Source organism: Winogradskyella sediminis, assembly GCF_003387355.1.
GTDB classification, from domain to species: Bacteria; Bacteroidota; Bacteroidia; order Flavobacteriales; family Flavobacteriaceae; genus Winogradskyella; species Winogradskyella sediminis.
In genome coordinates this window covers 849,004-906,674 of the sequence record NZ_QUNH01000002.1, presented here as the reverse complement: position 1 = coordinate 906,674, position 57,671 = coordinate 849,004, and the positions used below count along the sequence as shown (strand labels likewise).

Sequence of the window (57,671 nt, the reverse complement as noted above, 5' to 3'; positions counted from 1 at the left end):
TGAAATGGAGGCTGCCGGACTCTATACTGTTGCGGCGAAACACAATGTAAATGCTTTAGCGATATTAACCATTTCTGACTCTTTAGTTACAGGTGAAAGCACAACCAGCAAAGAACGTGAAACAACCTTTAAAAGTATGATTGAGATCGCCCTAGAACTGGCATAGACACCATCTATTTTTTTATTATTGGGTTATTTTTTGCCATATTCTAGTCTATTGCTTTTAATCTTATCTTAGCCTGCAATCTAATACGATGTATAATGAAAAATTTATTCCTAATTGCTTTAGTATCTTTATTTGTAAACACGTCTTGTGTTCAGAATAATCAAAAGCATGGCGAAAGCTCTACATATTACTTAATAAGACATGCTGAAAAAGATCGGACAGATCCTTCCAACCACAACCCTAATCTAACTGACGTAGGACTCAAACGTGCCGAAAATTGGGCCAAATATTTTAAAGACATAAAATTTGACGCCGTTTATTCTTCGGATTATAACCGAACAAAACAAACAGCACTACCAACAGCCAACGCCAATAACTTAGAAATTCAAATTTATAATCCATCCAATTTACAAGTTGAAACTTTTATAAACAATACAAAAGGACAAACAGTCTTAATTGTTGGTCATAGCAATACTACACCAAAGTTCACCAATGAACTATTAGGAGAAAAAAAATATGAAGATATGGCAGACAACTTCAACGGAGGTCTATATATCGTTACAATAACAAAAGATGGAAAAACAGCTAAGAAATTAGTTGTCAACTAACTCTACGGTTACATTTTTGAGTTCTATTTTTGATAGCAATTTTAACCTATTGGCTTCAAAAGCTTTCCCTAAGCCTTCTAGAGGAATAGAGCTGTTTTCTGTTTTGTAATTATTGTAATCCACAAAACGCAATCCGGTAACATAACGCTCATTGTAAGCCTCTCTAAATCGCATACCTACTCCACTCGTTTCGGCATAAGAATATGCCAAATAATCGACTTTAAACGTATCTTTATTTACCCAATATACAAAGATATCTTCGTGGTCTTCACCTCCACCTAACTCATCAAAAGTGACTTTAATTTTATAGTAATCTTTAGATTTTATCTGCTCACTTCCTAATAAGGTTTTATGTACAGCTTTATCGTTTAATCCATAAGGTAAAACAGAAAAATAATGGACAGAATTTACTGAAGCCGCATACAGATTCGCAATAGAATCTTCAAGTTTTACAAAGGCATCGTTTTTATAACGTTCAAACCCAACATTGCTTAGCATATCGAAAATAGAATCGTTATCCTTTACTAATACGCGTCCTAATAAAAATTCGTGATTCTTACGTAAAGCTTGATAGTACACATCTCTAAATTCAAATTTTAAACTCGATTGCTTAAAACGATCACCACCCGAAACGTCAATAGATTTATCTATAATTTGATTTGCAGTAAGCGCTTTTACTTCTGGTGCCACATTGGTATCCATGTGGTTAGAGTTTTCGTTTTTACAATTAAAAAGTAAAACGGCTATAAAGACAATAATATAATTTTTCATTAGGGATTCATTTATATATAGTAAATTAGTAAAACTAGAGCTTAGTTTACAAGAAAGTCTTAAAATGTTGGTAAAACTTACAGCCTTAAAACTATTAAAGGTTTTAAATTATAAAGTCAATGTTTAAATTTACATTCTCATTTTGGGTAAACACTGATTACAAACCCGTTACAAAACTTCGCTAACATCATTAATATTTTTTTATTTTGAATAGCTATTTATCAAGTACCGTAAAACAGTTTAAATATTATAAATCTCTTGGAGATAAAACCATAGAGCAACTCTCTTTTGAAGATTTGCAAAACGAATTTGCTGCAGATTCAAATTCTATTGCCATTATTGTAAAACATCTTGTTGGAAATATGTTAAGCCGCTGGACTAACTTTTTAACTGAAGACGGTGAAAAAGAGTGGAGACAACGTGATGATGAATTTGTCGATAGCTTTAGCTCTAAAGCCGAATTATTAAAAGCGTGGAATAAAGGTTGGATTTGCTTATTTGAAGCTATAACTCCTTTAAAACCATCCGATTTAGAAAAAACCATTTATATAAGACATCAAGGCCATTCGGTTACTGAAGCTATTAACAGGCAAATGATGCATTACGCTTATCATGTAGGTCAGATTGTGTTTATTGGCAAATTAATAAAAGGAGAACACTGGGAGTCCTTATCTATCGCAAAGGGACAATCAAAACTCTACAATAAAAGTAAATTTCAACACCAGAAAAGTCGAAAACATTTTACTGATGATTTATAATTAAAAGTACTTCACCTTTCTACGCTTACTATTGCCAATCTCTTGACTAGAAGTAATAAGCAAACATTAACCCGTCACTGTTTCACTTCATATTTTCTACCGTTTTATATCCATTCTAAAAGGCATTAAAAATAAGCGTCTAGTATCAGGGAATAAAAATTTAATATTCAATTTCGATTTCGTAAATTCGTACTTTCAAAATTCAATAAAAAAACTTTCTCATGAGTAAATACGATATAATAGTATTAGGAAGTGGTCCAGGTGGCTACGTAACTGCAATTAGAGCATCACAATTAGGATTTAAAACTGCCGTTGTAGAAAAAGAAAGCCTTGGTGGTGTGTGCTTAAATTGGGGTTGTATTCCTACAAAAGCCCTTTTAAAATCTGCTCAAGTATTTGAATACTTAAAGCATGCTGAAAATTATGGTCTTAAAGTTTCTGGAGCTGAGCACGATTTTGATGCCATTGTAAAGCGTAGTCGTGGTGTTGCAGAAGGTATGAGTAATGGCGTAAAATTCTTAATGAAAAAGAATAAGATAGACGTTATTGAAGGTTACGGAACATTAAAAGCTGGAAAGAAAATAGAGGTTGAAGGCACGGAATATTCTGCAGACCATATTATTATTGCTACTGGAGCACGCTCTCGCGAATTGCCTAGTTTACCACAAGATGGTAAAAAAGTAATTGGATACAGACAAGCCATGACTTTAGAAAAGCAGCCTAAAAAGATGATTGTTGTAGGCTCTGGTGCTATTGGTGTAGAGTTTGCTTATTTCTACAATTCTATAGGAACTGAAGTTACTATAGTAGAGTATTTAGACAAAATTGTACCTGTTGAAGATGACGAAGTATCAAAACAACTAGAACGCAGCTTTAAAAAATCTGGTATAAAAATTAAGACTTCTGCAGAAGTTACTTCTGTAGACACCTCTGGCACTGGCGTTAAAGCTACTGTAAAAACTAAAAAAGGTGAAGAAATATTAGAAGCTGATATTGTATTATCTGCAGTTGGTATTAAATCTAATATTGAAAACATAGGCTTAGAAGATGTTGGTATTGCTGTAGATAGAGATAAAATCTTAGTTAATGATTTCTATCAAACTAACATCCCTGGATATTACGCTATTGGAGATATTACACCAGGCCAAGCTTTAGCACACGTCGCTTCTGCGGAAGGTATTCTTTGTGTTGAAAAAATTGCTGGTCAGCATGTTGAAGCTTTAGACTACGGAAATATTCCTGGTTGTACATATTGTTCACCAGAAATTGCAAGTGTAGGTTTAACAGAACAACAAGCAAAAGATAAAGGCCTTGATATTAAAGTCGGTAAGTTTCCTTTCTCTGCCTCTGGTAAAGCAAGTGCTGGTGGAAATAAAGAAGGTTTTGTAAAAGTAATTTTTGATGCTAAATATGGCGAATGGTTAGGTTGCCATATGATTGGAGCTGGTGTTACCGATATGATTGCTGAAGCTGTTTTAGGTCGTAAGTTAGAAACCACAGGACACGAAGTCTTAAAAGCTGTACACCCACACCCAACAATGAGTGAAGCGGTTATGGAAGCTGTTGCTGACGCTTATGATGAAGTTATTCACTTATAATTGAAACGCTATTAATTTTACATACATAAAAAGTTCCAGAATTATCTGGAACTTTTTTTATACGCTCTATTTTATGTGGATTTAAAACATAAAGCCGACACCAAATTGCCAAACCTCATTTTTACCATCAACATCTTCAAAAGGTGTATCGTCTTCAAAAATACTCGTTAAGCCCATAGTGTACCTTGCACTTACAAAGAATCCACCATCAAACTTATATGATGTACCTAATGCTATACTGGTATCAAAATCCTTAACATAAGAGTCCTCTTCATCAATTTCTATATCTCCTCCATCTGAAGTTGGCTCAAAATCAAATTCTTCATGAATCTTAAATCCAAATTGCGGACCTGCTTCAACACTTAAGCCTTCTACTAAATAAGCTTTAATTAGCAATGGTACTTGAATATAGTCTAATTGGTATTCAATATTTTGATCCGTATCAAAAACATTATCCTGATCTATTTCTGAAACATCAAACCCTTGTCCTGAGTAAAACACCTCTGGTTGAAAAGAAATACGTTCCGAAATTGGAAGTTCGGCAACCAAACCAACATTAAAACTTGTTCTTGCATCGACATCGTCAAAATCATCTCCAGTAATCTTAGAGAAGTTAACTCCTCCTTTCACTCCTAACTGAATCGCGTTAGAATCTGATTGAGCATAAACCGATGTTAATGCAAATAAAAATACTCCTGTAAACACTATTAATTTTTTCATAATTATCATTGTTTTATTTGGGTTAAAACACCAAAGCTAATAGTCAAAAACGCAGTAACCATAAGGCTTAACAGCAGTTTAACAAGTTTTTAAGTTTCGGTAAAAATCAATCGTAAAAGTAAAACACCTATCTCCGCTCTATCACTAAAAACCTTAACTCTATTGTTAGAAAACAATAAAAATTACAATTTATAACCAAGATCAAGAGTCAAACCATTTGGTGTAATTTCTTCAAAACCGATGGCATATTTTATGTGTAGATCTAATTTTGAAGTAATGATATAAGCCAAACCTAAATCCGTTCTCACCTTTAGTTTGGCATTATAAACATCAAAGACATAATTGATACTGGGACCAACGAACATATTAAAGTCTGGATAGATGTGATACTTGAAGTATGTAGGAGCATCAGTCTCATAAAAGTAATTTGGGTTGTGCATGCCAATCATTTTCTATGGAGAAACTGGCAAGACAACCTGCATAATACCCAAATTGTAAGGCCATTATTTTTAAATACGGAATTATAAGCAAGTGAATTCTGGAAATGATTTTTGTATATGGTTTTGGCCTGACCACTAACACAACTTAACACTAGCGTTTACCCGAATGACCTACGGCTTAGATACGGCTTAGATACGGAGTAAACACGGGTGAACCTCTTGTTTGATACAGCAGAACTTTATAGTACAGCTATACCAGCCATGGCTTTTGGTGCTTTGTATGGTGTTGTATCAGTAGTATCGCCGAAACTAGTTTCTTCCACCTTAAAAAAAGTGGCATTGAATCCTTCTTTAATGCCATAGTCCATTTGTGCTTGATCGTTACCCGTACAAAATACTATAAGTGAAATCACTAACATCTTAGTAGTAAAACTCATACATCTTACTATTTTAATAGTAACGGAATCCATAAGCAAACTTACGAGCCCGATATAAAGCTTTCAATAGCTAGCTCGTAACTCTGTAGACCAAAACCTAAAATAACACCTTTAGCATTAGGAGAAATATACGATTGATGTCTAAACTCTTCTCTAGAAAAGGTATTAGAAATATGAACTTCCACTACTGGAGTTGTGATTGCCTTAACCGCATCACCAATACCAACTGAGGTATGTGTATACGCAGCAGCATTTAAAACAATGCCGTCGTAAGTAAAACCGACTTCTTGTATTTTATCTATTAGCTCTCCTTCTATATTAGACTGAAAATGCTCTAAAGTGACATTAGCATATTTACTGACAACGGTATCGAAAAACTCTGTAAACGTTAAACTACCGTATATATTGGTTTCACGTTTACCTAATAAATTAAGGTTAGGACCGTTGATAATGATTATTTTTTTCATGTGTGGTTTTATCTTTTCAATTAACATCACTCGCTGTGGCTTACTAGCCACTTCATTTTACACCGTACTTTAAAAATGTGGTTATATGTAGTAAATATATTAAAAACTGGGCATAAAAAAACCGAAGCGTTCGCTTCGGTTTTAAATATATTATTATGTTGTGTTCAGATTCTTATAACTTGAATAAGATACCAAAAGCAGCATTTCCACCAAATGGGTTAGCAACATCACCAAAACCTAAGTTAAATTCTGATACAGCTTCTGCATCATCAGCATCTAACTTGCTAGAAGAGAAAGATAATACGTTCTTTAGACCAAAAGTTAAAGCGATTTTTTCAGTTACGAAATAGTTAATACCTAAATCTAAACCAGCACCGATAGTATTTTCTTTTACATCTGCAAGATCATAATTAGTACTAGCGTAACCAACACCAAACTCACCGTAAGTTTTAAAACGCTCACCTAAATCTAAAAAGTAATAACGAGCAAAAGCACCAACACCGAAAGTAGATTGGTCAGCTGTATCTGTACCAGCAACTTCTTCTTTAGCTGACTCAAAAGATAACATACCACCAATAGCTAAATCTTCACTGATGAAATAACCTAATTTTGGGCTAATTTCAAATCCAGATGCTTTTTCTTCTGTGTTTTTGTCTTCAGAACTGTTGAATCCAACCATTCCTTCAATGAATAGATCTCCTTCAGAAAAACCAAAAGTTTTAGCTTCTTCTTGTGCAGTAACATTTGCAAATCCTAATACTGCAACTGCAGCTGTAAAAAATAATTTTTTCATAATTTAAGTTTAAATTTGATAATTAAATTGGTCGGCAAATGTAGACTTTACTTTTATACTAGAAATCGTAATTTTGTTAAAATTTAACGTATTTCATCGATATTATTTGTTTTTAAACCACAAAATAATGCTAACCACCTATTAATCAACAAACACAATATTTGGGTCTAAATGTCTAAAATCGCTTTCGCCATGTAAATAATTAGTCTTCTATTTTAAAATTTAAATCAATAGTATAATTCTAACAGATGCTCTATATAAATACGTCGATTTGATACTTGCTTATTTTTCAAACTTTATGATTTTTGAAGTCATAAATTTTGAGTTTTGAACAAAAAAAAGAGAGGCACATTGCCTCTCTTTTTAAATATAAAATTTATGTTCATTAGAAATGTAATGCAAATCCAACATTAAATTGCAAAACACCTTCATCAGTATAATCCTCATTTAATGATAAGTTATATCTTAAGCCTGGCTCAATTGAAACACTATTACTAACGAACCATGCATATCCAGCACCAATACCTAACCATAATGGTGTTTCATCACCATAAACATCTTCTCCAGAAGCACCTGTCAAATCTAATGTTACAGGTATCATACTATTAACATAGTACTTAGCTCCTATTCTGTAAGAAAAACTGCTAGCAGCATCACCTTCATCGGGACTAAATCCACCGTAACCTAAACCAGCCTTAATAGCTAAATCATCCATGATAAAATAACCACCATCAAGACCAATATTGTATTCTGATGATCCATCACTTGAACTAAAATAAATACCTGTAGTTCCTAACATGGCATTACCAGTGTTAGCCTCGATTAACCACTTTCCTTCTGACGTTTGCCCATCAGAGTTTCCATCTTGTGCATTCACATTAGCGAAACCAAATACTGCCATAGCAGCACATAAAAATAATTTTTTCATAATAATATAAGTTTAAATTGATTACTACAAACTAAAGCCTTTTTTACTTAATATAAAAGTTTCACCACATAGTTATTAACATTTTTTCACATCTAAACACTTAACGCTTTAAATTCCAAGCATTTACATATACAATTATTAACAATTAAGATAAAAAATACGATAAATTACGTATAATAATCACAGGAAAATTTCATTGTAAATTGTTAATTTTAACTATGAAATGGGAACACGCTTTAACAGATTACACACATTACCTTCGTATAGAACGTGGGTTGTCTCATAACTCTATTGAAAATTATAGTTATGACATAAAAAAGCTTATATTATATGTTGAAAATCATTCTATTAGCGCCAATCCGACGACAATAGATACCGACACGGTAAAAACCTTTATTTATTCCATTTCTAAAACCATTAATCCAAGATCTCAAGCACGTTTAATATCTGGACTTCGTAACTTTTTTGATTATCTCATTTTTGAAAATTACCGAACAACTAACCCATTAGATTTAATAGAATCTCCAAAAATTGGACGGAAATTACCAGATACGCTCTCTATAAAAGAAATTGACACTTTAATTTCGGCTATTGATTTAACGCATCCACAAGGAGAGCGTAACAGAGCTATTATAGAAACTTTGTACAGTTGTGGTTTGCGTGTTAGTGAACTGACCAACCTAAAACTATCGGACTTATTTTTTGAGGAAGATTTTATTAAAGTTACAGGTAAAGGTGATAAACAACGTTTTGTTCCCATTAGTCCATTAACTAAAAAATACATTTCCCTATACATAAAAGCCATTAGACCACATATTCCAGTAATTGAAGAATACCGAGATATCTTATTTTTAAATAGACGTGGAAAGCAACTCACTAGAGCTATGATTTTTACAATTATTAAGCAATTGGTTGAAAAAGCAGGGTTAAAAAAAACGGTCTCTCCACACACCTTTAGACATTCCTTTGCCACACATTTATTAGAAAACGGTGCGGATTTAAGAGCGATTCAAATGATGCTTGGTCACGAGAGCATAACAACTACTGAAATCTATATGCATGTTGATCGTTCGCATTTAAGTGAGGTATTACATAAGTTTCATCCCAGAAAGTAGCCGTGAAAACGCAAGTTTTAAACCTAACTACATCAATTTTAATAAATTAAGTGTATTTAATTAAATTAAATCCATTAAATTTACAGTCCACTAAAAATTATTTAGACCTTATTGAGGATGTTTATTAGGTAAAATTCTAAGCAAAACTTGTAGGTATTTTTTTATATTTTTTGTGACAAACCCCATTGTTTAGTGTCTTATTGTAAAACACAACCTATGAAATTGCCCATTCTAAATCTCATCAATTCTAAGTCAACAAAAAAGAAGGATAACAAAGCCTTAAGTGTATTAGACGAGGCCAGAAAGCACGAAATAGCATTAGAAATTTCTAATGTAGGTGTATGGGATTGGAGTATTCAAAAGAAGAAATCATTTTTCTCTGAAGAATTAAAGAATATAATTAATCTCTCTGGTAACGAACTACGAGACGAACCACAGGCTTGGCGCGAAAGAGTTCATCCGGACGACTTTGATAATTATGTTTCTAAAGTCTATGGACACCTAAGTGGTGAAGATGAACTTTATGAGCACGAATACCGTGTGCGATGTAAACATGGTAATTACAAATGGGTATTAGCCAAAGGAAAAGTTATAGAAAGAGACGCTAATAACGAACCTGTAAGGGCAATTGGAACAGTAATTGACATTACAAATATTAAAAAGCGAAAAGACCTTGTTGCAAAAAATTTGCAGATAATTAGTAGTGAAAATAAGAGGCTTCAGAACTTTACCCATATTGTATCTCATAATTTAAAAACACATATTGGTAATTTTAAAAACATCCTTGAGTTTTATGATGAAGCCCAAGACGCATCTGAGAAGGAAGAGTTAATTGGCCATTTGAGATCCATTTCAGAATCCTTAACCACTACAATTGTTGATCTTGATGACATTATTAGTATAAAATCTAAAGCAGATTTAAACCAGTGTAATGAGCACATTAACTTGCAACAAAGTATTGATAAAATAACGGATAGTCTAAAATTAGATAGTACTAAAAACGAAGTGACCATTAACAATACACTCAGAGCAGACGAAACCCTATATTCAAATCGTTCTTATTTAGAAAGTGTGTTTTACAATATTATATCTAACGGTATTAAATATGCCGATCCGAATAAAAAATCGCAAATTACAATTCAATCTACTCATAATAAAGACACTATAAAAATACTTATTTCTGATAACGGTATTGGTATAGATACTTCTAAATACAAAGATCAGTTGTTTGATATGTACCAAACGTTTCATGGTACAGACCGAAAGGACTCTAGAGGTATTGGACTTTATATTACTAAAACGCAAGTTGAAGCTTTAAACGGAAAAATAGAATTAGAAAGTAAGCTTAATGAGGGTACAACCTTTATTCTTACTTTTAACAAGCAACAGCCACGTGCTGTAGAATAATCCCAAACTCAACTTCTATTGCCAATTCTATTATGGAATTATGTAGTATGACGTTTGAAAACAAGACATAAAAAAAATCCGGTAGTGTACCGGATTTTTTTTATTAATCTATGTTTAGAGATTTATTTAGCAATATTTACTGCTCTTGTCTCTCTAATTACAGTGACTTTAACTTGCCCAGGATAAGTCATATCTGTTTGGATTTTTTGAGAAATCTCGAACGATAAACTTGCAGCTTTGTCATCGGTTACCTTTTCACTTTCTACAATAACGCGCAATTCTCTACCTGCTTGGATAGCGTAAGCTTTCTTTACACCTGTAAATCCGAAGGCAACATCTTCCAAATCTTTAAGACGTTGTATGTAAGAATCTAACACCTGACGTCTTGCACCTGGTCGTGCTCCAGAAATCGCATCACAAACTTGAATAATTGGCGATAACAATGTTGTCATTTCAATTTCGTCGTGGTGTGCTCCAATGGCATTACAAACTTCTGCTTTTTCACCATGTTTCTCTGCCCATTGCATCCCTAATATAGCGTGTGGAGTTTCTACATCTGTTTCAGAGGATGGTACTTTTCCAATATCGTGTAATAGACCTGCTCGTTTGGCTAATTTAGGATTTAAACCAAGTTCTGCAGCCATTACGCCACAAAGTTTTGCCACTTCACGCGAGTGCTGTAATAAGTTTTGCCCATAAGACGAACGGTACTTCATACGTCCTACCATTTTAATCAACTCTGGGTGTAAACCATGAATTCCTAAATCGATAACCGTACGTTTACCAACTTCAATAATTTCTTGCTCTATTTGTTTTTCGGTCTTTTTAACAATCTCTTCAATTCTTGCAGGATGTATTCTTCCATCCGTTACCAATTTGTGTAATGATAAACGTGCTATTTCACGTCTTACAGAATCAAAACACGATAAGATAATGGCTTCTGGAGTATCATCGACTATAATTTCTACACCAGTAGCAGCTTCAATTGCTCTAATATTACGACCTTCTCTACCGATGATTCTACCTTTAACATCATCAGATTCTATATTAAATACAGACACACAGTTATCTACAGCCTCTTCGGTTCCGATACGCTGAATGGTATTAATAATTATCTTTTTAGCTTCTTGTTGCGCAGTTAATTTAGCCTCTTCTACATGGTCTTGTATAAACGCCATGGCATCGGTTTTGGCCTCTTCTTTAAGCGACTCTACCAATTGGCTTTTAGCCTCTTCTGCAGATAGCGATGAAATAACCTCTAGCTGTTTTATTTGATTTTTATGCGCTTTTTCAATTTCCTCTTGTTTCTTATCAAGGAATTCTAATCTAAAGTCGTAATCCTTAATTTTATCTTCGAGAGACTGATTAGACTTTTTAGCCTTACTCAATTCATTAGACACATGAGACTCTTTATCTCTGATGCGTTTTTCGGCTTCAGCCATTTTTTTATCGCGAGATAAAATCACTTTTTCGTGCTCTGATTTTAGCTCAATAAATTTTTCTTTAGCCTGTAGTATTTTATCTTTTTTTATAGATTCTCCATCCGATTTTGCTTGTTTTAAAATCGATTGTGCTTCTAGTTCTGCATTTGCAATTAATTTTGAAGCCTTGCCTTTTTCTAAAGCTTTGGCTATAATATATCCTAGTATTACTCCTATTATTACTCCTCCAACAATATATAAAATTGTGTTAGTGTCCATGTTTATTATTTAGTTTTAGTGTATAAAAAAGCCCACATCAGTTAACGGTTTTGTATAAACTCCTTAAAAACAAGTTTAGGGCTAACAAGCTGATCAAAAATCTGTCTAAGATACTGAATCGAGTTCAGCACTAACAGCACGATTTTACAACTTAAACTCACCCTTTTTAAAGAATTGATCGTTGAGTTTATCAAAAAATGTAACTAATGTAGGCAGTAACCTTAATTTTATTTAAAAGAACGTACGAGTTAGATATGTTGGTTTAAAAGTTCATTTAAAGCTTCAAGCTTTTCTTGTACTTCTTCATTAACATACTCTTTATCTATTGACTTTTGCTCTACTTGAGCCGCAAATTGTAAAGCACACATTGCCAACACATCTTGCTTATCTCTTACAGAGTAATTCTGCTCAAATTGCCCAATCATAACCTCGATTTTTTTCGTGGCCTTACGTAAACCTTCTTCTTGACTTGGGTTTATCGTTAACGGATAAACTCTGTTAGCAATTGAAAGTTTAATTTTTAATTGTTCTGGCATTATAATTTAAATTTACATTATTATTCTGATAATTGCCCTATACAATGGTCAATATCTCTAATAAGTGCATTTATTTTGAGTTTCGTTTCTCGTTTATTTTCGTCACTACCAAGCATTGAATTCGCCATCTTGAGGGTATCATATTTTTCTACCCAAGCAGAAATTTCTTCTTGCTGCTCTAAAAGCCTTTGTTGTTGCTGTTCTAATTGTTCTGAGAGTTTAGCATTAGTCTGTTTTAAAACCTCCTGCTTGTGTAAAATCTTACTGATTTTATTCTCTAACGCATCAACAATGTCTTCTATTTTACTCATTAAAGCAATTCAATACTAATAAAACAAAGTTAACATACCTAAATAAGAAATACAATTCTTTTACATTTATTTTTTATTATTATAAGTTGAAGGGAATTAAATCGTTAATAAAAATAATACGATTTTATAATTTGCAAATCGTTATCAAATTGATATTTTCGCTATAATAGTAGATTTTATGAAGCCAGTTTTTCTTTTTTTTTTAATATCCTGTTCAATTTATGGACAGTCTGAATACCCAAAAGATTATTTTAGACATCCACTAGATATTACCTTAGTGCTTTCTGGCACTTTCGGTGAATTACGCTCTACACATTTTCATGGTGGATTAGACATAAAAACACAGCAGAGAGAAGGTTTAAAAGTATATGCTGCTGCCGAAGGGTATATTAGTAGAATTAAGATTTCGCACTTTGGCTACGGAAAGGCTATATACATTACACATCCTAACGGATATACTACAGTGTATGGTCATCTTCAAAAATTTTCTGAGCGCTTAGAAAACTATATTAAACAATGCCAATATGATAAAGAAAGTTTTGAGGTTGAAGTTTTTCCGCATAGCGAAGAACTAAAAATACATCCTAATGAAGTTATCGCATACTCTGGTAATACAGGAAGTTCTGGTGGACCGCATTTACATTTTGAAATTAGAGACAACCAAGAACGTCCTATCAATCCTTTACTTTTTGGTATGGACGTAAAAGACTCTAAACGACCTTATGTGTCGGGTGTTTTTGCCTATCCTAAAGATGAAAACGCCACTATTAATGGTAAAAATGAAAGAGTGCCTTTACGACTAATTCCGCAAAAAAATGGAGATTATGCTGTTGAAGAGATTAAGGCTTTTGGACATATTGGTTTTGGTGTTATTTCATTTGACAAACAAGATTTGGCTCCAAATAATAATGGAGTAAGCAACATACAAACCTTCTTTAATGGTAATAAAAGTTTAGAAATTGATTTTAAACGTATAAGTTTTGATGAGACTAAACACATTAAACGCCTTTTAGACTATCAGTATTTTATAAGTAGGAAAGCAAAAATTCAAAAACTATTTATTGAACAAAATAATCCTCTAAGTATTTACAAAGATGTGTATGATGACGGCTATGTAAAAGTTGAAGATAGTACATCTTCGGTTTATAAAGTAAGAATTAGGGACTTCAGCCAAAATGAATCTTGGGTTATGATACCCATCGTAGGAAAACATGAAGTGATAGAAAAAGATAGCATCCAAGATCGTTCTAACAAATCACTAGTTCGCAATGATGAAAACACCAAATTAAGCGCAGGAAATTTTACTGTTGATTTCTATAAAAACACCGTGTATGATGATTCTTATATTGATTTTAAAGTAAGTTCAGATACACTCTTTTTAGGAGAAGACGCTATTGCTATGCAGAAGAATTTCTATATTAATTATGACTTAAGTAATTACAAAACCGAGCATCAAGACAAACTGTATGTCGCTAGGTTTTATGGCAGTTATAAAAAACCATATTATGTACCAACCTCTAGAAAAGGCAACACCTTAACTGCCAGAACTAAAGCTTTAGGCACGTATGCTTTAGCGACAGATACCGAACCTCCCTCAATTACACCGATTAACTTTCACGACAAAAAATGGATTAGCAATTACCGCTACCTTAAAGTTAAGATTGATGATAAGTTGACAGGTATAAGCAAATATAGAGCTACGGTTAACGGAAAGTGGATATTAATGGAATACGATTATAAAAAAAATACATTAATACACGATTTTAACGACAATATCGTTAAAGATACTAAGAACGAATTAAAAATAATTGTAACCGATAATGTTGGAAATAGTTCTACATTTGAAGCAACATTTTTTAGAAAATAGATTTATCATGAGTCAAGGGTTTGTTTTTTTTTAAATCTTTGAGTTTTTCCTAACTAAGAAAATTAGAAACATTTGAAGCGCTTACATTTTATAGTCCTTATAAGCTTACTATTTAGTTGGCTTTCTTTTTCGCAATCTGCAATTATTAGAGGTGTCATATTAGACGAAGCTAATTTACCTATTGAAGGAGTCAATATTACAGCAAACACAGGTGAAGGCACTGCGACAAACAGCAATGGTTTTTACGAACTTAAAATTCCATTTGGTGAGGATGTAACAGTTACTTTTACACATGTCTCTCACAAGCGCGTAGAACAAAAATTCAACCTTAAAAACGGACAAGAAATTGAGTACAATCCTGTGATGCTTATTGAAGTAGAACAAATAGCAACGGTAATTATTAACACCAACACAAGACAGTCTGTAGATGGAGTAACATCCATTTCTCCGCAAATGATTAGAACTATAAAAGGAGCACAACCTGGTGTTGAAAATATATTAAAAACCTTACCTGGCGTTAATATCTCTAACGAGTTGAGTACACAATATTCTGTGCGTGGTGGTAATTTTGACGAAAACCTAGTATACGTTAATGAAATTGAAGTATACAGACCATTTTTAATTCGCTCAGGGAATCAAGAAGGTTTAAGCTTTGTAAATACTGATATGGTTCATAATGTCGATTTCTCTGCAGGTGGATTTCAAGCAAAATACGGAGACAAATTATCTTCAGTATTAGATATCACCTATCGAAATCCCGTTGATTTTGGCATTCGTACAGATTTGAGTTTACTAGGTGGAAGCCTTACCGCAGAAACAATTTCAAAGGATGGAAAGTTTTCAGGTATCGCAGGTGTACGTTATAGAGACAATAGTTTATTGTTAAACAGTTTAGAAACGGATGGTAATGTAGAACCGGTATTTGCAGATGCTCAAACGTATTTAACATATCGTTTTTCAAGTAAATTTCATTTAAACTTTCTTGGCAATATTTCTTCTAACAAATACAACTTTCAACCAGAAAACAGACAAACCAATTTCGGAACCTTACAAGATCCTGTAGCATTAATAGTGTTTTATGACGGTCAAGAAAAAGACCAATACCAAACCTATTTTGGTGCCTTTAAAGCCAATTATTTTGCAAATGACGATTTAACCTTAAAGCTTATCGCATCTGCTTATCACACTACAGAACAAGAGTACTTTGACATCTTAGCTCAATACCGTTTAGGTGAAGTAAACACCAATATTGGAGATGAAAATTTAGGCGAAGTTGAATTCAGTGAAGGTATTGGATCGCAATTAACGCATGCACGAAACGATTTAGACGCTTTTATAATTAACGTTGAGCATCGTGGAGATTATAATATTGATGATGAAAGTACTGTAGAATGGTCTGCAAAATACACTCATGAAGATATTAGAGACCGTTTAGTAGAATATGAAGTTATTGATTCTGCCGGATTCTCCATTAGGCCACCGCTTTTTAGTCAGACCAACCCTCAGCCTTACGAACCGTTTTCGGGACCACTGGTAGCCTTTGAGAATACCAGAGCCACCAACCGTGTGCAGATTAATAGGGTTCAAGCTTTTGTACAATATAGTAAACGCACAGATTGGGATGGCAACGAAGTCTTCTACAATGCTGGTGTACGATCGCATACTTGGAATGTCAGTGGAGACGGTATTACAGATAATGACACACAAACCGTAATTAGTCCAAGAGCGCAGTTTGCAATTAAACCAAATTGGGAAAAGGATATGCTTTTTAGAATTGCCTCCGGTTTGTATTATCAACCTCCGTTTTATAGAGAATTAAGAGATTCTGAAGGTGCTGTGCAACCTAATGTAAAAGCACAACAATCGTTTCATGTGGTATTAGGAAATGAATACAGTTTTGAAATATGGAATAGACCTTTTAAATTGGTTAGTGAAGCCTATTATAAAGGAATGACTGACGTTAACCCATATACCATTGAGAATGTTAGAATCCGTTATAGTGCAGACAATAATGCCAAAGCCTATGCGTATGGTTTAGATTTAAGACTGAATGGCGAATTTGTGCCAGGTACAGAGTCTTGGTTTAGTTTTGGCTATTTAAAAACTGAAGAAAATATAGATGATCGCGGTTATATTGCTAGACCAACAGATCAACGCCTCAAGTTTGGTGCGCTGTTTCAAGATTATGTTCCCAATATGCCAGACCTAAAAATGTATTTAAACTTAGTTTACAATACGGGAGTTCCAGGTGGTTCACCAAGCTATGCAGATCCTTATAATTATCAATTGAGGTTACGCGATTATAGACGTGCTGACTTAGGAATTTCATACCAACTTGTGAACCCAGAAAAAACATACAGTTCTAGATGGAAAATGCCATTTAAAGAACTCTCACTTGGATTTGAAATTTATAACATGTTTAACAACCAAAACTCCATAACGAATACGTGGGTTAGAGATGTTTACAGTAAGCAACAGTATGCTATTCCAAATTACTTAACTCCTCGTATTTTTAATGTGCGCTTGTCTGCTCGATTCTAGGTATAGTATTCTGTAAAAACTTTTGCTTATGGTCTTCTAAAGAAAATCAGTTTATTTTCCTATTTTTGAGTCACTAAGGTTCTTTAAGTCATACTTTTAAGCTTGCGTACAAAAAATAAGACATATGAAATTATCCCTCTTTTCATTTCTACTACTGTTGTGTAGTATTTCTTTTGCCCAACTTAGTGTTCAAAATGATGCTTATGTCTTTGTAAAAAAACAATATGTTTATGTTACGGACGACGTTAACATTGATGATGTTGATTCTAAAATATATCTAAGAGACGAAGCACAATTACTTCAAGGTAACGGCACTACTGGTAATTCTGGTCAGGGCGAATTAAGTGTTTATCAAACAGGAACTGTGAATCAATGGAGTTATAATTATTGGTGTTCTCCTGTTGGAAATAACTCACCTGCCTTTGGTAATGAAGACGCACGCGTTAATTTAATTGACGACGCTACAGGATTAACCTCTAGTACAGATGCCTTATTTGTTTCGGGCTATAATGGATCTGCAAGTCCTTTATCTATAGCAAAGCGTTGGCTATGGACCTACCAAATGTCTACGCAATATATTGATTGGGTGTATGTTGGTGCTACAGGAGCTATTAAACCTGGCCTGGGTTTTACTATGAAAGGTAACGGTACAGGGCAAACGGGCAGCCAATTATATGATTTTAGAGGTAAACCCAACAATGGCACCATTACTAATGATGTTGCTAATGGCGTTAATACATTAATAGGTAACCCGTATCCTAGTGCCATAGATGCTGCAGCATTTATTCATGATGATGACAATCAAGCCTCAATTACTGGTACATTGTTATTCTGGGAACAAGATGGCACTATTCCTTCTCATGTGTTAGTAGAATACAGAGGAGGTTATTCTTCATTTACAATAAGTGAAGACGGTTCCACAGTTACTACTGCACCAGCTCAATTTATGACGTACGATGAAGAAGATAACTCGTTTCCTTTACCTGTGCCTTCTTATGGTAGTAAAGTTGCTAAAAGATATATTCCAATCGGACAAGGTTTTATGATAGAAGGCAGAGCTGGCACTCCTTCTGCTCCGGCAACAGTATATACCAAAAATGAACATCGTGTATTTGCTAAAGAATCGGATGGCAATAGTTATTTTTTTAGAAGTAGCAACACGAACTTAACAGAATCCAATACTTCAGTTGGTATTCAGTATCAAGACAACGGCCTTTCTATTGTTCCAGAAGATTATAAACGCTTTAGAATCAACGTAGATTTTACTGTTAACAATGCACACTACACGAGACAATTGGTTTTAAATTTTCACGAATCTGCAACTACAGGATTTGATTATGGCTTAGAACTTATTCGTTCAGAAAGTTTAGCTTCAGATGCTTATTTTTCGTTGGATGAAAACGTATTTTCTGGTCAGGCTTTTCCATTTGAAGAAACACTTACCATTCCATTGGTTATAGACATTGAGCATCAGCAACCACTACGCTTTAGAATATTTGACATTCAGAATTTTAATGAATCTCAAGGTATTTTTATTCATGATAGCATTACAGACACCTATACAAATCTAAGACAGACAGACTACGAACTACATATAAATCCAGGCCATTACAGTGATCGTTTTAGTATCGTATTCACCACAGAAACGCTAGGAATAGAGACGTATAAAGATACGGAATTGACCATATTCCAAGACAATGCGCTTCACCAACTTTCAGTACTAAATCCTCAAAACTTAGATATTGAAACCATTACTATATATGATGTTACAGGAAAACGTATAAACCAATTACATTTTAAGGAAACTCAAGAGCAATACCATGTATCTACAGTCCATTTAATAGACGGAGTCTATGTGGTTAATGTGATTTCCGATTCAGGCAAAACTACAACGTCTCAAAAAATCATTGTAAAAAAATGAGTCGCTAAAATTGTGCTTAATTACTTTCTGCAAATGCCTTTAAAACAGTGACTACGTAATCTAATTCTTCCTTTGTATTAAAAATACTAAACGAAAAGCGCACCGACGGTTGCTTTAATCTATCTTCATTTAAAATTTCGGTTAACACATGCGATTGCTGACTGCTACCACTTTGACAAGCACTTCCTCTTGAGCAAGCAATGCCTTTTAAATCGAGTTGAAACTGCAACATTGGTGCTTTAGATGGAGCAATCGGTAAACACACATTAACTAAGGTGTAGGTGCTATTTGCATGGGTTTCGCAAGTTCCATTAAAACTTACGTGAGGTAAGTATATCTTTAATTGTTGAATAAAATAATCTTTTAACTCCGATACATAAGCTTTATCCTCCTCCAGTTGAGTATAGGCTATCTTTAAGGCTTCGTCCATACCTACAATATTGTGAATAGACTCCGTCCCTGCTCTATAACCGCGCTCTTGTTCTCCACCAAAAATTAAAGGTTTTAATCCAGATTCCTTACGAATAAAACAAAACCCAACCCCTTTGGGACCATGAAATTTATGTGCGCTTGCAGCCATAAAATCAACCTGAATTTCCTGTAAGTCCATTTTGTAATGCCCTACAGATTGAACCATATCTGAATGAAATAAAGCGTTGTAAGATTTACAAAGATTAGCTACCGTTTTGATGTCTAAAATATTGCCAACTTCATTATTTACATGCATTAAACTAACCAAAGGTTTATTAGAAGCTTGTAAAAGTTCTTCTAAATGCGACAAATCAACGTGTCCTCCATCTTTTAAGTCAACGTAATGTATAACGGTATTATACTCTCTCTGTAACTGCTCAGCTGTATGTAAAACGGCATGATGCTCTATTTTGGAAGTAATTATTTCGGTGACTCCTAAATCTCTAACCGCACTTCGTAACGCTAAATTATCTGCTTCAGTACCACCCGAAGTAAATACAATTTCGGAAGCCGACACATTAAAATAAGAAGCAATATTTTTTCGACATTGTTCTAAAAGCGCCTTAGACAAACGCCCAAAACTATGAGTCGACGATGCATTTCCATAACTTTCACTAAGTACTTGTGTCATACGATTTACGACTTCTGGTCGCAAAGCTGTGGTGGCTGCATTATCTAAATATACTGATTTCACGTGTTTACAAATAAATTAATTTAAAGACCATAAAAATTAACGATTCATCATTTTTAATATGATAAAAAGTAAAAATTCGCCTGTTTCTTATTGCAAAAGTATCCTAAATAAAATTATTTAGATAATGGAGCGTTATAATTTTACAAATCCTTTATTTTTGTTGAAAATTGAACCTATGATACGTCGTTTTTTTATACTCTTATGTTTTGCTTTATTTACAACCTGTGATGATGGCGATATTCTAACTGTTGATTTAGAATTTGAAGGAGTACTAGCACAATGCGATAATTTTGAAGACTATCATCTTATTTACGATACCAATAGCGACCCTAATGAAGCGCTTATTTTAATTTTTCCGAAGTCTACCACCAATGATGCTTTATTTACATCGCCAACAACAGTGGGCTCACCTGTAGAGTTAACTATTAACGCATCAACTGTTAGGTTTATATATAGAACTTACAATAGAACAATAACAGCCTCAGATATTTGTGCTATTTTACCGCCTTATGATTTAGCTATTTTAGAAGACTATGAGGCAGAATCTGGAACCATACAAGTGACTTCTACATATGAAGATGATGATAATGATGGAGTGCCAACTGCTTTTGAAGGTGTATCTGGATTACCTAGTGATGATGGAATATATTATGATTCATTAGACACAGACGATGATGGTATACCAGATTATATAGATATAGATGATGATGGTGATAACGTATTAACTAAAAATGAAATTGACGACAGTGACGATGACGACGACCCAACTACTAATCCTTTAGATACCGATGGTGATGGCACTCCAGATTATATAGACAAAGATGATGATGGAGATCTAATTTTAACACGGTATGAAGATACCAACGGTGAAAATGGACCTGGAGATGACCGCGTATCGGTTAATGGAGTTTTGGTCGCTCATTATCTAAATGATGAGGAAAGTATTGCCTATATCCCAGACCCTAACGAAGATTATATTGCGTTTACAAATGAATTTACAAGAACTGTAGAAACTCATTTTATTATCACTGATATAGATTTAGAAATCTTAAGAAGTACTATCATTGATATGGGAACACGCACGACAGTGTTATCTAGTGATGACTTTCTAGATTAAGGATCTACGTTCTGAAAAACACGAACCTCTGTAGCACCTAAACCGTAAGTTTTATAGTCGGCATCATAAAACGTAACATTGTTATAACGACTAAAAAGGGTTTCTAACTCTTGGCGCAGTACACCTTCTCCTACTCCATGTATAAATACAATTTTAGGAATTCGTTTTCTAATAGCAAATTCTAATTGTCCTCGGGCTGTATCTAATTGTAAGTTCAGCATGTCATAATTAGACATGCCTTTAGATGATTTTGTTAAATGATGAATGTGTAAATCTACTTCAAACTTTGGAGCATGACGTTCCTTAGGTTTTATAGTCGGAGCTGACTTTCTTTTCTTAGATTCTTTTTCCTTTTTTACAGCTTCAAAATCGGTATTATAAACAGCTGTTTCCAATGAGTTTCCTGAAGCTGTTAACATAAGTTCATGTTTTTCAAATTGAAAATCAAAACCATTAGAATCTTCAACCGAAATCACATCTCCAGTAATGTTTGTAATCACTCCCGAAATGGCATCATCAATAGTTTCTACGGTATCACCAACTCTAAATTTCATCTTCTTTTTCTGTTTTTATAAACGACTCTTCTTCTTTATCAAATTTACTCGGTATGTTTCTAGATGTTCTATAAATCCCGAAAACCAACAATACAATCCCTCCTATTAAAATATAGGTATTTTGTTGCTCTTGTGCTTGGGCATAAATGGCAATACTACCACCTACCACTATACAAATCAAATTAAGGAGTCTAGATATGTTCATATTATAATATTTATACAAAACACAAAAATAAGGTATAGAAAAATAGTAACCGCAATAACAAAAGTTTTTAGCAAATTGTTAATTTAGCAAAATGTTACTACTTGCCAAAGGCCTCGATGATTATATGTTACCATGCTTATGGAAGCAAACCTTCAATATTGATTGTATGGGTTGCGGCATGCAACGTTCTATATCTTTAATTTTAAAAGGTGAATTTGTTGCAGCCTTCTTCATGTATCCTGCTATTTACTCGCTAATTGCACTTTTTTCTTATCTTTTATTACATCTAAAATTTCAATTTAAAAATGGTCATCGCATAATTTTTGGGCTTTTTTTATTAAATATTAGTATTATTGTAATAAGTTTTATCATAAAAACCTTTTTAACCAACTAAAAACAACTAACAATGGAGAAACAACAAATACCAAATGGTACACTAGTACTAATCATGGGAATTTTATCAATTATTGGATGCTGTTGTTACGGTGTTCCTGGATTAATTTTTGGAATCGTAGCAATAATACTTGGCGGCAAAGCTACAAAAGTATATATGGAAGCTCCTGAAAATTATTCAGGTTTCGGAAATGTAAAAGCTGGTAGAATAATGGGAATTATTGGTGTCGTACTAAGTGTATTAATGGTCGCTTACATTTTATGGATTATCTCTTATTTTGGATGGGAAACTTTACAAAACCAAGAGTTAATGCAAGAAAAAATGCAAGAAATGATGGCGCAATAGTCCGATCTCTATACAAATAAAAAAAGCGATTTTCTTTACTGAAAATCGCTTTTTTTTATGAATTCTACTTTTAGTCGCTATTATTCAAATTCCTTTAAGGTCTTTGTTATAATAGATACGCAATCTAATAATTGCTCTTTTGTCATAACTAAAGGTGGTGCAAAGCGAATAATATTACCATGTGTTGGTTTTGCTAACAAGCCATTGTCTCTTAATCTTAGACAGATATTCCAAGCTGTATCACTGTCTTCACTATCATTAATTAAAATAGCATTTAACAATCCTTTACCTCTTACCGCATTCACAATAGAACTTGTTTCAATAAACTGGGATAACTCTGATCTAAATAATTGTCCTAAATCTTCAGCATTGTTTGCTAAATCTTCATTTTTTATAACCTCTAAGGCCGCAATTGCTACAGCAGCAGCAATAGGATTTCCGCCAAATGTACTTCCGTGATTTCCAGGTTTAATCACATTCATCACATGATTATTAGCCAAAACCGCAGAGACAGGATAAGCACCACCAGATAAGGCTTTACCTAAAATTAAGATATCTGGTTTTACGTTTTCATGATCAACAGCTAACATTTTACCTGTTCTTGCAATACCTGTTTGCACTTCGTCTGCAATAAACAACACGTTGTATTTTTCACATATAGCTTTTGCTTTAGACAAATAGCCTTCACTTGGAACATACACACCAGCTTCACCCTGAATTGGTTCTACCAAAAAGCCAGCAACATTCTTATTATTACTTAGTGTTTGTTCTAACGCTTCTAAATTATCGTATTCAATTTTAATAAAACCATTGGTATAAGGTCCAAAGTTTTTACGTGCTATAGGATCGTTACTAAACGAAATGATTGTTGTTGTTCTTCCGTGGAAGTTGTTTTCACAAACCACAATCTCAGCTTCATTTTCATCAATTCCTTTCACTTCATAAGCCCATTTTCTACACAGTTTTAGAGCTGTTTCTACAGCTTCGGCACCTGTATTCATTGGTAAAAGCTTATCGAAATTAAATGTTTCGGAAGCATATTTTTCATACTTCCCTAACATATCGTTATAAAATGCACGCGATGTTAAAGTTAGTGTTTGTGCTTGCTCTGTCATCGCTGCTACAATTTTAGGATGACAATGCCCTTGATTAACCGCAGAGTAAGCCGATAAAAAATCGTAATATTTTTTACCCTCTACATCCCAAACATATACACCTTCTCCTTTACTTAATACTACAGGAAGCGGATGATAGTTATGAGCTCCATATTTGTTTTCTAAATCTATCGCTTGTTGCGATGTTAATTGGTCTAAAACAGCCATTTTAAAAATAATTTAATAAATGAATAAAATATCCATTCCTTATCTACCTTTATCCTTTCGAAGTGTCCGAAAATTCAGCGTGGGAAAGAAATCATCCCTAAGAACACGCAATTTACAAAGAATCTTTCTGACTTTAATACATACACCCAAATTTTGTAAGCCTATAATGCATTGGCAAAAAAATGAGTAACTAACGTCTATATTTATAGCGCGCAGCTCTTATAAATAAGCTCGTAACATAAGCTTCAAAATGTTTTCTATTACGATTAAGTATTAAACTTCAGTATTCAAAGTATAATGAGCTGAACTATTTGCAAAATTGCACCTATATTTGCACTCAAATTCTAATAAAAAAATGCCAAAAAGAGAACGGAATAAATTTGTAAAACGCGGACAAATCATAGAGATTTTAATAGAAGACTACGCCTTTGGTGGAAAAGGTATTGGCCGCATTAGAAACGAACATGGTGAATTTGTTGTTTTTGTTCCGAATACCTTACCAGGTCAATTGGTAAGAGGGCAGGTAAAAAAAACCAGTAAAAAATACGCCGAGTGTAAACTTTTTGAAGTCCTAAAACCCTCTGAAGACGAAATTGATATGCCGTACCAAAGTATTCCTGGCGCACCATATATCAATTTACCAATAGAAAAGCAGCACAATTACAAAAAGCAAAGTACCTTAGAATTATTTAAGCGCATTGGTAAAGTAGCCGATATTGAAGATAAATTCGACGAGTTTGTAACCTCTCCTAACACCTTTCATTACAGAAACAAAATGGAATATGCATTTTCTGCTATTGGTTACGATCACGAATTAAAAACAGATGTAGATGAGTTTACACTAGGTTTTAAAAAGCGTGGCACATGGTGGTGCGGAGACGATCTAAAAAAAGACTCCGGTTTATTTGATGCCGAATTTGAAAATCATCTTAAAGATATTAAAGCTTATTGTATTAATACCGAATTAGCACCTTGGCACCCACCTAAACGCGAAGGCTTCTTTAGATATTTTGTAGTTAGAAAATCGTATAAGACCAATCAGTTATTATTTAACTTAGTAACCACTTCTTATGATTTGCCTCAATTTGATTTAGATAAATTTGCCAACTTTTTAGTTGAATTATTTGGAGATCGTGTTGCGGGATTATTACACACTATCAATGATGAAACTGGCGATAGAACCATTGCCACAACTGGACAAATTTCTTTGGTATATGGAGATGATAAAATAGTTGAAGAACTATTAGGTTTAAATTTTGAAATTAGCATGAAAAGCTTTTTTCAAACCAATCCTAAATGTGCAGAACGATTATATTCTAAAGTTGTAGAATATGCCTTAGAAAATAAAGAAGCCATTGACAATACGGTTGTATTAGATTTGTTTTGTGGTACCGGAACCATAGGTCAAATTATAGCAAATAGAGCTGAAAACACTAAAATTGTTGGTGTAGACATTGTTGCAGCTGCCATTAAAGATGCTAAAGAAAATGCCAAAAGAAATCACATTGAAGGTTTAAAGTTTTACGCAGCTGATGTTGGAAAGTTTCTTACCGAACATCCTGAATACACCAATAAAATCCGAACTATTATTTTAGATCCAGCCAGAGCTGGCATAGCACCCAAAACTCTTAAAAAAATAATAAACCTTAATGCAGAACGTTTGGTTTATGTATCTTGTAATCCGGCAACACAAGCCAGAGATACAGAGCAATTAATGGAGGCAGGATACCAAATAAAAAAAATGAGTTTGGTCGATCAGTTTCCACATACAGCACATATCGAAACAGTTGTATTATTTGAAAAAGGCTAAAGATTTTTGCTGAAAGGCCAATTTATTAACAACTAGCTGTTTTAATAAGTGTGCTATTTTGTGAATAGTTGAAGTGTATTTTTGAACACGATTAACGCTTCAGAAAACACTTAAAAAATAATAAACGATAGAAAAAGATTAAATAAACGAATCTCATTGATTCCATGAAAACATTATTTCAAAAAAAATATGGTATCACATTGCTAATTAGCCTTGTAGCCATAACTACTTTACAAAACTGTGAGCGCGATGATATTTGTGCTGCAACAACCCAAACGACACCAAGACTCATTGTAGAATTTTATGATGCTACTGATACCGACGAATTATTAAATGTATCACGTATTACAGTATATCGCGACGGAATTTTTACAGATGAAAATGGTGTAACTACAGAGCCAACCGAAGCGTCCGATAAAATAATCACTACTTATAATGATGAGGATTCTTATGTCTTTAATGTTACCAGCAATAAAATAGCATTACCATTGTTAGTTGGCGCTGAAGGACAACCACCAATTACTGTACGTTATGTGTTAGAGAAAGATACCAATTTAAGAATTGAAGATGACGATCCACTTACAAATTCTAATATAGATATTATAGAAATCACTTACAATACTGAGTTTGTATATGTTTCAAGAGCATGTGGTTATTCTAGTAATTTTAACAGCTTAGGTGTTCAAAGAATTACAGACTCAGACCAATGGATTACCAATATAGAAATCGAAGAAACCACTCAAGCAAGTATAAAAGATGAAAACACAACACATGTACGCATCTATCATTAGAAGCGTCATCCTATTGCTGTTGTTTTCTACAATAGCTTTGGCACAAGAGGAGACAAAAACGGTGAACGATACTTTAGTTTTTAAACAAAAGTATGGTCTTAGAATTGGAACTGATATAAGCAAACTCGCCCGTACTTTTTTATCTGATGACTATACCGGTTTTGAACTTATTGGAGATTATCGACTTACAAAGCGTATTTACATCGCTGGAGAACTCGGAAATGAAGAACGAATTCTAGAAAACGAGGTATTACATAATACCACCAAAGGAAGCTATTTTAAAGCAGGAATTGATATGAATTTTTATCAAAACTGGCTTGATATGGAAAATATGATTTACGGAGGCATTCGTATTGGTGCTAGTACATTTACACAAACTCTAAACAGTTATACCATCTATGATATTAATAATCAATATTGGGATGGACGCTATACTGTTGAAAACAGTGAAGAGTTTAGTGGTTTAACGGCGTTATGGACAGAATTACAAATTGGATTAAAAGCAGAAATATTTAATAACTTCTTCGCAGGTTTTAACGTTCAACTTAAAGTATTAATTTCTGACAAAGCACCTGGAGATTACGAAAACTTATATGTTCCAGGTTATAATAGAACTTACGACAGTAGTAGGTTTGGAGGAGGCTATGGCTTTAATTTATCTTATCTAGTTCCTATCTTTAAAAAAGATAAAATTATAATTCAGGAAAAAGAAGCTGAGGAATAGTTGTTAATTGTTAGGAAATTAATTCAATGAAATGAACTATTCAACAAAAATTTTTATCTTTTATTATCAATTAAATTCTAAAAGATAAAGACGCTGTTACCAATTTTATTGATGTAAAACACTCCACATTAATTACTTGGCTAGAACATCAATAGGACCACCTATGGCCTGAAGGACCAGATGGCAAATGGACAACAGATCAACATACAAACATATTAAAAGCAAAGTATAGTAATATCTCAAGCAATTCAAATTAGCTTTTATATAAAATATAACCTTTCTAGCTTGGAGTAAATTCTATAATAACATTTTCAAATTCAGTTCTAAATTTATAGCTCAGCTCCATTAAAGTGATTTTAATCTAGAAAACCTCATTCTTTGTATTGACCTTAAGGTTATTAAATTAAAAATAATAACTATTATATTTTTTTCTATTAAAATTTAAACTACATTTGAACCGCTTAAATCAACCTTTTGTCGATAAAACAAGCATATTAACCAAATTTAAAAACCTACTTTATGAAACCAACCAAATTGGCTAGCGCGTACACGTTGCGGTTAAGCCCAAGATCTCTTTTACTCTTAGGAGCGCTTATTTCAAGCTTCAATTATATGGAGGCTCAAGACACCGTAGTTGCCGCAGGTGGCGATATCACAGGTACAGGTGGTAGTGTTAACTATTCTGTTGGACAAGTTGTGCAGAATACCACAACAGATGGCGACATCTCTGCTTTTCAAGGTATTCAATTCTATTTTGAAGACCAAACACTCACCGTAGTCGATGTTAAAACCAATTTAGAAATCACTACTTATCCTAATCCAACAGCATCTCAACTAAACATTACTATTGATGATTTTAAACCCAATACGCTTACGTACAAAATGTATAACGTACTAGGTCAATTGGTAACCCAAGGAAAAGTTGCTGCTAAAACTACCACAATTAATGTAGATCAATTAGAAATAGCAACCTATTTACTTCAAATTGAAAACACTACAAACCAAACATCCCAAATCTTTAAAATAATTAAAAACTAACCGAAATGAAAAAAATTACTTTAATTCTTATTTTGATAGCCACATCATTAACCGCTATGGCACAAGCCCCAGATAAAATTAGTTATCAAGCGATAGTAAGAAACAGTAGTGACCAAATATTAGCCAATCAGAATATAGGCATTAAAATTAGCCTTTTAGAAGGATCTACTAATGGTAATGCGATCTATGTTGAAACACAAAACCCTACTACAAATAATAACGGTTTATTGTCTATTGAGATAGGTACCGGAACTAATACCACTGGTATTTTTAGTGATATTGATTGGGGAAGCAATTTATATTTTATTAAAACTGAAATCGACCCTACAGGAGGAACGAACTATACCATAACAGGAATTAGTCAATTAATGAGTGTACCCTATGCCTTATATGCAAAAACATCTGGTAGTTCTATTCCTGGTCCTATAGGTGAAACAGGCGCTACAGGACCTCAAGGACCAACTGGACCTGAAGGACCTGCTGGTGAAACTGGCGCTACGGGACCTCAAGGACCAACTGGACCTGAAGGACCTGCTGGTGAAACTGGTGCTACAGGACCTCAAGGACCAACTGGACCTGAAGGACCTGCTGGTGAAACTGGTGCTATAGGACCTCAAGGACCAACTGGACCTGAAGGACCTGCTGGTGAAACTGGTGCTATAGGACCTCAAGGACCAACTGGACCTGAAGGACCTGCTGGTGAAACTGGTGCTATAGGACCTCAAGGACCAACTGGACCTGAAGGACCTGCTGGTGAAACTGGTGCTACAGGACCTCAAGGACCAACTGGACCTGAAGGACCTGCTGGTGAAACTGGTGCTACGGGACCTCAAGGACCAACTGGACCTGAAGGACCTGCTGGTGAAACTGGTGCTACGGGACCTCAAGGACCAACTGGACCTGCAGGACCTGCTGGTGAAACTGGTGCTACGGGACCTCAAGGACCAACTGGACCTGCAGGAGCAGATGGCGCTGATGGCGGAAATTACACAGTCACTGTAGTAAGTTCTAATACAACTATCACTACAGAAAGTCAAATTGTTATAAGCTCTGGTACAATGACATTAACTTTACCAGCAACTCCTCAAGAAGGTCAAATTGTATATATTTATCATGAAGGTAATACGGTCTTAAATGCAAACGGAAAAAGCTTAAAAGCTGCTGGCGCTATAATCCCAGATCCCTTGACATTAACCGGCAGCACAGTGCAACTTATTTATCTAAGCGGTTCATGGTATGCCCTATAAACAAAGACTTATATAAATAAATAAAAAAGGTGTATAAATAATTTATACACCTTTTTCATTTTAAAACAGCTTTTTGGTTTTGTTTATTGTAAATAGTTTAAAACATTAGTTTCAATTCTATTATGTATATCTGACACATCTGCTTTCACAAAAGTTTCACCTGTGATCTGTTCAAATAACTCAATATAACGCTCACTTACAGACTGCACATAAGCATTACTCATTTCTGGAAGTGTTTGTCCTTCTAAACCTTGAAATCCGTTAGAAATAAGCCACTGCCTCACAAACTCTTTAGACAATTGCTTCTGAGCCTCACCTCTATCTTGACGTTCTTGATAACCTTCTGCATAGAAATAACGCGAAGAATCTGGTGTATGAATTTCATCAATTAAAACAATTCTACCGTCTTTAGTTTTTCCAAATTCGTATTTGGTATCCACCAAAATTAAGCCTCGATTTGCAGCAATTTCTGTTCCACGTTGAAATAATTTTCTGGTATAATCTTCAAGAATCATATAATCCGCTTCAGAAACAATGCCTTTTTTCAAAATATCTTCTCTAGAGATATCTTCATCGTGATCACCCATTTCAGCTTTTGTAGCTGGTGTAATAATAGGTTCTGGGAATCTGTCATTTTCTTTTATACCTTCTGGCATAGCAACTCCACAGAGCACACGCTTCCCTAATTTATATTCTCTTGCTGCATGGCCAGACATATAACCACGAATTACCATTTCCACTTTAAATGGCTCACAAAGCTCTCCGACAGCCACATTAGGATCTGGAGTCGCTTGCAACCAATTAGGGACTATATCTTCCGTCTCCTCCATCATTTTTGTAGCAATCTGATTTAAAATTTGCCCTTTGTAAGGAATCCCTTTTGGCATTACCACATCAAAAGCACTTAAACGATCGGTTGCAACCATTACCAATTGCTCGTCATTAATATTATAAACGGCTCTTACTTTTCCTTTATAAAAACTCTTTTGATTTGGAAAATTGAAATTGGTTTCTATTATGGTGTTCATGATATCATCATTTATTTTGAACTACAAATGTAATTTCTTTACTTGGGTCAGACAATAAACTCAATAAAAAAGGAGAAATAAAATTTCTCCTCTTTAATCTAACTTTTTATATGATTTTCTTTATTGAAATCTGATATTATAAGTAACACCTACTCCTACAGCCTGAATATCTACATCATTTTCTGCAAAGGTATTTTGGTAGTATGCGTAAAAATTCCAATCACGATTATGGTAACCGATTTGTGGATTTACGTACAGTCCACCATCTGTGTCATCAACACCTGTTACAAATCCATATCCTAAATCTGTACCAAAGAAAAGCCCATCTGGTGTAAAATAATAACGAATAAACCCTGCAACTGGCACAATACCGAAATCATCATAATCATCTTCTCCAAAGTAATTACTGTAACCCGAAGCGATACCCACTCCTAAATTTGGATTAAATAAATATTGACCTCTCAAATCTAAACCTAAAGCAAAGGAGGACACATCATCTGCATCTCCAACAGGTACTCCTGCAGTTATACCCGCCTTAAGCCACGAATTATCTGCATTGAGATCAATGTCTTCTTCTTGTCCAAATAATGGGTTTAATCCTAATACGATTCCGATTATTAAAAATGTCTTTTTCATGTTATTTAAATTTTGGTTATGTGGACAAATTTAAACAGGTTTACATGTAAAAGATTTATACAATTTCGTGATAATCTTATATAATCAGAAGGCAAAAACAGCTAATTTACTGTAAAACAGAGCTTAACACCTTATTCTCTATTTTCAATGCTCTTATAAGCTGCTATGACCTTTTTAACGAGTTTGTGACGAATAACATCTTTATCATCAAGATAAATCATGCCAATACCTTCTACGTTCTTTAAAACAAGAAGGGCTTCTTTTAATCCCGAAATAGTACGACGCGGTAAATCTACTTGACCAGGATCTCCTGTTAATAGAAATTTTGCATTCTTTCCCATTCGGGTGAGAAACATTTTCATTTGGGCATGGGTCGTATTTTGTCCTTCATCTAAAATTACAAATGCATTATCTAAAGTTCGACCTCGCATAAAAGCCAAAGGAGCAATTTGAATCACACCTTTTTCTACATAGCTTTCTAATTTTTCTGCAGGAATCATATCGCGTAACGCATCGTACAACGGCTGCATATAAGGATCTAATTTTTCTTTTAAATCACCTGGAAGAAACCCTAAATTTTCACCAGCTTCAACGGCTGGTCGTGTTAAAATGATACGCTTAACTTCTTTATTTTTTAAAGCTCTTACAGCTAATGCCACACCAGTATAGGTTTTACCTGTTCCGGCTGGACCGATAGCAAAAACCATATCATTTTTTCGCATAGTTTCTACCAACTTACGTTGATTTGCGGTTTGTGCTTTAATTAGTTTGCCTCCAACTCCATGGACTATAACTTCATCTCCTTTACCTGTTGTGGTATAATCTGCACTGCTTTGACTTGTTAACACACGTTCAATCACATTTTCATCAAGCTTATTATACTTTGCAAAATGTTTCATTAACATGGTCATTCTTCGATCAAACTCTTCGAGTAAATCTTCGTCGCCATAAGCCTTTAATTTATTGCCTCTAGCTACTATTTTAAGTTTTGGAAAATAGTTTTTTAAAAGTTTAATATTTGCATTTTGCGCTCCGAAGAATTCCTTTGGAGATATTTCTTCGAGTTCTAAGATAAGTTCATTCAAAAGCGAGATGTATTTAGTGTGTTAATCTGTTTTCTTTTCTTAATTTTGTAATTCTTGTGGTGACACACAAATCTAATAATTTTACAACCATAATTCTTAAAAAAATATCAACAATCAATCCATGGCGATAATCACTTTAACGACTGATTTTGGAGAAAAAGATCACTTTGCGGGAGCCATAAAAGGAGCTATTTATAGTGAACTTGATGAGATAAAAATTGTAGATATTTCGCACTCAGTGTCCCCTTTTAATATTTCTGAAGCGGCATATATTATTCAAAATGCTTACAGTAGTTTCCCCAAAGGAACGATTCATTTAATAGGAATCGATTCGGAGTTAAGCCCTGAAAATAAGCACATTGCACTAAAACTAGACGACCATTACTTTATATGTGCTAATAACGGCATTATGAGTATGATTTGTAATGACATAGCTCCAGAAAAGATTGTAGAAATTAACATTCATGATAGGGTTGAAACCAATTTCCCTGTACTCGATATTTTTGTAAAGGTAGCTTGCCATATTGCACGTGGAGGTACCTTAGACGTCATCGGAAAAGTTATTAACACTATTAAACCTATAAAGAATTTAATTCCATTTATTAACGACGAGCACAACCAAATTATTGGCACTGTGATTTATATTGATAATTATGGTAATGTCGTTACAAATATTAAGCGTAAATTTTTTGAATCTATTCAGAAAACGAGAACATATGAAATTTCGGCTCGGAATCATAAATTCGAAAAAATACATAACAAATACAGTGATATTATAGATTTTAGTTTAGAAGAATCTAACCGCACTGTAGAAGGTAAAGGTTTGGTTGTGTTTAACTCTTCTGGTTATTTAGAGATTGCGGTTTACAAAAGCAATTGCACAACTGTTGGAGGCGCATCTACTTTAATGGGCTTAAAAACTATGGATACGGTAACTGTAAATTTTTTAAACGAATAAAAGGTGTTAGTAAGAATTGTAAAAATGACTTTTGAACCTACTAAAATTGAAGAATTCTTAGCTGATTTTGAGGTGGTTAAAGAAAAAATTCGCAATTTCGATGGCTGTAATTTTTTAGAATTATATCGCGATCAGAATGCGACAAATATTTTCTTTACATACAGTTATTGGGATTCTGAAACGGAGCTAAATCTTTACAGACACTCCGATTTGTTTAAAGGTGTATGGGCTAACACAAAGCCATTATTTAGTGCTAAGCCTGAAGCTTGGAGTGTAGACAAAGTCGCTTCGCTTAAATAGCTGTTAGCTGTTAGCAACAGCTAACATAAAAATACTGAATTATGAACACTAAATATTGAACACTAATCTATGTTAGCAATACTAAAAAAAGAAATAAACACCTTCTTCGCTTCACCAATTGGCTATTTAGTTATTGGTGTATTTCTATTACTCAACGGTTTATTTCTATGGGTTTTTAAAGGAGATTTTAATATTTTAGATACAGGACAAGCAAGTTTAGCATCGTTCTTTTTACTCGCTCCATGGATTCTTATTTTTTTAGTACCAGCAGTAACTATGCGTAGTTTTAGTGATGAGAAAAAACAAGGTACTTTAGAGTTATTAGTAACCAAACCTATTTCACATTTTCAAATTGTATTAGGGAAATATTTTGGAGCATTTGCACTGATTGTAATGGCTTTGATACCGACGTTTCTTTATGTTTATACCGTTTCACAATTAGGAAATCCTGAAGGTAATCTCGATATGGGTAGTACTATAGGCTCTTATTTTGGACTGCTCTTTTTAGTTGCTGCTTATACAGCTATTGGTGTATTTGCCTCAACACTTTCAGACAATCAAATTGTGGCTTTCATCATTGCCGTCTTTATCTGTTTCTTTTTCTATTTTGGATTTGAGGGCTTATCTAACTATAATGTATTTAGCAACCTCGTTAATATCGAAAATTTAGGAATGTCTGCTCATTACAATAGCATGAGTCGCGGAGTCATAGACACTAGAGATTTAGTTTATTTTATTAGTATCGCTTTAGCCTTTTTGTTATTTACAAAACTTAGAATTCAAAAGTAACCTTATGATCATCACACCTTTATTAGTCATATTCCTCATCGTTGTTTTTATACTGTTGTTTTTATTTTTAAACACTGTAGATAAGCGCAAATGGCTATCTGGCATCATCAGTTTGATATTAACCCCTTTTGCCTTTTTCTTTATTTTTTATCCGTTTTTAAATATTATAAGTAGCTACCATTACCAAAAATATTTTGATAGCGAAACATGGTTAGAGCAGCCTGCATTGCGATATGAAATGATAGATCATACAGTAGCTTCCGATACACTAATGACGGCTTCAAAAAAACAAATAACTGCGCTTTTAGGTGAAGCCGAATGGTTAACTTGGGATGAAGCAAAAAACACACACGATACTAATAAATGGAATTACGGATTAGGTATAAAACCTGGCGCGTTTACAGGCGAGAGAGAATGTGTTGAAATTACATTTAAAAACGATACCGTTGTGGCATTAAAAACTTATCAAGAAGACATAACTTTTGAGAATGAAAACGAATAAATCTATATTATCTATTGTTATTATCATTGCTGGTCTCATCATTGTTAATGCTGTTTCGAGTGCGGTATATCAACGTTTCGATTTAACAAAAGATCAACGCTACACACTTTCTGAAGTTTCAAAAAACTTAATAAGCGATTTAGATTCGCCTTTAATAATCGATGTATTTTTAGAAGGAGATTTTCCTTCAGAATTTAGATTACTTCAAACCGAAGTCAAACAAATTATTGATGAATTTCAATTAGAATCAAATCAGATATTTGTTAATTATATTGATCCTATTGAAGATGAAACCACGCGTCAACAATATATTGAACAACTCACTAATGCCGGATTAGAACCTTATATTAATACTGATAATAGTACCGGAAAAGTAACACAAGACATAATTTTTCCTTGGGCTTTTGCCAGTTATAAAGATCAAACCTTAAAAATTCCACTTCTAAAACGAAGTATTACCGAAGGTTTACCAGAACAAATTAATAATTCTGTACAAGCATTAGAATATGCATTTGCGGACGGATTTAGTAAACTTGTAAAAGCAAAAAATAAAAAGATTGCCATATTAAAAGGAAATGGACAATTGGGTGATCTTTCTATCGCTAATTTTCTCGAAACATTAAAACCTTATTATAATTTAGGCAAATTTACGTTAGATAGTGTAGCTACTAATCCGCAAGGCACTTTAGATAAACTAAATCAATACGATTTAATTATCTCAGCTAAACCAAGTATTCCATTTACTGAAAAGGAAAAGCTAGTCTTAGATCAATTCACCATGAATGGCGGAAAAAGTTTATGGTTAACAGAATCTGTTGCTATGGATAAGGACAGCTTATACAACCAGACGGGAACAGGAGTATCGATTATGCGCGATTTACAACTCAATGATTTTTTCTTTCAATACGGTGTTCGTGTAAATCCCACATTAGTAAAAGACCTCTTCTCTGCGCCTATTATGTTAGCGATTGGAGAAGGTAGCCAAACACAAATGCAACCTATACAATGGCAATATTCACCTTTAGCGGCATCTAATCCGAAGCATCCTATTACGAAGAATTTAAATTTGGTAAAATTTGATTTTGCTAGTCCGATAGACACCTTAAAAAACAGTATTAAAAAGTCTATTCTGTTACAAAGTTCACCCAACTCAAAGTTAGAAGGAGCACCTACTACAATTTCATTATCTAACGTTACAAGTCCTCCTGATGAAGCCAGTTATAATCAAGGTCCACAAAATTTAGCGGTATTATTAGAAGGTGAATTTTCTTCGGTTTATGACCATCGTATCTTACCTTTTAAAGTCCAAGATTATAAATCTAAAAGTACCACAACAAAAATGGTCGTTATTTCAGATGGTGATGTCATAAAAAATGAGATTATTAGAAATAGACCACAAGAATTAGGCTTTGATCAACTCACAGGAAAATCGTTTGGAAACAAAGAATTTTTACTAAATACTGTAAATTATCTTTTAGACGATTCTGGACTTATAAACATACGATCTAAAGAAATAAATATCGCTTTTTTAGATGCTGAAAAAATAAAAAATAGCAAATCTACATGGCAATTTATCAATATTGCTTTGCCACTCATACTTTTAGGGCTCTTTGGTTTTGCCTTTAATTATTTAAGAAAACGTAAATACACATCTTAAAAAGTTGTTTTTAATGCAATAAAACACCGCAATAAATAGCAGAATTTGTTAATAAGTTTGTTTTAAAAAACCCTTCTATTAAGATATATTTGTAGTACGAATTAAAAGTATAAAATACATCTATTCAGCATGAAACATCTAACCATTGCGGTTGGGTTTTATCTTAAAATTTCAAATTGAGATGTTCCATGTAACAAATTAAAAAAACAATTAAGATATAACACATGAAATTTATTGTTTCAAGTACCTATTTATTAAAGCAGCTTCAAGTTTTAGGAGGTGTAATTAATAACAGTAATACATTACCAATATTAGACAATTTCTTATTTGAACTTAGTCAATCAAAATTAACCATTTCGGCTAGTGATTTAGAAACTACGATGTCTGCTACAATAGATGTTGAAAGTGATTCTGAAGGAAGTATTGCATTACCTGCAAGACTGCTTTTAGATACGTTAAAAACGTTTCCTGAACAACCTTTAACTTTTGTTGTTGAAGAAAATAATACGGTAGAAATTAGCTCTAATCATGGTAAATATGCTTTAGCTTACGCTGATGGCGCAGAATTCCCGAATGCGGTTTCTATTGAAGATGCCAGTACCACTACTATAATGGGAGACATTTTAGCTACTGCAATTAGTAAAACCATTTTTGCAGCAGGAAATGATGATCTCAGACCAGTGATGAGTGGTGTATTCTTTCAATTTTCTCAAGACAACTTAACCTTTGTCGCAACTGATGCGCACAAATTAGTGAAATATACAAGAAATGATGTCAGTGCTACTGAATCCGCTGAATTCATAATGCCTAAAAAACCTTTAAATCTTTTAAAAGGGATATTAGCAGGTAGCGATGACGATGTTCTAGTAGAATACAACGAATCTAATGCTAAGTTCACTTTTGAAAACTCAGTTTTAATTTGTCGTTTAATTGATGGTAAATATCCAAATTACGAAGCGGTAATTCCTAAAGAGAACCCGAATAAATTGGTTATTGATAGAAATCAATTTTTAAACTCAGTAAAGCGTGTTAGTATTTTCTCTAATAAAACGACACATCAAATTAGACTTAAAATTGCTGGTGCAGAATTAAACATTTCTGCTGAAGATATCGATTACTCTAACAAAGCCGAAGAGCGTTTAACTTGTGATTACCAAGGTGACGATATGCAAATTGGGTTTAACTCGCGTTTCTTAACTGAAATGATTAACAACCTCAACTCAGATAACGTACAACTAGAAATGAGTTTACCAAACCGAGCTGGTATCTTAACACCTACAGACGGTTTAGATGAAGGTGAACACGTAACTATGCTTGTAATGCCTGTGATGCTTAATAGCTAAACTATTTATTACTCATAATATTTATATATAAAAAAAGCTCACTACTATTAGTGAGCTTTTTTTGTAGCATGTCTTTGCTATTATTAATCTAAATCTGTGTTATTTATATAAATAAACGCACCTTCATAAGCTCCAGAAATTTCCTCACCATCTGCCCTTGTAAATGTAAATGTTAACTGAATACCCTCTACATCATAATCAATAATGGTTAAACTTCCCTCGGTTATTTCTAAGTTTGAATTGCTTCCGCTTTTATAAAACTGAAAAAAACCATCTTCATACTCTCCACCGACAATACTTCCATTTACAATGAATTCTAAACTCGAAATTTCAGATAAGTCATAAGTTCTATTAGGAGTCAAATCAAAATCATTAATTTGTATGGAAAACAAATCGACATTATTAATTGTAACTCCAGAAAAAGAATCTTCTATTTGTGCCTCTGTAATGTTAGTTAAATTTAAAAACACACTATTAAATGAAGTCTCTACAAGAGCGGAATTCATTGGGTATGTAGAAGCTTCTATTGTAATATTATTTTCATAAGAATTTGAATTAGAACTATCATCTGAAGCACAAGCCGTCATAACTAAGGCAAATAATGCTATTGCAAAATATTTAAGTGATTTCATGTTATAAATTTTATGTGATTTGGTAAAAAAAGCGCCCACAGTAGTGAGCGCTTAATACTATTAACAAGCTAATAACCTAGTTTTTAAGAAACTTCTGGTTTACGGTTTTTGTAGCAGTTTGCATTTGAATAAGATATAATCCTGCAGGTAAATTAGACACATTGATTCCATTATCTATACCCTGAGATTGTTTAACTAACTGCCCATTTATGGTATAAATAGTTACACTCTCAATCTGTGCAGTAGATTGAATATGTAATGTATCAGTTACAGGATTTGGGTATAGTTTTACTGCATTTGTGTTTAAAGAAACATCATCAATACCTAATGTAGAATTGTACTCATAAGCACCTAAATCTATAGTGCTATTGAAAAATCTATCGTTCCCAGATAAATCCAAGCTTGCAAAAATAGCTGTGTCATAATACGTATTATCTCCTTGATCTATGATATAATTTGAAGCCGTCGTTGGTTTATAAGCAGCATCTAAATTTACATTATCCGTTGATGGGTCTAATATCGTCAAATTACTTTCATTGTAAGTCCCAGAAGTTGCAGCTGATGTAACCTGCGCTACAGCGTTGTAAACATTTATGGTTTGGCTATCACCTTCACTTGTTTTACTGTTTTCAATATCTACCGTACTGAATTGGTTTCCATTATATTTATTTTGCCAAAAAATACTGTTTCGTGTTTCAAGACGAATCCAACCACTTCCACTTACATTAATAACGTGTTCAACGGAAGCATGGTTGTTAACGTTATTTACAATTGTAGCATTATTTAAATAGTGAACTATACTTCTGTTACCATTAGAAGATGAACCTCTTCTAAACCAAATTGCACCAAAGTCTGAATTATACGTATTATCTGTAAATAGAATATTTGACCAATGAGACGTTAACTCATCTGAATTTGAAGCGCTATGCTCTACCAAAACAACACCATTATTGGTCGCATTGTTGGTTATTGCTACATTTTCAACCACCAAGTCTCCAGAAAAATCTCTCCAATCTAAAAGCAATCCATTACTATAATTCTCTGCAATCCATGTGTTTCTTAATGTAAAATTGGTAACATCGGTATTAGCTGCTATTACTGGACTAGAACCAGAGGTATACGCATTCTGAAGTACAAAACCATCAAAAATTACGTTATCCGCCTCAAGGCTAACTAATGTTGTAGCGTTATCGGTTTTATGAGTTGTGAAATCACCTTCAATATCATCACCATTAATATCTCCAGAAATAATAGTAGCGTTATCGGTAAATACTTTAGTTAAATCTCGGTCTGCAATGGTTGACTCAGTACCATCAAAACCTCCATAGATTTTTAAACTTTCTAAATCTAATGTGAGAACTGAAGTAGCTGTTGCCGGACTATACACACCTTGAGACACCCAAATTTCATCATTTAATAATACATTATTTAATGCATCGTTGATGGTAGTAAAAGCATCTGCCCAAGAGCTTCCGTCATTATTCCCTGTAGCATTTGCATTCACATAATACACTGTAGGTATACAATTTTCACTATAGTTTGTGGTTGTATCTTTTGTCCATCCATTATCATACACACCTACTTGGTTTGGTGTATATCCTGAATCTATTTGTACACATGTTAAATCAGGATTATTATATACCTTCATATATACAAAATTAGAGTTATTACCATTAGCCACGTTTAAGCTAGTAAGTTGATTGTCATAGATTAACAATTGATTTATTTGAGGGTAGGCGCTAATATCAAAAGTTGTAAATTGGTTAAAAGCAGCGTGAATTCTAGTTAAACTAGGGTTATTGCTAATATCTAGGTTACTGATTGAATTATCTTGGAAATCTACAGCAGTAAGCATTGTGTTATTAGTAATATCTATACTTGTTAAGCTATTACTTGCCACAATTAATTCAGTTAACAAAGTGTTATTAGAAACATCAATACTAGCAAAGTTATTATCGCTTGCAATTAAACTATTTAAATTAGAATTCGCGGTAAGTACAATTGATGAGATGGCATTGTCACTAATATTTAAATCTGTTAAAGTTGTTAAATTAGTCACATCTACAGTCGTTAAGTTATTATCACTACAATTTAAATCAATAAGATTTGTATTTAAACTTACATTTAACGTAGTTAAGCTATTATCGCTACAATCTAAAACTTCGAGAGCAGTTGCACCTTGAAGATTTAAATTTGAAATACTATTTGATCTCGTATTTAAAGTTGTTAAGGTCGCTAGATTTGAAACATCTAAACTCGTTAAACTGTTATCTTCAGCATCCAAGGTAATTAAAGAAGTCCCCTGCACATTTAAACTACCAATATTATTTTCTTTACAATTTAAATTGGTAAGACCTGTAATAGTTGACACATCTAAAGCAGATATTGTATTATCACTACAATCTAATGCGGTAAGATTAATAAAAGCTTCTATACCAGTTAAATCTGAAATTGACAAACTACTTACATCTAATGCTCCTGTAACCGCCTGAGCTTCTTCAACAGATATTTCTTGATCATAATCTATGTTAATTGTACTGTTGCCAACTAAATAAGACTTAAAATTAGCATCTGGAATGGTCACATAAGTAATACTAGTACTACAGTCTTCTACGACTCTAGTTTCTAAATCTCGCGTCCATCCCACATCATACACACCTACGTTAGCCGGTGGTGCAGTTCCAGCATCTACTTGAATACAACTAAGATTAGGGTTGTTATAAGACTTCATGTATGTAAACGCAGCACCTTTACCATTGGCTATATTTAAATTTGTAAGTTGATTATTATAACACAGAATTTCATCAATCTGCGTATTTAAACTTATGTCCAAATATGTGATGCTATTATCAGCACAATGTAAACGTGTTAAAGCCAAATTACTACTTACATCAATAGCTGTTAAATTATTACTATAACAATCTAGTCCAGTAATATTAATAAAGGCTTCTATACCAGTTAAATCTGCAATTGATAAATTGCTTACATCTAATGCTCCTGTAAAAGCTTGTGCTTCGGCTACAGAAATTTCTGAATCATTATTAGTGTTAAGAGCTGTATCTCCAACAAGATATGCTTTAAAGTTAACATCTGGAATGTTCACATTTTGGGCAAAAGCCGAAAACAAACCCAAACACAAGTAGGTTGTAAATAAGAGTAAAGTTTTTTTCATTTTAGTTGAGATTTTTTCAATTAATAGAATACAAAGCAACAATCAACTAAAAGGTTTTCAATTTGCTTTTTTCTGAATAACTGAAATTTCTTTCTAAATGAAATCTAAAGTTTATACCTATATTAAAGCTCATAAAAAAAGCCTGCTTTGATAAGCAGACTTTAATGACCCATAAAAACGATAACTCCTTTTACTCGCAATTCATTTTTTGGCCGTAAGGCATTTGGCCGTGTATAATTCCACCAAATTCCGAACTACCATAGCCAGAACCATCATAGTACTGCTTAATTAAAAAGCCTTGTAAGTAGCAGTCGTTATTTTTATTTTTTTCGGTAAATGCCCCTTTAATCCAACGGTACAAAATGTGACCGGTATATTTGTTTTTAACCACACTCCAATCGTTAGATTCTATATTTAACTTCAAAAGTTGAGCGCCATCTTTTTCAATAGTTTTAGACACATTTTGTTTGGCAAAGCTTACTAATGATGTGTTACTATTCATTGCTCCAGCTTTTGGCATTTTTATAGCCGCCATAGTAGATTTTGCTGCGGCATCATAATTAGCTTTTAAGGTCGCTTCAAATTCTTGCACAATAGGTTTTGCTTTTTCTAGCCAATCTAAATGAAATTGCTGCTCACCTTTACCAATTACATTCAAAATGGTAATGTCTTTTTGATGCATATACGATGGTACATTAAACGCATGTCCGCCTTGATGCGATGCCGCGTAAATAACAAACACATCGTCTGCAATAAGCATTCCTCTTACCAATATTGGCATTCCTGTACCAAGCTCGAGCGTTTGTGATCGGTCTGTACCAACTTTGGTGGTAAACATCCCAGAAACCAGCTCGTAACCTATATAACCTTCCGGAGACATGGCTTCTAACTCTGGAGTTGTTAAAAAACGTAACCAGGCATAATCAGGATCTTGGGCTGGTAATACATCGATATTATCGCCCATATCAGTCATCTGACGTCTTAATTTTACACGGTCTACACCAACAGCACTCATCCCTTTGGTCATCGCAAAAGGATAGGACATGTATAAAAAGTCATCACTTATATTGGAGGCTGTTTTAGGTTTATTAGCGTCGGCTTCCTGTTGCTTTTTCTCAAGATATTTTTGATAGTATAAATCTTGCTTCGCCTGGTCGTTAGGGTATTTTTTGGCTAACTCTGCTTTAAATTCTTCATCGGTATATTCGGTTTTAGATGAATTTTGATTGGAAGTTGAAGTACTACCAACCATTCCTGTAGCATTGTCGGATTTTGAAGATGAGCTTGCCTCCTCTTTGTTTTTCAGCTTCTTCTCTACAGCAGCTTTGGCTTTCTTCTTTAGCATTTTGCCCAATTGTGCATGGGATGTATTGTAGCATAATGCTAAAACTAATAATAGAATTATTTTTTTCATAAGAATTGTGTTTAATAGACTTCAAAAGAAGTAACTAAACCACCATTCTTAATAGTGATTTTTCTAAAGCTGTGGATTTTTTTTCTGAATGAAAACGAAATTTTAAGCTAATATCACAAAAACGTTTCCTTAATGACTTCTAAAAACTGATCGCGTTTAGATTTTGAAATAGGTATTCTTTTTTTATTCGTCATCAATAGATAATCGCCATCATCTTTTACCAATTCGTCTACGTATTTTAGGTTGATTAAATAGGAACGGTGACATTTAAAAAACATGGCATTGTTTTCTAATTGTTCTACAAAATGCTTTAAAGGTTTACAAATTGTTTTTTGTTTGCCATCTATAAGCTGTACATTGGTGTACATGCTATCGGCTTCAAAATAAATAATGTCGTTATGAGACGCAAACATGATGCCTTTAGGGATTTCTAAGGCTATTTTATCCATGGATAACTGCTTTAAAGAGTCGCGCAACTTATTTAATTGATCGTTTAAATTGTTGGCTTTTATAGCTTCTTCGGCTTTGGCCACCGCTTCTTTTAGTTCGCTAGTATCTACAGGTTTTAACAGATAATCTACTGCAGATAACTTAAAGGCTTCAATAGCATATTGGTTATACGCGGTGACAAATATGATTTTAAAATCGATATGATTTGGAAAGTACTCTAAAATATCTAAACCTGACTGGTTAGGCATTTCAATATCTAAAAATACAATATCTGGTTTTGAAGACTTTATTAAGTCCACACCAGAGGTTAAATCTTGCGCTTCGGCAATACTTGTGATACTTGTACAATGTTCAGTTATGAGCTTAGATAGTAAGTGTCTGGCGCGTTTTTCGTCGTCTATAATTATGGCTTTCATGGTTGTATTATATAGGCATTGTTATAACCACCTTGGTTCCTGAAGCGGTTTGATTTTCATTGTACAAATCTTCAATAGCAATGGTTATATTACGTTTTAATTTATTTTTGTAAAGGTGCACACGTTCTTCATTGGCTTTGGTTGCAAAAGGTTTGTGCTGTTGGTTGGGTCGTTTTAATTTTTCGGATTGTGCTCTACCTATACCATTATCTTCAACGGTAATTTGTAAGTTATTGTTTTCAGTAATTTTAGCTTCAACTTTTAATTGTCTATCCTTTGTTTTGTGTAATAAGCCGTGTTTTAAAGCATTTTCTACATAAGGCTGAATGAACAACGACGGCACTTTTATTTGTTTTGTTTTTAGTTGATGATCTATATGAATTTGATATTCTAACTCGTCTTCAAAACGTACTTTTTCTAATTCTAAATACAATTTTAAAGCATTCAATTCTTCTTGTAAGGTGATTTCGTTTTGCTGACTATAATCGAGATACATACGAATTAATCGGCTAAACTTTACTAAATATGAGCTTGCTAATTCCTTTTCATTCGATACAATATAATCTTGAATGGAATTTAAAGCATTAAAAATAAAATGCGGATTCATTTGCGAACGCAGATTTTCCAATCTTAAATTCGTGATTTTTTTATCGATTAAAATTTTATCAATTTCTGCAATACGTTGGGCTTCTTTTTGTTGTAATCTCCACCTAAAATACAACCAAATCAACCCGAAAACAGTCAATAAAACCAAACCATAAAACCAATAAGTTTCCCAAAATGGTTTTGCTATTTCAAAGGTTATTGGCGCAGCAAAAACAGGTGTTTTAGCACTGATATTTTTTGCTTTAAGCTCAAACGTATAGGTACCACTAGATAAACTATTAAAGTTGACAAAGTGTGTGTTTAATGGTATAGTTTGCCAACTTGAGTCGATCTGTTTTACACGGTATTGATAGTTGACGTGCTGATTAGATTGAAAGCCGTTAGCATTGAAAGTCAATCCAATTTTATTATAATCGTGAGGCAATTTATAGTTGCTTGCCACCAATGTATCCCGATCGTTTATTGAAACAGCCTCTACCCTAACCTTAGACGTTTTAAAGGTTTTAAATAAATCTGGCGTTTTAGGCAGTGTATAAAACACTTTTGGTAAAGGAACAATAATTTGATCTTGAAGTATCAAAAAATCATTGACCGCTGTATTTAAACCGTCTTGAGCACTGAGTAATTTAAGGGTTTTACGCGTTACTTGATACTGAAATAAGCCTGCGTCTGTAGAGATCCACAGGACATCACCATCACAGTGTATGTTATTTATTTGAAGATGATTTGACAAATCAATTTCAGCTTTTGATAAACGATTATTTTCATATTTAAGTAAGCCGTTATGCTGTGTTGCTAGCCAAAGGATGTCATTGCTTTTTGTAATGGCATTCACCAATAGACTGTTGCTTTCGAATTTTAGTTCTTCTGAAACAAAGGTGTTGGTATTGTATTTATAAAATCCGTCGATATAGGAAACAAACAAGTGATTGTCCAAAACCTCCGAAGCTTTGACACGACTTTCTTTTAGAACCTTTTTTTCTGGATTATTAAAAGGCTGTTTATAAACGATACCTTGACGATAGTTACCATAAAACATGGTATTGTCATCTATTTTAGAAAATGCTTTAGCAACGGAAAACCGATTGTTAACATCTGTAATTTCATCCGTATTTAAATTAACAATAACAGATTCTGACGCATTAATACTCACCACTAATTGCTCATGCATAGCATCATAAAAAAACTTCCCAATAATTTTTTTTCCAGGTAATTGAATTGATTTTATAAGTTGATTCTTATTATAAAAAAGTAGTTTTCCATTATTAGTTCCTAAAACAAAATTATTCTGGTTTAGCCCAATAGCTGCGGTAACTTTAGCGTCTATATAATCTAAATTTGTTTGTCTAATGTTTAGATTTGGCGACACCAACACACCATTATCTAAGGTTGCAAACCAATAATTCTGATTAAAATCTATCGCAACATCAGTTATTGATTCCGATTTAAAAAAACGATCTTTATAATTAAAATGTCCCTCTTTAAATTCAAAAACAAATACACCTGCAGTTGTTAAAAACCAATAATCGCTACCAAAATTTAAGAGATTATAAATAGTTTCAGATTTTAAAGCATTATGAGTCTTTATTTTCTCTGCAGTATCATCCGCTTTATTTATGACATACATAATATTTCCCGCATCACTTTTGTGGGTTAAAAACACCTCATCTTTAAAGGCAAATAACTTAGGAGATTGTATTAATTTTAAGCTCTTAATTTCAAGTAACTTTGTAGTTTTAGCACCTGTTATTTTATAAACACGGTGTTTTTTAAATTGTCCCTCTTTATTCAGCACAAATACATAATCACTGTCTTTACTATTGGCATTACTAATACACCAGCCATCAAAAATTTTTGTAACTTTCTTAGTGTTTTTATGAATATCATAAATACCTGAGGTCGTAAACAAACGGATATGCTGTTCTAAAATAGTATAGGCTGCTAATTGGCCTTTTACCAAATCACTAGCGTCGTAAAACAATTCCAATTGATCATTTTCTACATAGAATAATTGACCGTAAATATTATTACACCATAGTTTGTTTTCGGTATCAAACTTTAATTGAAAAAGTGAATTTGATTTTTGATTGGGATGGCTATAACGTTGATACGACTTCCCATTATAACGAAATAAGCCTTTATCAGCAGCAAACCAAATATAATGTTCATCATCTTCTAGTATGTCATAAAATTCTACATCAGGAAGCGTGGACACATCAGACATATTTTCATATACAGGATTCTGCGCATAAACGAATGCCGCCATTAAAAACAAGGCTATAATAAATATATGTGTTTTAAAATTATACATAATGTAGTGTACAATTCACAAACTTAAATATTTAATTATTTACATAAAGGTCAATTCTTCTGTAACGCTGTATTTTTTTTCTAAAAACAAAAAACGCTTACATTTCTGCAAGCGTTTTAATTTATCTCTTAAGAATTCCCTTCTTTAAAGGAATTCACTAACTAATAAAATTAAGAGATAATGGGTAGCTTGGTAATTCTCCATTACTAGCTTTTATAGCGTTTACAATTGGCATCACAAAAGCCAAAATTGCAACTAATATTAAGGTTAAGATTCCTAATCCAACAACAAAGATTAACGGAATACTAATTATAGAATAGATTAACATGCTTAATTGGAAGTTTAAAATAGACTTTCCATGAGCGTCCATACCATCAACTTGCTCTTTTTGTGTCGCCCAGATAATAAGTGGTGCAATAAGTCCACCAAATCCTGTAACATAGGTCAGCAATTGTGATAAATGAGTAATAACTAATAATTGGTTGTCCGAACGTTTAAGGGTGTGATAATTTGATTCCATAATTGATGATTTTACACTAATAGGACGCAAACTGAATTAATTTGTTACACTACATTATACAAAATTAACAAGACGAACAACTTCCACCCTCTTTCTTTACACCCAACTTAACAAGGATAGTTTCTAACAAACACCATTTTGTAAATGCAGACTGAATTAAATTCACGCCAATAAATACGGTAAACCACATCCAATTTGGATTAACGTAATAGGTTAGTACTACACTTAACAATACCATGATCCCAACAATGGTTCTAAAATATGTATTTAACATTTCAATTATTTTTTAAGTTTATATAAATCTTTCTATCGGAACTACAACCGCTTTTATAGGGTTATTTGTTTCTAAGTTTTTATTAAATTCTTTTATAGCTTCGAATAAAGCATCGATATGTTCATCATCTGTAAATGAAAAGAACATGCTAGATTCGTTACCTCCTTTTTCAGCAGGAAACCAATTTGAAGTCATTAATAAAGACGAACCATTTTTATGTCCATCAATTTCTGAACTACTAAAGTTTTCTATATCTGCTTTTTTGAATAGTTTTAAAACCTCCTTTTGATACTGCTCAACTGCTGTAACTATGACTAATTTCATTTGTTTCTATTTTATACAACCTGCAAGGTTTCACCAACCTTGTAGGTTTCATTATTGCTTTTATACCTACAAGGTTTTGGAAACCTTGCAGGATAACTAACTAAGAATCATTACTTATAATTCTTCTTCTCTATCATATAATACACTAATGGCACCACCAATAAGGTTAACACCGTTGACACAATGGTTCCTCCCATTAATGAAATGGCTAAGCCTTGAAAAATGGGGTCAAATAGTATCACAAAGGCTCCAATAACAACGGTTCCCGCAGTTAATAAAATTGGTGTGGTTCTCACAGCTCCTGCTTCAATCGCGGCTTGTTTTAATGGTACGCCTTCAGCTGTTCTTAAATTGATAAAGTCTATCAACAATACTGAGTTTCTTACCATAATTCCGGCTAAAGCAATCATACCTATAAATGAGGTGGCAGTAAAGAATGCTCCCATCAACCAATGGCCTAAAATTATTCCTATTAAGGATAATGGTATTGCAACCATCATTACAATAGGCGCTTTAAAATTTTGAAACCATCCTACTATTAAGATATAAATCAATATAATAGCACCTAAAAAGGCAATACCTAAATCTCTAAAGACTTCTAAAGTAATTTGCCATTCACCATCCCATTTTACGGTATAATCATCTTCAAATTCTGGCTGCCCTAAGTACATTTCATTGATCTCAAAACCTTGTGGTAATGGAATATCTTTTAATTTTTCTTCCATACCTAAAATGGCATATGCAGGACTTTCTAAATCTCCAGCCATATCTGCCATGACATGCACCACACGTTTTTGATTTTTTCGATAGATACTTTTTGCTGCAGTTGTTTCACTAATCGTTACCAAATCAGCAATTGGCGCCATATGGCCTTGTTTTGATTTCACTTTTAATAGTGAAATATCCGTAATCGTCGATTTTTCTTTCTCATCTAAAGCTAATACTAAGCCTACTTGGCTAACTGCATTTTCATCATATAAATTGGTGATGGCTCTATTAGATAACGCCATGTTCATAGTATACGCTATTTGCTGTGGTGCTACACCATATAACATGGCTTTCTCTTTATTGATGTCGAATTGATATTCGGTTTGATCATCTTCAACCATCCAATCAACATCAACCACATCATCAGTATTTCTCAGAATATCTTGAATGTGATTTGCTATCTTAATTTGTTCCTCATAATCAGGTCCATAAACTTCAGCAACTATAGTCGATAATACAGGTGGTCCTGGTGGCACCTCAACCAACTTCACATTCGCATTGTATTTTGAAGCAATCTTCTGAATATCTGGTCGCAATAATTTAGCGATATCATGACTTTGCGCTGAACGGTCTTCTTTAGATAATAAATTTACTTGAATATCTGCCATATTAGAACCACCACGTAAATCGTAATGACGTACTAAACCGTTAAACGTAATTGGTGCAGACGTCCCAACATAGTTTTGATAATTCACTACTTCTGGTCGGGTCGATAAATACTGAGAAATCTCTTGAGCTACAACACCTGTGCGTTCTAAGGTGGTGCCTTCTGGCATATCAATCACCACTTGAAACTCATTCTTGTTATCAAAAGGCAGCATTTTTACAGCAACCGAATTAGTAAAAAATAAGGCCATCGTTCCTAATAAGACAGCAAACGTTCCTAATAAAAACAACCAACGCTTGCCTTTACTTTCTAAAAGCGGTCTTTCAAATTTGTTGTAAATTCTATAAATCAGTGTGTCCTCTACTGCTTTTTCAGGCTTCTCCTCCGCTCCTTTTTTATCTTTCTCTCTTAAGAAAATATAACCCAAATAAGGCGTAATGGTTAAAGCCACAAATAGCGATAAAATCATAGCAATTGATGCTCCAATTGGCATTGGTGCCATATACGGTCCCATTAATCCAGACACAAAGGCCATTGGCAATACCGAAGCAATTACCGTAAATGTTGCTAAGATGGTTGGATTACCAACTTCGTTAATGGCATATAAAGCGGCTTGTTTAAATGGCAAGCGTTTCATTTTGAAATGCCTATGCATGTTTTCGGCAATGATAATAGAGTCATCGACCACGATTCCTGTTACGAATACTAATGCGAATAACGTAATTCGGTTAAGCGTATAATCCATCATGTAGTAACTCAACAAGGTTAAAGCAAACGTAATGGGTACTGATAAAAATACGACCAAGCCTCCTCGCCAGCCCATAGCTAACATTACTACAATGGTTACTGCAAAGATTGAACCGATAAGGTGTAATAATAATTCCGATACTTTATGAGACGCAGTTTCTCCGTAGTTTCTTGTAATTTCTACATGAACATCATCTGGAATTAAAGTTGCTCGTAAATGATCTACTTTATCTATAATCACTTCGGCGATTTTCATAGCATCTGCTCCTTTTCGTTTAGCGACAGAAATCGTCACCGCAGGATATTCAGATTTATAATCATCAGCTTTTACACTTCCTTTTCCAAAACCTAAACTCACATAGTTTTGTGGTACTTCCGGGCCATCAATAATGTTAGCGACTTGCTTCAAGTATATCGGCTGATTTTGTTGCACACCAACAACTAAATTTTCAACATCTGTTACTGAAGCTAAAAACTTGCCCGTATTCACCAAAAACTCAGTATCACTTTTATCAAAACTTCCAGCACTTAACTGACTGTTATTGGCCTTAATCATTTCAGATACTGACAAGAAGTCTAATCCACTTGCCGCCAATTTATCCTTATCTAAAACCACACGTAGCTGACGGTCTCTTCCTCCTATTTTATGAGTAATGGCTACGTCCTTGACCTTTTTAATTTCAGCCTCTAACTCTTGTGCCATTTGGCTTAATTGGTAATCATCGTAATTCTCGCTCCATAAGGTCAATCCTAACATGGGCACATCGTCAATAGCACGTGTTTTTACTAACGGAAACGTAACACCAGCTGGCATTTGATCCATGTGTTTGTTAATTTCGTTGTATAATTTTACAAACGAACGCTCAATATCTTCCCCCACATAAAACTGAACAATGACCATACCTTGTTCTTTCATGGACGTGGAATACACATATTCAACCCCTTTAATATTCGAAATTAATTGCTCTAATGGCTTAATAACACGTGACTCAACTTCCGTTGGACTTGCTCCTGGATAACCCACAAAAATGTCTGCCATTGGCACATCAATTTGCGGCTCTTCCTCACGTGGAATTAAAAACGAACTATATACACCAACCACCATAAATACAATCATTAACAACACGGTTAACTTCGATTGCATAAAGACTTTGGCGATTTTACCTGCGATTCCTTCTTTCATTTTGTTTCTTTATTTTGGGCGTTTTAACAGGCTATCCATTGCAATCTTTTTTTGCCATATATGGCAGCAAAAAAAGGATTTCCATTGCTATCCTTAACGCGCTTACTCTTATGTGATTTACTCTTCTTTATAATACCTACAAGGTTTTTAGATACTGAAATGAATTCAGCACTTCGCCTTGCAGGATACTGAAAACTGTAACTGCGACTGTCTACTGATGCCTACTGAATGCTAATCTTAGTGCCATTGTAAAGTTTTCCTTCAGCAGAAACGATATAGGCTTCATCCGCATTTAATCCCGATAATACTTCTACTTGGTCTCCAAACGTTCTTCCTAAACGTAACCAGCGTAACATTGCTGTATTACTTTGGCTTACGGTATATACACCAGATAATTGTCCGTTTGTTATAATAGCATCCGTTGGAATTAAAACCATTGACGTCTCTGCCTTTCTTTCTACCGGAAATTGTACGGTTGAAAACATGCCTGATAAAATATTGGCTTCAGTAGTTTCTAAATCTATCTTTACTAAATATTGTCCACCTGTGTTTTTTGCCGATGTACTGACTTCAGCCACTTTTCCTTTAATGGTTTGGTTGATAGATTTTACCAAAACATCTACAGTGGTTCCTTTTTTAATTCCAGAAATTTCAGATTCTGGTACCATAGCCATCACTTCAAAATGTCCTGGTGTTTCCATACTAATTAATGGCACTCCAGGGTTTGCCATATTACCTGCTTCTATAGATTTACTTGTAATAATTCCGCTAAAAGGAGCTGTGATATTACTGTAAGAAAACTGAGCATTTATTTCGTTTTTCATTTGTTTTGCAGATTCTAATCGTGCTTTTGCCATATTAAAATTTGCTATAATATCATCCAGTTCTTTTTGTGTGGCGCTTTCTTCTGCGAATAAATTTTTAAATCGATTGTAATCTTTTTGAGCATTATTAAAAGCCGCAGTGGCTTCTGCAATACCTGCATTGACTTGAGCACGCTTGGCTTGTAAATCAGTATTGTTGATAGAAACCAATAACTGACCTTTGCTTACCTTGTCTCCTACATTAACATGAACTTTATTTACATACCCCATCATTCTGGTACTTAAATCGGCACTATTTACGGCTTGAATTTTTCCACTAACTGCTAAAAACGGACTATTCGTATCAGCTTCTACCTGACTCGTTTTTACTGGGATTGCTGGTGAATTATCTGCTACATTTTTATTGTCTTCGCTGCCACAACTTGCTAATAACAAGGCTAAAGAAAATGTTAGAATTGTATATGTTTTTTTCATTTTGATTGTTTTTATGTTGATACCTACAAGGTTTTAGAAACCTTGCAGGAAATATTATTCTTTGGTTAAAAATTCTAAATAAGCTTGCGCATAATTGTATTCGAAAATGGTTTGATAATATTCCAATTGTTTTTGTGAAAATTGGGTTTCAGCCATTAACAAATCCGATGTTTTTTCAAGACCTTCTTTAAATCGATTCGTTCTAATTCTTAAAGATTCTTCAGATTGTTCTAAGGCCAATGTTATCAACTTCAATTTATTCGCAGCATCTAAAAAAGCACGTTTCGCTTTGTTGAGTTCTAAATTACTTTGCGACACATATTGTTGGTATTCTAATTTTGACTGTTCAAATTCCGATTTACTTTTTTGTGCTTTAGCAAAACGCTTTGAACCTTGAAAAATATCCCAGCTTAATTGTGCGCCAAATAAATAACCACTAGCATTGGCTTGAAAAATTTGGTCGTCGTACAATTCATAACTTCCAAAAGCATTTAATCGTGGTAAGAATGCCATTTTATCTGCTTTATTCATAGCTTCGTAAGCATTAGAGGCCAATTCCATCGCTTTAATATCTGAACGGTTTTCAGAAATTGATTTATCCTCTATTGTTGTCGTAGTTACCTCTAATTCGTCAGCTGGTATATAAACCACATAGGTCTCATCATTCATTAAAAAAGACAAATAATTTGAGGCATTTTCTACATTACTTTTTGCCGATTGCAATTGATTTTGAACTTCAGTGACACGGACTTCAACATTTAATACATCCGCACGTTGCAAATACCCTTGCTTAAAACTATTATCTGCTAACTTTTTATTGGCATTTGCCGCCTCTAGTGCTTTTTCTAAAACAGTAACCGCTTTGTAAGCCAACTGCAATTGCATATAGGCTTTTTCAACCTCAAATGCTAAGTAATCTTGCGTGCGTTCAGTCTTTAGAGCCATGGCATCCATTTTAGATTTAGCTGCTTTTCGCTGATACATGCCATCGATATTAATTAAAGGTTGCTGAACCTCTATTTTAGTTGCATAATTCTCAATCTGAGATGGATCGTTTAATAAGGCAGGATTAAAATCATTCTGGGTTAAAATTTCTTGATTCAATTTTGATCCAAACGCCATTAATGGATTGGTAGTAGCCATGGCGGTATGACTTGCGCTAATATTTGGTAAAAACACCGCATTAGTTTGTTTAAAATCTGCTTTGGCTTGCTGAAAATCTTCCTCCGAAATTTTAAGGCTTGTATTGCGCTCTGAAACTTTAGATAAAACGTCCTTTTTTGTAATAGCAATTTGCTCTTGTCCGTGTAGACTCAAATTAACCATTAATGCAAAAAACAGGATTTTAAAAGTTTGGTTTTTCATAGTTATTATATTTCTGATACAAAAGTAGAGCGAACAAAAAACTTACTTGGTAACCATTGTTACCTAACTAAAAAAAGCATTCATTAAAAAAATGAATGCTTTTCCCTAACCAACCAAAAACTGATAACCACATCAGTTTATAATTTTCAACCTAAAATCTTCAATACCGCTTGTTAGTGGTATTAACACATTAAATCTAATGGTTTTAAACTATGTATAACTTCTAATTTAAATAAATTAATTACACAAAAGTAATTTAAGATTCTGTAAACATTGGTAACTCATGTTACTTAAGTCAAGTCTTTATTATGTGACGATTAAAAAGCAGAACTTTCTCGAGAAGCACTGCTCAAAATGGTAAAATATGTTTAAATTTATTCTCTTTATTTTTTTAAACATTAGCTATAAAATTACACGTGATGATTTCACAAATTTTGGCAATAGATAATTTACATTTTGATGAATATTACAGCAGCTTATACCGACTTATATCAAATAACAATGGCTCAAGTTTATTTTGAGACCAAACCAAATGGACGCGCCGTTTTTGACTACTATTTTAGACATAACCCTTTTAAAAGTGGCTATTCTATATTTGCCGGTTTGGAAGATGTTTTAACCAGCCTTGAAACCCTAAAGTTCTCATCTTCAGATATGACTTATTTAAAGGATAAAGGGTTTGAAAGTGATTTTTTAGACTACTTAGAAAACTTCAGCTTTAAAGGTGCTATTTATTCTTGTCAAGAAGGCGATGTTGTGTTCCCTAATCGACCAATACTACAGGTTGAAGCTAATATTATTGAAGCGCAGATTATAGAAACCTTTTTACTTAATATTCTTAATTTTCAAACTTTAATTGCCACTAAAGCCAGCCGTATAAAGTACAGTGCCAAAGATGGTGTGCTATTAGATATGGGCTTACGTCGAGCCCATGCTACAGGCGGCTATTATGCTTCTAGAGCTGCAGCTATTGGTGGGTTTGATAGTACGAGTAATGTAAAAGCCGCAGAAGATTATGCTATTCCTTCTACAGGCACAATGGCGCACTCATTTATTCAAAGTTACGAAGATGAATTACAAGCATTTAGAGATTTTGCTAAAGTCCGACCAGATAATTGTGTGCTTCTCATAGACACCTATAATACGTTAAAAAGTGGCTTACCACACGCCATTACGGTGGCCAAAGAAATGGAAGAACGCGGTGAACGTTTGTTAGGTGTTCGTTTAGATAGTGGAGATTTAGCCTATTTAGCAAAAAAAACACGTCAGATTTTAGACGATTCAAATTTAGGTTACGTAAAGATTGTGGTGTCTAATCAACTAGATGAATACGTGATAAAAAGTTTAAAAGAACAAGGAGCACCTATCGATATTTTTGGTGTGGGTACTAATTTAGTTACTGGTAAACCAGATGCAGCGCTTGCTGGTGTATATAAACTAGCGGCTTTTAACGACACTCCAAGAATTAAATTATCAGAGAATATTATAAAAACATCGCTACCATTTAAAAAGCAAGTCTATCGTATGATTGATGATAATGGTATGTTTTACGGTGCTGATGCCATAGCGATTCATTCCGAAACGAAAGTTTCAAAAATGGAACATCCTTTTGATATTACAAAAAGCCTAGAATTAAATAGGTTTACGCATGAACCACTTTTAAATCAAGTAATGAAAGATGGCAAAAGAACAATACCTATTAGAACGGTTGCTGAAATTGCTGAGTACTCGCAATCGCGTTTAAAACAATTGCCTAATGAATATAAGCGTTTTCAGAATCCACATATCTACAAAATAGGCCTTAGTTCTCAGTTAAAGAAAGAACGTGATGCTTTAATTAATCAGCATAAATTTTAATTAAATACTCTATAGACATTCACCTTGAAATTATTTCTATGAAAACCTTACTCATCATTGATGTTCAAAATGATTTTATGCCAAGTGGCTCACTTCCTGTTCCTCATGGAGATCAAATAGTCCCATTAATTAATTCAATTCAAAATAATTTTGATTTGGTATTAGCCACGCAAGATTGGCATCCAAAAGATCATATAAGTTTTGCAAGTAATCATAACGGAAAATCTAATTTTGAAGTCATAGAATTACATGGCCAATCGCAAACCTTATGGCCAGATCACTGTGTAAATGGGACATTAGGTGCAAATTTTCATCCGGATTTAAATACTGAAAACTTTGAAGCTATTTTTAGAAAAGGTACAGATAAAACTATTGATAGTTACAGTGCATTCTACGACAATGGCCATTTAAAATCTACTGGATTAACAGGTTACTTAAAAGAAAAAGGCGTAACGGAACTATTTCTCTGTGGTTTGGCCGCGGATATTTGTGTTTACTTTTCAATCATTGATGCTTTTAATGAAGGTTTTTATTGTACTTTTATAGAAGACGCCTCTAAAGCATTGGATAACGACGGATTTGAAAAGCTAAAGAAAGAAATGATTCATAAAGGCATTAAAATTGTAAGTACTAAAACTATAGTATAAAATCTGTCACAACTTGTTTTTATATTTTTTCTGCTTCTAAATTTCGCTATTACATTAGGTGTTATTATTATGACCTTAGGGAATTAAATCATAAGAAAATAGAAGTTGATTTTCACGATTTATTCATGCGTTTCGATATATACTTAACAAGAATCATCAGTATTATACTTCCCAATGCAGACACCACTAAGTTAACCATAAGAAGAAAACCATCAAAATCACCATCATTCATTATAGACCAAGGATTGAACCCTAATCTTCCAAAAGTTTTAATGAAAAGGATACTTCCAAATACACCAACTAAGGTGTTTCCTATCACACCAAAAGAATAAGTCTTATATAAGAATCCCCAAAGATTAGCCGAAACAATTCCTACTAAGATACTAATTAAAGAAATAAGAGTTCCTGTCATTACCATGAAGTTAACTAGTGACCATAATCCATATGATCAATTTTTCCGGCAGTAAGTCTTTTTTGTACAATGAAATACACCAATAGAAGCGAAAACCCAATAATGCCCCAAATCATAGCAACAGACAAGCCGTATGTTGACGCAGATGTATTGTATATAGTTAAATGGCCGTTAACATTATTTATTGAAGGTAATATTACAGGAAATAATGATGCTAATGAAGACGTAATCCCTCCAACAATTATAAGTGTCGATAACATAAAAGCGTGACCATCTTTTTTTATCTTTTTTATAAAAAACAAGCCTATTACACCAATTAAATAAATGATTGGAAACACCATCAAATAAGGTTTGTGGATAAAATTATCTAATGAAGTAGGATTAACCAACTGCCATACATATAAAGAGAACACAGTAAGCACTGCTAATACTATATTCAGTTTAAAAATAACACCCTTCAGTTTTAGATTTATAGATGAATTTGTTTTTAAAATGATCCAATTTGCTCCATGAATAGCGAGCGTGACTACAGCTATTACACCTATAATAATTGTAAACCAATCTATCACTCCTG

55 protein-coding genes and 1 other RNA gene (2 of these 56 only partly in view) are annotated in these 57,671 nt (G+C 33.6%); 25 read left to right on the top strand and 31 right to left on the bottom strand.

Annotated elements, in window-relative coordinates; translation table 11 throughout:
* Both deoD and C8N41_RS11420 read left to right on the top strand, forming a co-directional pair.
* Positions 1-166: the 3' end of a purine-nucleoside phosphorylase gene (gene deoD, locus C8N41_RS11425; RefSeq protein ID WP_115839352.1), read on the top strand. Its footprint begins 533 nt before the window's first position; only the last 166 of its 699 coding nucleotides appear in the window; its start codon lies beyond the left edge, outside the window; the stop codon is at positions 164-166.
* A gap of 95 nt (positions 167-261) precedes the next feature.
* Entirely contained in the window at positions 262-774 is a 513-nt protein-coding gene (locus tag C8N41_RS11420) for a SixA phosphatase family protein (RefSeq protein ID WP_092447286.1), read from the top strand.
* Here C8N41_RS11420 and C8N41_RS11415 read toward each other — a convergent pair.
* On the bottom strand, positions 760-1,545 hold the full coding sequence (locus tag C8N41_RS11415) for a DUF6503 family protein (protein ID WP_115839351.1): 786 nt from the start codon (positions 1,543-1,545) through the stop codon (positions 760-762). The genes C8N41_RS11420 and C8N41_RS11415 overlap by 15 nt on opposite strands.
* 203 nt (positions 1,546-1,748) lie before the next feature.
* Between C8N41_RS11415 and C8N41_RS11410 the strand changes: the two genes are divergently transcribed.
* Both C8N41_RS11410 and lpdA read left to right on the top strand, forming a co-directional pair.
* On the top strand, positions 1,749-2,303 hold the full coding sequence (locus tag C8N41_RS11410; protein ID WP_115839350.1) for a DinB family protein: 555 nt from the start codon (positions 1,749-1,751) through the stop codon (positions 2,301-2,303).
* 221 nt (positions 2,304-2,524) lie between these two features.
* Positions 2,525-3,901: a dihydrolipoyl dehydrogenase gene (lpdA, locus tag C8N41_RS11405; protein ID WP_092447283.1), complete on the top strand. Its 1,377-nt coding sequence runs from the start codon at positions 2,525-2,527 to the stop codon at positions 3,899-3,901.
* An 81-nt stretch (positions 3,902-3,982) separates the two neighbouring features.
* On the opposite strand, the gene C8N41_RS11400 is transcribed toward lpdA, so the two are convergent.
* The 6 genes from C8N41_RS11400 to C8N41_RS11375 form a co-directional block, all read right to left on the bottom strand.
* Positions 3,983-4,621 (bottom strand): porin family protein, encoded by a 639-nt coding sequence (locus C8N41_RS11400; RefSeq protein WP_115839543.1) that lies wholly within the window; start codon positions 4,619-4,621, stop codon positions 3,983-3,985.
* A 182-nt stretch (positions 4,622-4,803) separates the two neighbouring features.
* Positions 4,804-5,061: a hypothetical protein gene (locus tag C8N41_RS11395; RefSeq protein WP_147298956.1), complete on the bottom strand. Its 258-nt coding sequence runs from the start codon at positions 5,059-5,061 to the stop codon at positions 4,804-4,806.
* A gap of 239 nt (positions 5,062-5,300) precedes the next feature.
* The gene (locus C8N41_RS11390) at positions 5,301-5,498 is read right to left on the bottom strand and encodes a hypothetical protein (RefSeq protein ID WP_115839348.1); all 198 of its coding nucleotides are present in this window, start codon (positions 5,496-5,498) and stop codon (positions 5,301-5,303) included.
* Positions 5,499-5,539: 41 nt separating this feature from the next.
* Positions 5,540-5,965: a type II 3-dehydroquinate dehydratase gene (aroQ, locus tag C8N41_RS11385; protein ID WP_092447280.1), complete on the bottom strand. Its 426-nt coding sequence runs from the start codon at positions 5,963-5,965 to the stop codon at positions 5,540-5,542.
* A 172-nt stretch (positions 5,966-6,137) separates the two neighbouring features.
* Positions 6,138-6,758, bottom strand: coding sequence for an outer membrane beta-barrel protein (locus C8N41_RS11380; protein WP_092447279.1), 621 nt, complete (start codon positions 6,756-6,758; stop codon positions 6,138-6,140).
* A 385-nt stretch (positions 6,759-7,143) separates the two neighbouring features.
* Positions 7,144-7,686 (bottom strand): hypothetical protein, encoded by a 543-nt coding sequence (locus C8N41_RS11375; RefSeq protein ID WP_115839347.1) that lies wholly within the window; start codon positions 7,684-7,686, stop codon positions 7,144-7,146.
* Positions 7,687-7,904: 218 nt separating this feature from the next.
* On the opposite strand from C8N41_RS11375, the gene xerD reads away from it, so the two are divergent.
* Together xerD and C8N41_RS11365 are read left to right on the top strand one after the other, a co-directional pair.
* Positions 7,905-8,801 carry a site-specific tyrosine recombinase XerD gene (gene xerD / locus C8N41_RS11370; protein WP_115839346.1) on the top strand — a complete coding sequence of 299 codons (897 nt, stop codon included), beginning with the start codon at positions 7,905-7,907 and terminating at the stop codon, positions 8,799-8,801.
* A 216-nt stretch (positions 8,802-9,017) separates the two neighbouring features.
* Positions 9,018-10,208: a sensor histidine kinase gene (locus tag C8N41_RS11365; protein WP_115839345.1), complete on the top strand. Its 1,191-nt coding sequence runs from the start codon at positions 9,018-9,020 to the stop codon at positions 10,206-10,208.
* A 122-nt stretch (positions 10,209-10,330) separates the two neighbouring features.
* Here the strand turns inward: C8N41_RS11365 and rny are convergent, their stop codons facing one another.
* The 4 genes from rny to C8N41_RS11345 form a co-directional block, all read right to left on the bottom strand.
* The gene (gene rny, locus C8N41_RS11360) at positions 10,331-11,908 is read right to left on the bottom strand and encodes a ribonuclease Y (RefSeq protein ID WP_115839344.1); all 1,578 of its coding nucleotides are present in this window, start codon (positions 11,906-11,908) and stop codon (positions 10,331-10,333) included.
* Positions 11,909-11,964: 56 nt separating this feature from the next.
* Positions 11,965-12,095: non-coding RNA, 6S RNA (gene ssrS / locus C8N41_RS11355), on the bottom strand.
* Between the two features lie 61 nt (positions 12,096-12,156).
* Positions 12,157-12,444 (bottom strand): cell division protein ZapA, encoded by a 288-nt coding sequence (locus C8N41_RS11350; protein ID WP_092447274.1) that lies wholly within the window; start codon positions 12,442-12,444, stop codon positions 12,157-12,159.
* Between the two features lie 20 nt (positions 12,445-12,464).
* Positions 12,465-12,755, bottom strand: coding sequence for a hypothetical protein (locus tag C8N41_RS11345; RefSeq protein WP_092447273.1), 291 nt, complete (start codon positions 12,753-12,755; stop codon positions 12,465-12,467).
* A gap of 178 nt (positions 12,756-12,933) precedes the next feature.
* Here C8N41_RS11345 and C8N41_RS11340 point away from each other — a divergent pair, with 178 nt between their 5' ends.
* The 3 genes from C8N41_RS11340 (at position 12,934) to C8N41_RS11330 (ending at position 19,084) form a co-directional block, all read left to right on the top strand.
* A complete protein-coding gene (locus C8N41_RS11340) occupies positions 12,934-14,622 on the top strand; it encodes a M23 family metallopeptidase (RefSeq protein WP_115839343.1) in 1,689 nt (562 codons plus the stop codon).
* Positions 14,623-14,694: 72 nt separating this feature from the next.
* Positions 14,695-17,163 carry a TonB-dependent receptor gene (locus C8N41_RS11335; RefSeq protein WP_115839342.1) on the top strand — a complete coding sequence of 823 codons (2,469 nt, stop codon included), beginning with the start codon at positions 14,695-14,697 and terminating at the stop codon, positions 17,161-17,163.
* Positions 17,164-17,287: 124 nt separating this feature from the next.
* Positions 17,288-19,084, top strand: a complete 1,797-nt coding sequence (locus C8N41_RS11330; protein ID WP_115839341.1) for a T9SS type A sorting domain-containing protein — start codon at positions 17,288-17,290, stop codon at positions 19,082-19,084.
* 16 nt (positions 19,085-19,100) lie between these two features.
* Here C8N41_RS11330 and C8N41_RS11325 read toward each other — a convergent pair whose 3' ends face one another.
* Positions 19,101-20,249, bottom strand: coding sequence for a cysteine desulfurase family protein (locus C8N41_RS11325; protein WP_092447269.1), 1,149 nt, complete (start codon positions 20,247-20,249; stop codon positions 19,101-19,103).
* A gap of 175 nt (positions 20,250-20,424) precedes the next feature.
* On the opposite strand from C8N41_RS11325, the gene C8N41_RS11320 reads away from it, so the two are divergent.
* Positions 20,425-21,366, top strand: a complete 942-nt coding sequence (locus C8N41_RS11320) for a hypothetical protein (RefSeq protein ID WP_147298955.1) — start codon at positions 20,425-20,427, stop codon at positions 21,364-21,366.
* Here the strand turns inward: C8N41_RS11320 and C8N41_RS11315 are convergent.
* Both C8N41_RS11315 and C8N41_RS11310 read right to left on the bottom strand, forming a co-directional pair.
* Positions 21,363-21,920 carry a Smr/MutS family protein gene (locus tag C8N41_RS11315; protein ID WP_115839339.1) on the bottom strand — a complete coding sequence of 186 codons (558 nt, stop codon included), beginning with the start codon at positions 21,918-21,920 and terminating at the stop codon, positions 21,363-21,365. The two genes, C8N41_RS11320 and C8N41_RS11315, sit on opposite strands and share 4 nt — an antisense overlap.
* Positions 21,910-22,125: a hypothetical protein gene (locus C8N41_RS11310; RefSeq protein WP_092447266.1), complete on the bottom strand. Its 216-nt coding sequence runs from the start codon at positions 22,123-22,125 to the stop codon at positions 21,910-21,912. The genes C8N41_RS11315 and C8N41_RS11310 overlap by 11 nt, the downstream gene beginning before the upstream one ends.
* A gap of 91 nt (positions 22,126-22,216) precedes the next feature.
* Here C8N41_RS11310 and C8N41_RS11305 point away from each other — a divergent pair, with 91 nt between their 5' ends.
* Both C8N41_RS11305 and C8N41_RS11300 read left to right on the top strand, forming a co-directional pair.
* Positions 22,217-22,519 (top strand): DUF2752 domain-containing protein, encoded by a 303-nt coding sequence (locus C8N41_RS11305; RefSeq protein WP_115839338.1) that lies wholly within the window; start codon positions 22,217-22,219, stop codon positions 22,517-22,519.
* 12 nt (positions 22,520-22,531) lie between these two features.
* Positions 22,532-22,864 carry a CCC motif membrane protein gene (locus C8N41_RS11300; protein WP_092447264.1) on the top strand — a complete coding sequence of 111 codons (333 nt, stop codon included), beginning with the start codon at positions 22,532-22,534 and terminating at the stop codon, positions 22,862-22,864.
* Between the two features lie 80 nt (positions 22,865-22,944).
* On the opposite strand, the gene rocD is transcribed toward C8N41_RS11300, so the two are convergent.
* On the bottom strand, positions 22,945-24,186 hold the full coding sequence (gene rocD / locus C8N41_RS11295; protein WP_092447263.1) for an ornithine--oxo-acid transaminase: 1,242 nt from the start codon (positions 24,184-24,186) through the stop codon (positions 22,945-22,947).
* A gap of 355 nt (positions 24,187-24,541) precedes the next feature.
* Between rocD and rlmD the strand changes: the two genes are divergently transcribed.
* From rlmD to C8N41_RS17235, 5 genes are all read left to right on the top strand, one after another.
* The gene (rlmD, locus tag C8N41_RS11290) at positions 24,542-25,996 is read left to right on the top strand and encodes a 23S rRNA (uracil(1939)-C(5))-methyltransferase RlmD (RefSeq protein ID WP_115839337.1); all 1,455 of its coding nucleotides are present in this window, start codon (positions 24,542-24,544) and stop codon (positions 25,994-25,996) included.
* A 164-nt stretch (positions 25,997-26,160) separates the two neighbouring features.
* Positions 26,161-26,787, top strand: coding sequence for a DUF6452 family protein (locus C8N41_RS11285; protein WP_115839336.1), 627 nt, complete (start codon positions 26,161-26,163; stop codon positions 26,785-26,787).
* Positions 26,753-27,511, top strand: a complete 759-nt coding sequence (locus C8N41_RS11280) for a DUF6048 family protein (protein WP_249033269.1) — start codon at positions 26,753-26,755, stop codon at positions 27,509-27,511. Before C8N41_RS11285 ends, C8N41_RS11280 begins: the two co-directional genes overlap by 35 nt.
* 519 nt (positions 27,512-28,030) lie before the next feature.
* The gene (locus C8N41_RS11275; RefSeq protein WP_115839334.1) at positions 28,031-28,549 is read left to right on the top strand and encodes a T9SS type A sorting domain-containing protein; all 519 of its coding nucleotides are present in this window, start codon (positions 28,031-28,033) and stop codon (positions 28,547-28,549) included.
* Between the two features lie 5 nt (positions 28,550-28,554).
* On the top strand, positions 28,555-29,796 hold the full coding sequence (locus tag C8N41_RS17235) for a collagen-like domain-containing protein (protein ID WP_317124577.1): 1,242 nt from the start codon (positions 28,555-28,557) through the stop codon (positions 29,794-29,796).
* 83 nt (positions 29,797-29,879) lie between these two features.
* Here the strand turns inward: C8N41_RS17235 and C8N41_RS11265 are convergent, their stop codons facing one another.
* The 3 genes from C8N41_RS11265 to C8N41_RS11255 form a co-directional block, all read right to left on the bottom strand.
* Positions 29,880-30,824: a phosphoribosylaminoimidazolesuccinocarboxamide synthase gene (locus C8N41_RS11265; protein ID WP_115839333.1), complete on the bottom strand. Its 945-nt coding sequence runs from the start codon at positions 30,822-30,824 to the stop codon at positions 29,880-29,882.
* A 120-nt stretch (positions 30,825-30,944) separates the two neighbouring features.
* Positions 30,945-31,460: a hypothetical protein gene (locus tag C8N41_RS11260; RefSeq protein ID WP_092447258.1), complete on the bottom strand. Its 516-nt coding sequence runs from the start codon at positions 31,458-31,460 to the stop codon at positions 30,945-30,947.
* 131 nt (positions 31,461-31,591) lie between these two features.
* Positions 31,592-32,545, bottom strand: coding sequence for a PhoH family protein (locus tag C8N41_RS11255; RefSeq protein WP_092447257.1), 954 nt, complete (start codon positions 32,543-32,545; stop codon positions 31,592-31,594).
* A gap of 121 nt (positions 32,546-32,666) precedes the next feature.
* On the opposite strand from C8N41_RS11255, the gene C8N41_RS11250 reads away from it, so the two are divergent.
* The 6 genes from C8N41_RS11250 to dnaN all read left to right on the top strand — a co-directional run bounded on the left by C8N41_RS11250 (position 32,667) and on the right by dnaN (position 38,094).
* A complete protein-coding gene (locus tag C8N41_RS11250; protein ID WP_092447256.1) occupies positions 32,667-33,503 on the top strand; it encodes an SAM hydrolase/SAM-dependent halogenase family protein in 837 nt (278 codons plus the stop codon).
* 3 nt (positions 33,504-33,506) lie between these two features.
* Positions 33,507-33,803: a putative quinol monooxygenase gene (locus tag C8N41_RS11245; protein ID WP_115839332.1), complete on the top strand. Its 297-nt coding sequence runs from the start codon at positions 33,507-33,509 to the stop codon at positions 33,801-33,803.
* A 69-nt stretch (positions 33,804-33,872) separates the two neighbouring features.
* The gene (gene gldF / locus C8N41_RS11240; RefSeq protein ID WP_115839331.1) at positions 33,873-34,592 is read left to right on the top strand and encodes a gliding motility-associated ABC transporter permease subunit GldF; all 720 of its coding nucleotides are present in this window, start codon (positions 33,873-33,875) and stop codon (positions 34,590-34,592) included.
* A 4-nt stretch (positions 34,593-34,596) separates the two neighbouring features.
* A complete protein-coding gene (locus C8N41_RS11235) occupies positions 34,597-35,094 on the top strand; it encodes a hypothetical protein (protein ID WP_115839330.1) in 498 nt (165 codons plus the stop codon).
* Positions 35,081-36,751: a gliding motility-associated ABC transporter substrate-binding protein GldG gene (gene gldG / locus C8N41_RS11230; RefSeq protein ID WP_092447252.1), complete on the top strand. Its 1,671-nt coding sequence runs from the start codon at positions 35,081-35,083 to the stop codon at positions 36,749-36,751. The genes C8N41_RS11235 and gldG overlap by 14 nt, the downstream gene beginning before the upstream one ends.
* 224 nt (positions 36,752-36,975) lie before the next feature.
* Positions 36,976-38,094 (top strand): DNA polymerase III subunit beta, encoded by a 1,119-nt coding sequence (dnaN, locus tag C8N41_RS11225; RefSeq protein ID WP_092447251.1) that lies wholly within the window; start codon positions 36,976-36,978, stop codon positions 38,092-38,094.
* 83 nt (positions 38,095-38,177) lie between these two features.
* Here dnaN and C8N41_RS11220 read toward each other — a convergent pair whose 3' ends face one another.
* From C8N41_RS11220 to C8N41_RS11170, 11 genes are all read right to left on the bottom strand, one after another.
* Positions 38,178-38,726: a hypothetical protein gene (locus tag C8N41_RS11220; RefSeq protein WP_115839329.1), complete on the bottom strand. Its 549-nt coding sequence runs from the start codon at positions 38,724-38,726 to the stop codon at positions 38,178-38,180.
* Positions 38,727-38,802: 76 nt separating this feature from the next.
* The gene (locus tag C8N41_RS11215; RefSeq protein ID WP_115839328.1) at positions 38,803-41,898 is read right to left on the bottom strand and encodes a T9SS type A sorting domain-containing protein; all 3,096 of its coding nucleotides are present in this window, start codon (positions 41,896-41,898) and stop codon (positions 38,803-38,805) included.
* A 190-nt stretch (positions 41,899-42,088) separates the two neighbouring features.
* Entirely contained in the window at positions 42,089-43,312 is a 1,224-nt protein-coding gene (locus C8N41_RS11210) for a hypothetical protein (RefSeq protein ID WP_092447248.1), read from the bottom strand.
* Positions 43,313-43,425: 113 nt separating this feature from the next.
* A complete protein-coding gene (locus C8N41_RS11205; protein ID WP_115839327.1) occupies positions 43,426-44,178 on the bottom strand; it encodes a LytR/AlgR family response regulator transcription factor in 753 nt (250 codons plus the stop codon).
* A 7-nt stretch (positions 44,179-44,185) separates the two neighbouring features.
* A complete protein-coding gene (locus C8N41_RS11200) occupies positions 44,186-47,095 on the bottom strand; it encodes a sensor histidine kinase (RefSeq protein WP_115839326.1) in 2,910 nt (969 codons plus the stop codon).
* Positions 47,096-47,252: 157 nt separating this feature from the next.
* Positions 47,253-47,615 carry a DUF4870 domain-containing protein gene (locus C8N41_RS11195; protein WP_115839325.1) on the bottom strand — a complete coding sequence of 121 codons (363 nt, stop codon included), beginning with the start codon at positions 47,613-47,615 and terminating at the stop codon, positions 47,253-47,255.
* 64 nt (positions 47,616-47,679) lie between these two features.
* Positions 47,680-47,889, bottom strand: a complete 210-nt coding sequence (locus C8N41_RS11190; RefSeq protein WP_115839324.1) for a YgaP family membrane protein — start codon at positions 47,887-47,889, stop codon at positions 47,680-47,682.
* Positions 47,890-47,907: 18 nt separating this feature from the next.
* Positions 47,908-48,213, bottom strand: a complete 306-nt coding sequence (locus C8N41_RS11185) for a hypothetical protein (RefSeq protein WP_115839323.1) — start codon at positions 48,211-48,213, stop codon at positions 47,908-47,910.
* A 110-nt stretch (positions 48,214-48,323) separates the two neighbouring features.
* On the bottom strand, positions 48,324-51,518 hold the full coding sequence (locus C8N41_RS11180; protein WP_115839322.1) for an efflux RND transporter permease subunit: 3,195 nt from the start codon (positions 51,516-51,518) through the stop codon (positions 48,324-48,326).
* Between the two features lie 221 nt (positions 51,519-51,739).
* Positions 51,740-52,816: an efflux RND transporter periplasmic adaptor subunit gene (locus C8N41_RS11175; RefSeq protein WP_115839321.1), complete on the bottom strand. Its 1,077-nt coding sequence runs from the start codon at positions 52,814-52,816 to the stop codon at positions 51,740-51,742.
* A gap of 54 nt (positions 52,817-52,870) precedes the next feature.
* Positions 52,871-54,181, bottom strand: coding sequence for a TolC family protein (locus tag C8N41_RS11170; RefSeq protein WP_115839320.1), 1,311 nt, complete (start codon positions 54,179-54,181; stop codon positions 52,871-52,873).
* A gap of 456 nt (positions 54,182-54,637) precedes the next feature.
* On the opposite strand from C8N41_RS11170, the gene C8N41_RS11165 reads away from it, so the two are divergent.
* Both C8N41_RS11165 and pncA read left to right on the top strand, forming a co-directional pair.
* Positions 54,638-56,038, top strand: coding sequence for a nicotinate phosphoribosyltransferase (locus tag C8N41_RS11165; RefSeq protein WP_115839319.1), 1,401 nt, complete (start codon positions 54,638-54,640; stop codon positions 56,036-56,038).
* Between the two features lie 38 nt (positions 56,039-56,076).
* Positions 56,077-56,685, top strand: coding sequence for a bifunctional nicotinamidase/pyrazinamidase (gene pncA / locus C8N41_RS11160; protein WP_115839318.1), 609 nt, complete (start codon positions 56,077-56,079; stop codon positions 56,683-56,685).
* Between the two features lie 112 nt (positions 56,686-56,797).
* On the opposite strand, the gene C8N41_RS11155 is transcribed toward pncA, so the two are convergent.
* Entirely contained in the window at positions 56,798-57,097 is a 300-nt protein-coding gene (locus tag C8N41_RS11155; protein ID WP_147298954.1) for a hypothetical protein, read from the bottom strand.
* A 14-nt stretch (positions 57,098-57,111) separates the two neighbouring features.
* Positions 57,112-57,671 carry the 3' portion of a cytochrome d ubiquinol oxidase subunit II gene (gene cydB, locus C8N41_RS11150; RefSeq protein ID WP_115839316.1) on the bottom strand. Its footprint extends 514 nt past the window's final position, so the window shows 560 of its 1,074 coding nt (coding positions 515-1,074); its start codon lies off the right edge, out of view; its stop codon occupies positions 57,112-57,114.

Coding starts and splice junctions, on each gene's coding strand:
- rny (WP_115839344.1), bottom strand. CDS start 11,908: ATGGACACTAACACAATTTTATATATTGTTGGAGGAGTAATAATAGGA.
- C8N41_RS11250 (WP_092447256.1), top strand. CDS start 32,667: ATGGCGATAATCACTTTAACGACTGATTTTGGAGAAAAAGATCACTTT.
- gldG (WP_092447252.1), top strand. CDS start 35,081: ATGAAAACGAATAAATCTATATTATCTATTGTTATTATCATTGCTGGT.
- C8N41_RS11395 (WP_147298956.1), bottom strand. CDS start 5,061: ATGCACAACCCAAATTACTTTTATGAGACTGATGCTCCTACATACTTC.
- C8N41_RS11175 (WP_115839321.1), bottom strand. CDS start 52,816: ATGAAAAAAACATATACAATTCTAACATTTTCTTTAGCCTTGTTATTA.
- C8N41_RS11420 (WP_092447286.1), top strand. CDS start 262: ATGAAAAATTTATTCCTAATTGCTTTAGTATCTTTATTTGTAAACACG.
- lpdA (WP_092447283.1), top strand. CDS start 2,525: ATGAGTAAATACGATATAATAGTATTAGGAAGTGGTCCAGGTGGCTAC.
- C8N41_RS11345 (WP_092447273.1), bottom strand. CDS start 12,755: ATGAGTAAAATAGAAGACATTGTTGATGCGTTAGAGAATAAAATCAGT.
- C8N41_RS11320 (WP_147298955.1), top strand. CDS start 20,425: ATGATACGTCGTTTTTTTATACTCTTATGTTTTGCTTTATTTACAACC.
- C8N41_RS11380 (WP_092447279.1), bottom strand. CDS start 6,758: ATGAAAAAATTATTTTTTACAGCTGCAGTTGCAGTATTAGGATTTGCA.
- C8N41_RS11415 (WP_115839351.1), bottom strand. CDS start 1,545: ATGAAAAATTATATTATTGTCTTTATAGCCGTTTTACTTTTTAATTGT.
- C8N41_RS11170 (WP_115839320.1), bottom strand. CDS start 54,181: ATGAAAAACCAAACTTTTAAAATCCTGTTTTTTGCATTAATGGTTAAT.
- C8N41_RS11305 (WP_115839338.1), top strand. CDS start 22,217: ATGTTACTACTTGCCAAAGGCCTCGATGATTATATGTTACCATGCTTA.
- C8N41_RS11155 (WP_147298954.1), bottom strand. CDS start 57,097: ATGACAGGAACTCTTATTTCTTTAATTAGTATCTTAGTAGGAATTGTT.
- C8N41_RS11365 (WP_115839345.1), top strand. CDS start 9,018: ATGAAATTGCCCATTCTAAATCTCATCAATTCTAAGTCAACAAAAAAG.
- xerD (WP_115839346.1), top strand. CDS start 7,905: ATGAAATGGGAACACGCTTTAACAGATTACACACATTACCTTCGTATA.
- C8N41_RS11220 (WP_115839329.1), bottom strand. CDS start 38,726: ATGAAATCACTTAAATATTTTGCAATAGCATTATTTGCCTTAGTTATG.
- C8N41_RS11275 (WP_115839334.1), top strand. CDS start 28,031: ATGAAACCAACCAAATTGGCTAGCGCGTACACGTTGCGGTTAAGCCCA.
- dnaN (WP_092447251.1), top strand. CDS start 36,976: ATGAAATTTATTGTTTCAAGTACCTATTTATTAAAGCAGCTTCAAGTT.
- C8N41_RS11350 (WP_092447274.1), bottom strand. CDS start 12,444: ATGCCAGAACAATTAAAAATTAAACTTTCAATTGCTAACAGAGTTTAT.
- C8N41_RS11185 (WP_115839323.1), bottom strand. CDS start 48,213: ATGAAATTAGTCATAGTTACAGCAGTTGAGCAGTATCAAAAGGAGGTT.
- C8N41_RS11390 (WP_115839348.1), bottom strand. CDS start 5,498: ATGAGTTTTACTACTAAGATGTTAGTGATTTCACTTATAGTATTTTGT.
- C8N41_RS11330 (WP_115839341.1), top strand. CDS start 17,288: ATGAAATTATCCCTCTTTTCATTTCTACTACTGTTGTGTAGTATTTCT.
- C8N41_RS11205 (WP_115839327.1), bottom strand. CDS start 44,178: ATGAAAGCCATAATTATAGACGACGAAAAACGCGCCAGACACTTACTA.
- C8N41_RS11195 (WP_115839325.1), bottom strand. CDS start 47,615: ATGGAATCAAATTATCACACCCTTAAACGTTCGGACAACCAATTATTA.
- C8N41_RS11200 (WP_115839326.1), bottom strand. CDS start 47,095: ATGTATAATTTTAAAACACATATATTTATTATAGCCTTGTTTTTAATG.
- C8N41_RS11300 (WP_092447264.1), top strand. CDS start 22,532: ATGGAGAAACAACAAATACCAAATGGTACACTAGTACTAATCATGGGA.
- C8N41_RS11260 (WP_092447258.1), bottom strand. CDS start 31,460: ATGAAAAAGACATTTTTAATAATCGGAATCGTATTAGGATTAAACCCA.
- C8N41_RS11400 (WP_115839543.1), bottom strand. CDS start 4,621: ATGAAAAAATTAATAGTGTTTACAGGAGTATTTTTATTTGCATTAACA.
- pncA (WP_115839318.1), top strand. CDS start 56,077: ATGAAAACCTTACTCATCATTGATGTTCAAAATGATTTTATGCCAAGT.
- rocD (WP_092447263.1), bottom strand. CDS start 24,186: ATGGCTGTTTTAGACCAATTAACATCGCAACAAGCGATAGATTTAGAA.
- C8N41_RS11280 (WP_249033269.1), top strand. CDS start 26,753: ATGAAAACACAACACATGTACGCATCTATCATTAGAAGCGTCATCCTA.
- C8N41_RS11285 (WP_115839336.1), top strand. CDS start 26,161: ATGAAAACATTATTTCAAAAAAAATATGGTATCACATTGCTAATTAGC.
- C8N41_RS11215 (WP_115839328.1), bottom strand. CDS start 41,898: ATGAAAAAAACTTTACTCTTATTTACAACCTACTTGTGTTTGGGTTTG.
- C8N41_RS11375 (WP_115839347.1), bottom strand. CDS start 7,686: ATGAAAAAATTATTTTTATGTGCTGCTATGGCAGTATTTGGTTTCGCT.
- C8N41_RS11210 (WP_092447248.1), bottom strand. CDS start 43,312: ATGAAAAAAATAATTCTATTATTAGTTTTAGCATTATGCTACAATACA.
- aroQ (WP_092447280.1), bottom strand. CDS start 5,965: ATGAAAAAAATAATCATTATCAACGGTCCTAACCTTAATTTATTAGGT.
- rlmD (WP_115839337.1), top strand. CDS start 24,542: ATGCCAAAAAGAGAACGGAATAAATTTGTAAAACGCGGACAAATCATA.
- C8N41_RS17235 (WP_317124577.1), top strand. CDS start 28,555: ATGAAAAAAATTACTTTAATTCTTATTTTGATAGCCACATCATTAACC.
- C8N41_RS11235 (WP_115839330.1), top strand. CDS start 34,597: ATGATCATCACACCTTTATTAGTCATATTCCTCATCGTTGTTTTTATA.
- C8N41_RS11190 (WP_115839324.1), bottom strand. CDS start 47,889: ATGTTAAATACATATTTTAGAACCATTGTTGGGATCATGGTATTGTTA.
- gldF (WP_115839331.1), top strand. CDS start 33,873: ATGTTAGCAATACTAAAAAAAGAAATAAACACCTTCTTCGCTTCACCA.
- C8N41_RS11310 (WP_092447266.1), bottom strand. CDS start 22,125: ATGAACATATCTAGACTCCTTAATTTGATTTGTATAGTGGTAGGTGGT.
- C8N41_RS11340 (WP_115839343.1), top strand. CDS start 12,934: ATGAAGCCAGTTTTTCTTTTTTTTTTAATATCCTGTTCAATTTATGGA.
- C8N41_RS11180 (WP_115839322.1), bottom strand. CDS start 51,518: ATGAAAGAAGGAATCGCAGGTAAAATCGCCAAAGTCTTTATGCAATCG.
- C8N41_RS11315 (WP_115839339.1), bottom strand. CDS start 21,920: ATGAAATTTAGAGTTGGTGATACCGTAGAAACTATTGATGATGCCATT.
- C8N41_RS11265 (WP_115839333.1), bottom strand. CDS start 30,824: ATGAACACCATAATAGAAACCAATTTCAATTTTCCAAATCAAAAGAGT.